General features: G+C 62.5%; 36 protein-coding genes and 5 pseudogenes. 22 read left to right on the forward strand and 19 right to left on the reverse strand.

All coding sequences use genetic code 11. The annotated features are described in order from the left end of the window. Both V5B44_RS25920 and V5B44_RS25925 read right to left on the reverse strand, forming a co-directional pair. A partial coding sequence (locus V5B44_RS25920) for an LON peptidase substrate-binding domain-containing protein (RefSeq protein WP_332362217.1) occupies positions 1–396 on the reverse strand: 396 nt, incomplete at its 3' end. An 11-nt stretch (positions 397–407) separates the two neighbouring features. Beyond that, positions 408–812: an Hsp20/alpha crystallin family protein gene (locus V5B44_RS25925; protein WP_291911305.1), complete on the reverse strand. Its 405-nt coding sequence runs from the start codon at positions 810–812 to the stop codon at positions 408–410. A gap of 365 nt (positions 813–1,177) precedes the next feature. Here V5B44_RS25925 and V5B44_RS25930 point away from each other — a divergent pair, with 365 nt between their 5' ends. The 5 genes and pseudogenes from V5B44_RS25930 to trpC all read left to right on the forward strand — a co-directional run bounded on the left by V5B44_RS25930 (position 1,178) and on the right by trpC (position 4,173). Then, entirely contained in the window at positions 1,178–1,429 is a 252-nt protein-coding gene (locus tag V5B44_RS25930) for a glutamine amidotransferase-related protein (RefSeq protein ID WP_332362252.1), read from the forward strand. After that, a pseudogene (locus V5B44_RS25935) lies at positions 1,356–1,808 on the forward strand (glutamine amidotransferase-related protein). The gene V5B44_RS25930 and the pseudogene V5B44_RS25935 overlap by 74 nt, the downstream one beginning before the upstream one ends. After that, positions 1,766–2,759, forward strand: a pseudogene (trpD, locus tag V5B44_RS25940) (anthranilate phosphoribosyltransferase). Before V5B44_RS25935 ends, trpD begins: the two co-directional pseudogenes overlap by 43 nt. Positions 2,760–2,881: 122 nt before the next feature. Beyond that, positions 2,882–3,154, forward strand: a pseudogene (locus tag V5B44_RS25945) (hypothetical protein); the annotation flags it as partial. A gap of 229 nt (positions 3,155–3,383) precedes the next feature. After that, positions 3,384–4,173 (forward strand): annotated as a pseudogene (gene trpC / locus V5B44_RS25950) (indole-3-glycerol phosphate synthase TrpC). Between the two features lie 140 nt (positions 4,174–4,313). On the opposite strand, the gene V5B44_RS25955 reads toward trpC, so the two are convergent. Together V5B44_RS25955 and V5B44_RS25960 are read right to left on the reverse strand one after the other, a co-directional pair. Further along, complete coding sequence (locus V5B44_RS25955; protein WP_291911293.1) at positions 4,314–4,727, reverse strand: type II toxin-antitoxin system VapC family toxin; 414 nt, start codon at positions 4,725–4,727, stop codon at positions 4,314–4,316. After that, a complete protein-coding gene (locus V5B44_RS25960) occupies positions 4,724–4,972 on the reverse strand; it encodes an AbrB/MazE/SpoVT family DNA-binding domain-containing protein (protein WP_291911291.1) in 249 nt (82 codons plus the stop codon). The genes V5B44_RS25955 and V5B44_RS25960 overlap by 4 nt, the downstream gene beginning before the upstream one ends. A gap of 321 nt (positions 4,973–5,293) precedes the next feature. On the opposite strand from V5B44_RS25960, the gene V5B44_RS25965 reads away from it, so the two are divergent. The 5 genes from V5B44_RS25965 (at position 5,294) to V5B44_RS25985 (ending at position 11,504) form a co-directional block, all read left to right on the forward strand. Then, a complete protein-coding gene (locus tag V5B44_RS25965) occupies positions 5,294–6,388 on the forward strand; it encodes a porin (protein ID WP_291911289.1) in 1,095 nt (364 codons plus the stop codon). Positions 6,389–6,886: 498 nt separating this feature from the next. Then, positions 6,887–8,047 carry a porin gene (locus tag V5B44_RS25970; protein ID WP_332362223.1) on the forward strand — a complete coding sequence of 387 codons (1,161 nt, stop codon included), beginning with the start codon at positions 6,887–6,889 and terminating at the stop codon, positions 8,045–8,047. Positions 8,048–8,257: 210 nt separating this feature from the next. Then, complete coding sequence (gene rpsT / locus V5B44_RS25975) at positions 8,258–8,527, forward strand: 30S ribosomal protein S20 (RefSeq protein ID WP_291911285.1); 270 nt, start codon at positions 8,258–8,260, stop codon at positions 8,525–8,527. Between the two features lie 294 nt (positions 8,528–8,821). Then, positions 8,822–9,118, forward strand: coding sequence for a hypothetical protein (locus V5B44_RS25980; protein WP_291911284.1), 297 nt, complete (start codon positions 8,822–8,824; stop codon positions 9,116–9,118). A 166-nt stretch (positions 9,119–9,284) separates the two neighbouring features. Further along, positions 9,285–11,504: an IS4 family transposase gene (locus tag V5B44_RS25985; protein ID WP_291911283.1), complete on the forward strand. Its 2,220-nt coding sequence runs from the start codon at positions 9,285–9,287 to the stop codon at positions 11,502–11,504. 40 nt (positions 11,505–11,544) lie between these two features. Here the strand turns inward: V5B44_RS25985 and V5B44_RS25990 are convergent, their stop codons facing one another. After that, positions 11,545–11,760: a hypothetical protein gene (locus V5B44_RS25990; protein ID WP_291911282.1), complete on the reverse strand. Its 216-nt coding sequence runs from the start codon at positions 11,758–11,760 to the stop codon at positions 11,545–11,547. A gap of 38 nt (positions 11,761–11,798) precedes the next feature. Next, the gene (locus tag V5B44_RS25995; protein ID WP_291911280.1) at positions 11,799–12,872 is read right to left on the reverse strand and encodes a Druantia anti-phage system protein DruA; all 1,074 of its coding nucleotides are present in this window, start codon (positions 12,870–12,872) and stop codon (positions 11,799–11,801) included. A 216-nt stretch (positions 12,873–13,088) separates the two neighbouring features. Here V5B44_RS25995 and V5B44_RS26000 point away from each other — a divergent pair, with 216 nt between their 5' ends. Both V5B44_RS26000 and V5B44_RS26005 read left to right on the forward strand, forming a co-directional pair. Beyond that, entirely contained in the window at positions 13,089–13,739 is a 651-nt protein-coding gene (locus tag V5B44_RS26000) for a protein-L-isoaspartate O-methyltransferase family protein (RefSeq protein WP_291911403.1), read from the forward strand. Between the two features lie 36 nt (positions 13,740–13,775). Next, positions 13,776–15,131, forward strand: coding sequence for a TolC family outer membrane protein (locus tag V5B44_RS26005; RefSeq protein ID WP_291911278.1), 1,356 nt, complete (start codon positions 13,776–13,778; stop codon positions 15,129–15,131). On the opposite strand, the gene waaA is transcribed toward V5B44_RS26005, so the two are convergent. Then, a complete protein-coding gene (waaA, locus tag V5B44_RS26010; protein WP_291911276.1) occupies positions 15,106–16,380 on the reverse strand; it encodes a lipid IV(A) 3-deoxy-D-manno-octulosonic acid transferase in 1,275 nt (424 codons plus the stop codon). The genes V5B44_RS26005 and waaA overlap by 26 nt on opposite strands. Further along, entirely contained in the window at positions 16,380–17,333 is a 954-nt protein-coding gene (gene waaC, locus V5B44_RS26015; protein WP_332362229.1) for a lipopolysaccharide heptosyltransferase I, read from the reverse strand. Before waaC ends, waaA begins: the two co-directional genes overlap by 1 nt. A gap of 118 nt (positions 17,334–17,451) precedes the next feature. On the opposite strand from waaC, the gene V5B44_RS26020 reads away from it, so the two are divergent. The 4 genes from V5B44_RS26020 (at position 17,452) to V5B44_RS26035 (ending at position 21,836) form a co-directional block, all read left to right on the forward strand. Beyond that, positions 17,452–18,873 carry a mannose-1-phosphate guanylyltransferase/mannose-6-phosphate isomerase gene (locus V5B44_RS26020; RefSeq protein WP_291911272.1) on the forward strand — a complete coding sequence of 474 codons (1,422 nt, stop codon included), beginning with the start codon at positions 17,452–17,454 and terminating at the stop codon, positions 18,871–18,873. 91 nt (positions 18,874–18,964) lie between these two features. Then, positions 18,965–20,032: a dTDP-glucose 4,6-dehydratase gene (gene rfbB, locus V5B44_RS26025; RefSeq protein ID WP_291911271.1), complete on the forward strand. Its 1,068-nt coding sequence runs from the start codon at positions 18,965–18,967 to the stop codon at positions 20,030–20,032. Continuing rightward, entirely contained in the window at positions 20,029–20,925 is an 897-nt protein-coding gene (gene rfbD / locus V5B44_RS26030; RefSeq protein WP_332362231.1) for a dTDP-4-dehydrorhamnose reductase, read from the forward strand. Before rfbB ends, rfbD begins: the two co-directional genes overlap by 4 nt. A 110-nt stretch (positions 20,926–21,035) precedes the next feature. Next, positions 21,036–21,836, forward strand: coding sequence for a sulfite exporter TauE/SafE family protein (locus V5B44_RS26035; RefSeq protein ID WP_332362233.1), 801 nt, complete (start codon positions 21,036–21,038; stop codon positions 21,834–21,836). A 9-nt stretch (positions 21,837–21,845) separates the two neighbouring features. Here V5B44_RS26035 and V5B44_RS26040 read toward each other — a convergent pair whose 3' ends face one another. Together V5B44_RS26040 and V5B44_RS26045 are read right to left on the reverse strand one after the other, a co-directional pair. Beyond that, positions 21,846–22,625, reverse strand: coding sequence for an enoyl-CoA hydratase/isomerase family protein (locus V5B44_RS26040; RefSeq protein WP_332362255.1), 780 nt, complete (start codon positions 22,623–22,625; stop codon positions 21,846–21,848). Between the two features lie 144 nt (positions 22,626–22,769). Continuing rightward, positions 22,770–23,294, reverse strand: a pseudogene (locus tag V5B44_RS26045) (GntR family transcriptional regulator); the annotation flags it as partial. 197 nt (positions 23,295–23,491) lie between these two features. Here V5B44_RS26045 and scpA point away from each other — a divergent pair. The 4 genes from scpA (at position 23,492) to accC (ending at position 30,305) form a co-directional block, all read left to right on the forward strand. Then, positions 23,492–25,663, forward strand: a complete 2,172-nt coding sequence (scpA, locus tag V5B44_RS26050) for a methylmalonyl-CoA mutase (protein ID WP_332362235.1) — start codon at positions 23,492–23,494, stop codon at positions 25,661–25,663. Between the two features lie 31 nt (positions 25,664–25,694). Then, complete coding sequence (gene meaB / locus V5B44_RS26055; RefSeq protein ID WP_291911263.1) at positions 25,695–26,693, forward strand: methylmalonyl Co-A mutase-associated GTPase MeaB; 999 nt, start codon at positions 25,695–25,697, stop codon at positions 26,691–26,693. A 71-nt stretch (positions 26,694–26,764) separates the two neighbouring features. Then, the gene (locus V5B44_RS26060) at positions 26,765–28,297 is read left to right on the forward strand and encodes an acyl-CoA carboxylase subunit beta (protein WP_291911262.1); all 1,533 of its coding nucleotides are present in this window, start codon (positions 26,765–26,767) and stop codon (positions 28,295–28,297) included. Between the two features lie 19 nt (positions 28,298–28,316). Beyond that, positions 28,317–30,305: an acetyl-CoA carboxylase biotin carboxylase subunit gene (gene accC / locus V5B44_RS26065; RefSeq protein ID WP_332362238.1), complete on the forward strand. Its 1,989-nt coding sequence runs from the start codon at positions 28,317–28,319 to the stop codon at positions 30,303–30,305. Between the two features lie 76 nt (positions 30,306–30,381). Here accC and V5B44_RS26070 read toward each other — a convergent pair whose 3' ends face one another. The 3 genes from V5B44_RS26070 to V5B44_RS26080 all read right to left on the reverse strand — a co-directional run bounded on the left by V5B44_RS26070 (position 30,382) and on the right by V5B44_RS26080 (position 33,521). Next, positions 30,382–30,720: a hypothetical protein gene (locus V5B44_RS26070; RefSeq protein ID WP_332361577.1), complete on the reverse strand. Its 339-nt coding sequence runs from the start codon at positions 30,718–30,720 to the stop codon at positions 30,382–30,384. Positions 30,721–30,891: 171 nt separating this feature from the next. Further along, the gene (locus tag V5B44_RS26075; protein WP_332361579.1) at positions 30,892–32,553 is read right to left on the reverse strand and encodes a hypothetical protein; all 1,662 of its coding nucleotides are present in this window, start codon (positions 32,551–32,553) and stop codon (positions 30,892–30,894) included. Positions 32,554–32,603: 50 nt separating this feature from the next. Continuing rightward, entirely contained in the window at positions 32,604–33,521 is a 918-nt protein-coding gene (locus tag V5B44_RS26080) for a fructosamine kinase family protein (protein WP_332361581.1), read from the reverse strand. A gap of 279 nt (positions 33,522–33,800) precedes the next feature. Between V5B44_RS26080 and V5B44_RS26085 the strand changes: the two genes are divergently transcribed. Beyond that, positions 33,801–34,127, forward strand: a complete 327-nt coding sequence (locus V5B44_RS26085) for a hypothetical protein (RefSeq protein ID WP_332361583.1) — start codon at positions 33,801–33,803, stop codon at positions 34,125–34,127. Between the two features lie 109 nt (positions 34,128–34,236). Here V5B44_RS26085 and V5B44_RS26090 read toward each other — a convergent pair whose 3' ends face one another. From V5B44_RS26090 to V5B44_RS26105, 4 genes are all read right to left on the reverse strand, one after another. Next, the gene (locus tag V5B44_RS26090; RefSeq protein WP_332362240.1) at positions 34,237–35,742 is read right to left on the reverse strand and encodes a diguanylate cyclase; all 1,506 of its coding nucleotides are present in this window, start codon (positions 35,740–35,742) and stop codon (positions 34,237–34,239) included. Between the two features lie 24 nt (positions 35,743–35,766). Then, complete coding sequence (locus V5B44_RS26095; protein ID WP_332362242.1) at positions 35,767–36,819, reverse strand: GGDEF domain-containing protein; 1,053 nt, start codon at positions 36,817–36,819, stop codon at positions 35,767–35,769. A gap of 65 nt (positions 36,820–36,884) precedes the next feature. Beyond that, positions 36,885–39,011: a putative bifunctional diguanylate cyclase/phosphodiesterase gene (locus V5B44_RS26100; protein ID WP_332362244.1), complete on the reverse strand. Its 2,127-nt coding sequence runs from the start codon at positions 39,009–39,011 to the stop codon at positions 36,885–36,887. Next, positions 38,998–41,718 carry a response regulator gene (locus V5B44_RS26105; RefSeq protein ID WP_332362246.1) on the reverse strand — a complete coding sequence of 907 codons (2,721 nt, stop codon included), beginning with the start codon at positions 41,716–41,718 and terminating at the stop codon, positions 38,998–39,000. The genes V5B44_RS26100 and V5B44_RS26105 overlap by 14 nt, the downstream gene beginning before the upstream one ends. Positions 41,719–41,963: 245 nt before the next feature. Here V5B44_RS26105 and V5B44_RS26110 point away from each other — a divergent pair, with 245 nt between their 5' ends. Next, the gene (locus V5B44_RS26110; protein ID WP_332361324.1) at positions 41,964–43,316 is read left to right on the forward strand and encodes an IS701 family transposase; all 1,353 of its coding nucleotides are present in this window, start codon (positions 41,964–41,966) and stop codon (positions 43,314–43,316) included. A gap of 132 nt (positions 43,317–43,448) precedes the next feature. Here V5B44_RS26110 and V5B44_RS26115 read toward each other — a convergent pair whose 3' ends face one another. Together V5B44_RS26115 and V5B44_RS26120 are read right to left on the reverse strand one after the other, a co-directional pair. Beyond that, complete coding sequence (locus tag V5B44_RS26115; protein WP_332362248.1) at positions 43,449–44,045, reverse strand: YfiR family protein; 597 nt, start codon at positions 44,043–44,045, stop codon at positions 43,449–43,451. A gap of 14 nt (positions 44,046–44,059) precedes the next feature. After that, a partial coding sequence (locus V5B44_RS26120; RefSeq protein ID WP_332362250.1) for a TonB-dependent receptor plug domain-containing protein occupies positions 44,060–46,059 on the reverse strand: 2,000 nt, incomplete at its 5' end.

Genomic DNA, 46,059 nt, shown 5'->3' on the forward strand with positions numbered 1-46,059 from the left:
GCTGTCTGTCACCTCGGGCTCCTCGATTCGCCCGACGCGTGCCACTGGAAAAGGATACCCGGGCAGGTGCTCGGCGATCCGGAATCGCTGCAGCCCCTGGCAGACAATGACGTGCGTGTTGTCCGGCAGGGTCACGTAGCGGAGAATGTTGGCCACCGTACCGACCAGACAAAGATCATCCGGAGTCGGCACCTCGATCTCGGCATCACGCTGCAGGAGGATGCCCACCGGACGCTCCGTCTTTACGGCTTGTTGGGCTGCCAGGATCGACTGTTCGCGGCCGATGGTCAGCGGCAGGATCATGCCCGGAAATAGAACGACGTTGCGCATCGGCACGATGATCATTGCGTCGTCAGGGATCACGAAGACGCCGCTGTCGCTCTTGTCAGTGCGCATGCTCTTGTCCTTCACTGGAGGCGGCGCAGGACGAGCATCAGGCAGCCGTCCTCGAGGAACTGCTCGTGCAGGCGGTAGTTGCCCGGAGGTAGCGGAATCCGGCGCTCGAATCGCCCATAAGGAATCTCGAGCCGGTGGATGGCTGCACGCTGGAGCACCGACGGCATCGGCCGCTGACCACGCACCACCAGACCGGCATCATCGAGAACGACTTCGCATTGCCGCGAGCTGACGCCCGGCAGCGCGACCAGCAGCCTGAGTTCCTCGCCACTCTCATACAGATCAACCGCCGGCTCCCAGCAGGGCACCGAGTGCACGCTTTCGAGGGAAAAAAAACGACGCTGTACTTGCTCTGCGCCCTGCAGAAGGTCCAGCGCCTCAGCCCACATCCAGAAGCTCCGGTCACGAGGTCTCATCGGCTGCATCCTTTGCCATCAAACGGCGCTGGCCTAAGCGCCAGCAAGATAGTATAGCGCTGCGCGGCGAATTCCTTAGAAGACGCACTCGCACACACCGATCATCCCAGACTTCGGTTGGAGAAGCCGGGCCGGGTCGTCCCTGAGGCACTGGTCAGCCAGAGTAGGGCGGCAGGCGCATCACACCTCACTGTCAAACTTGAGCCGCACTTCTATCACGCGCGATAATTGACACTCTTGCCGGTGCCCGGCATTACATGGTTCTCTGGCCAGCAGGCAATCACCGACCAGGACGCGCACAGGATTTCGCCAGTTTGCCGGCAGCAATGTGACAAGAAAGACGGGATAGACCCGATATGCTGCTGATGATCGACAACTACGACTCCTTCACCTACAACCTCGTCCAGTACTTTGGCGAGCTGGGGCAGGAAGTCAGGGTATTCCGCAACGATGCCATTCCCTTCCCGAGATCGCTCGCCTCGAGCCGGCGCTTTCCTGGTCATCTCTCCGGGCCCGTGTGCGCCGGCACAGGCCGGCATCTCGCTGGCGGCGATTCGCGAGTTTGCCGGCAGGATTCCCCTGCTCGGCGTGTGCCTCGGTCATCAGGCGATCGGTGAGGTGTTCGGCGGTCGCGTCGTGCACGCGCAGAAGCTGATGCACGGCAAGGTCTCGCCGGTGCAGCACACCAATCAGGGTGTTTTCGCGGGCTGCCGAATCCGCTGACCTGTACGCGCTACCATTCGCTGGCCGTCGAACGTAACTCCTGCCGGCCTGCCTGGAGATTACCGCCTGGACCGACGACGGCGAAATCATGGGCCTGCGCCACCGGACCTGGCCGTCGAAGGTGTTCAGTTCCACCCGGAGTCGATCCTGACCGAGCGCGGTCACGACCTGTTGAAAAACTTCCTCGAGGAGCACAGCCCAATGAAGCCACAGGACGCCCTGGCGCGGTCATCGAACACCGCGAGATCTTTCACGACGAAATGGTTTCCCTGATGCGCCAGATCATGGGTGGCGAAGTGACGCCGGTCATGATCGCGGCGATCATCACCGGCCTGCGCGTCAAGAAGGAAACGATCGGCGAAATCTCGGCCGCAGCGCAGGTCATGCGCGAGCTTGTCGACCAAGGTCGTGGTCAGCGACCGCGCGCACCTGGTCGACACCTGCGGCACCGGCGGCGACGGCGCGCAGACCTTCAACATCTCGACGGCGGCGATGTTTGTCGCCGCCGCGGCCGGGGCACGCGTCGCCAAGCACGGCGGGCGCTCGGTCTCTTCGCAGTCGGGCAGCGCCGACGTCCTCGAAGCGCTCGGGGCGAATATCAACCTCACGCCGGAGCAGGTCGGGCGCAGCGTCGATGAAGTCGGCATCGGCTTCATGTTCGCCCCCAATCACCACAGCGCGATGAAGCACGCGGCGCCGGTACGCCGCGAGCTGGGCGTGCGCACCCTGTTCAACATCCTCGGTCCGCTGACCAACCCGGCGGCGCCGCCAATCAGGTGCTCGGCGTCTTTCATCCCGACCTGGTGGGCATCCAGGTGCGTGTCCTGCAACGACTCGGTAGTTCGCACGCGCTGTCGGTTTTCGGCCGCGAAGGTCTCGACGAGATCTCGATCTCCGGTGAGACGCTGGTCGGCGAACTGAAGAACGGCCGCGTCGAGGAGTACACCATCCACCCGGAGCAGTTCAACCTGCCGGTGCACGACCCGGCGCCTTGCGCGTGGCCAACGTCGAAGAGTCGAAAGCGATGTTGCTGCCGCGCTGCAGACCGCGGTGGCGCCGCGCGTGACATCGTCGCCCTGAATGCCGGCGCCAGCATCTACGTCAGCGATCTCAGCGACACGCTGGCCGACGGCGTCGAGCAGGCCTTTCGAAGCCATCGCTTCAGGTGCCGCGCGCGCCAGGCTCGACGAGTTCGTCGCTTTCACGCAGCGTTTTTCGGCTTGATCGACGCCTCGCCTGGGAGATACGGTATGGCATCCTGCCAATGCTGAAAACGCTTCGACGCGGCCGCCTACCTTGCCTGGGAAGAGACACAGGAAGAGCGTCACGAATACGTCGCCGGCGAAGTGTTCGCCATGGTCGGCGTGCGCCAGTCACACAATGTCGCGACGGGCAACCTCGCCACGCTCTGCGCCAGGAACTCAAAGGCACTCCGTGCCGTGTTTTCGTCGAAGCCGTCAAGACGCGCGTTGAAGCCGCCGATTGCTTCTTCTATCCCGACGTCGTCGTCACCTGCGATCCGCGCGACCGCTCTGACGCCGGATTACGTCAGCCACCCGCTGCTGGTCGCCGAAGTCCTTTCCGAGTCGACCGCCGCCTTCGACCGCGGCCGCAAGTTCGCCGCCTATCGCAAGCTCGAAGTCTGCAGGACTACGTTCTGGTCGACCTGGCGGCGCAGCGCATCGAGGTCTTTCGTCGCGACCTCGGAGAATCACTGGGTGCTTTACGACTACGGCCCGGCGATCAGGTCGAACTGGCGTCGCTGGGTCTGCAGCTTGCCGGTTGAAGAGACTGCTCGAAGACACCGCGAAGACTGCGCCGCAGAGCCCCGACAGCGACCGCTCAGCCATGAGCGACATCCTCAAGCGAATTCTGTGCCGTCAAGCATGACGAAGTCGCCGACGGCAAAGCCGCCACCCCGCTGGCTGAAGCTGCGTGCGCGCCGAGAAGGTCAGCCCGCGCCACGCGATTTCCTTGGCGCCATCCGCAGCGCATCGCCGCCGGACAGCCGGCGGTGATCGCCGAAATCAAGAAAGCCAGCCCGTCGCGCGGCGTCCTGCGCTCCGACTTCCGTCCGGCCGAGATCGCCGCCAGTTATCAACGCCACGGCGCAGCCTGCCTGTCGGTACTCACCGACCATCAGTTTTTCCAGGGCGCGCCGCGTATCTGCAGGCAGCGCGTGCCGCCTGCAGCCTGCCAGCCTTGCGCAAGGACTTCCTGGTGGACGCGTATCAGGTCCTTCGAAGCTCGCGCGATGGGCGCCGACGCCATCCTGCTGATCGTCGCGGCGCTCGACCTGCCGTCGATGCGCGATTTCGAAGCGATCGCCGACGAGCCTGGCATGGCCGTGCTCGTCGAAGTGCACAATCGCCAGGAACTCGATCTCGCCCTGCAACTCGCCACCCCACTGATCGGCATCAACAACCGCAACCTGCGCAGCTTCGAAGTCAGCCTGCAGACGACCCTCGACCTCTTGCCTTACGATCCCGGCCGATCGCTTCGTCGTCACCGAGAGCGGCATTCTCGCCAGCGCTGACGTGCCTTGATGCGCGACCACGGGGTCAATGCCTTCCTCGTCGGCGAAGCCTTCATGCGCGCCGCGGAACCGGGCGAGGCTCTGGCCGAGCTGTTTTCCTGATCTCCCCGTACGAGCGACATCAGGCGCCTCAACGCTTGCCCACCCGGGGGAGGCGCTGTTGACCGTTGGAGGACAGCACGCCAAAGGATGGAGATCATGCTGAGCACTTCTGGTGGTTCAGTCAGGCACGAGATCAGCGCTCATTCTGTCGTCGGAGTGATCAGCCGCAGGCGTGGGAAGTAACCGCGATACCGCGTCTCGTCGCGCGTCAGCAGTGCCATGCCGGCGGTCATGGCATGAGCCCCGATGTAGAAGTCCGGCAAAGGAGAGCGGCGATGACCACCCCGCTGCCTATAAATGCGATAGGCCGTACCGGATAGGAAGGCTGCCTCCCAAGGCAACGACAGGCGGATGAACTCAAACGGGGCCAGCGCCAGCTCCAGATCGGCCGGCGTGTCGTATACGGCGGCGATTTCAGCGTAGATTATCTGGTTGATCGCCAGAGCTCGGGACTCGGAGAGTGCCGATATCGTCGCCATCGCCCATTCGTACCAGTCGCTTTCGGCCGCCAGAAGATCGATGATGACGCACGAGTCAACCAGTACCGTCGTCACGATAGCGAGTCCCTCAGAAATGCCATGATCTCGTCCGCAGACTTACCACGGAAAGCCGGCGTCAGTGGCACGGCACGCGCACTCTTTAAGGCCGCTTCCAATTTTGCCCGCCGGTTATGGCTGGCCACACGAAGTATGACCTGATCGTTTTCGTAAACCACCTGGACCTCCGTATTCGGCAGCAGGCCGGCTGCGTTGCGGATTGCTTGCGGGATGGTGACCTGACCTTTGCTGGTGACGCGCATCTGAGGACTCCGACTAGTAAGAATGCGAGTCGGAATTTTACTTCCTGCCCCTTCCTCCGGCAAGGTGGGGACTTGACCGGAGCGGCTTGGCTTGCTCGTTCTTCAGCCCCTCCCCCTGCCGCGCGGCTCTGAGTGAAAATTCCGACGCCTGTTGCGAAAAACCAACAAATGCCCGCGCGCCACCACTGAAAGCGTTCACGGAACTTGCTACGCCCATCGCCGTTTGCCAAAATCGCTCCAACTTCTCGTTTCTTTTTCGAGAGGTCCAGTTTGGTGAGGCAGTGGTCCGCTTCATCGATCTCAACCTAGAGGAGATTCACAATGCAAAAGAAACTCATCGCACTGGCAGTCGCCAGCCTGGCCTCGGGCGCTGCTTTTGCCCAGACCAACGTCACCATGTACGGTATCGCCGACGCCGGCTATGTCTATAGCCAGGGCGACGCTGCCGGTAGCGGCACCAACAAGTTCAGCGGCGTCCAGTCGGGCCTGCTGAGCGGTTCGCGCCTCGGCTTCAAAGGCGAAGAAGCGCTGGGCAATGGCCTGAAGGCCATCTTCACCCTCGAATACTCGCTCAACCTCGACAACAACACCGGTGTCGGCAGCGGCTCGGGCGGCCTGTTCGCTCGTCAACAGTTCGTCGGCCTTTCGGGCGCTTTCGGTACCGCCGCCCTTGGTCGGCAGTATGCCCCGGCGTACTTGGCCACGGCCAACAATGACGCCTTTGGCGGTGCCCTTTTTGCCCCGCAATCGTACCTGAGCCAGCAGGCCGGGAATACTATTACCCCGAACAGCGGTGCCCGCTGGGACAACGCCATGACCTACACCTCCCCGAACTGGGGTGGCTTCACGGGTAAGGCGATCTATTCGTTTGGCGAAACCCAGGACGCTGCCGGTGGCTTCAACGACAACTTTGTATCGACCAGCGATAACGGCCGCTGGGGTCTTGGTGCCAACTTTGCTGCTGGTGCCTTCAACGTCGACGGTGTTTATCAAGTTCGCCAGAATGTAACGGCCTTCGGCGGCAACGATATCAACGAATGGTACGTCGGCGGTAGCTTCGACCTCAAGTTCGTCAAGCTCATGGCCAGCTACCAGGATCAGAATGACAAGAACGTCACGAATAACGACAATAGTACGTGGTCGCTTGGTGCCGTCATCCCGTTCGGTAACAGCAATATCCATGTGGGCTATGCGCAGACCGACTATGATGCCGGCGTAATCGACGGCAAGTCCGACTCCTTTGCCCTCGCCTATACCTACAACTTCTCGAAGCGCACCACTCTCTATGCCGGCTACGTTTGGGGTAGCAACGACCGCGATTCCAGGCCGACTGGCCCGGTTGCCGGCTTGTCGCTCACTGGCGCTCGCGGCGAAGACAGCAACACCTTCCTGGCTGGTGTGCGTCACTCGTTCTAATACAACTTCCGCGGTTCTGTTCCGCAAACGGGCGCTTCGGCGCCCGTTTTTTTGTACCGAGTATGGGCGTGACCCAGGAGGTGGAAAGCCACCTGTGGGCGAACATCGGGCTATGCTCAACTTTGCGAACGGCCAGCGGCCCGGCATGCCGGGTGGTATGGCAGGGGCCTCGCCAGAGTAGCTGCCGGCAATGCCGATTTTTCCTTCCAAAGCGGGATTGGCGACCCCTCCATCCAGAGACCCGCCGCGTGGAACTACTCAGCGGCTGCCAGCCACAGAGCGAATGTCCGCATCGGGTGTGGGCAAGGCTGTGCCGCCGATGTGGCAGAAGTGCAACAAAAATCTCCCTCCCATCTCCTTCAAAGCGGAGCAGGCTTGCTTAAGCGTTCGCTAGCTGCCAAACTTGCCTCAAATCATCCCGACGGTTTCGCTAGATTAGCGGGTGAGCTTGGGGAGAGAACTTTTTTGGCTTTCTTAAACTTTCAGGAGTTGACCTGCATGAAAAAGAAACTGATCGCAATGGCCGTTGCCGGCCTGGCTTCGAGTGCTGCCCTCGCCCAGACGAGCGTAACGGTGTACGGCGTGGCCGACTTGGGCTATGTGTACAGTCAAGGCAACGCTGGCATCGGCGGCGGCAAGAACAAGTTTAGCGGCATCGCGGGCGGCGGTGTGACTGCCGGCAACCGTCTGGGTTTCAAAGGCGAAGAAGCCCTGGGTAACGGCCTGAAGGCGGTTTTTACGCTTGAGTACGGCTTGTATCTAGACAACAACTCCGGCCTCGGCAGCGGCAATAACGGTGGTCTTAACGCCCGCCAGCAGTTCGTCGGGCTGTCGAGCAATTTCGGTACCGTGTCACTGGGTCGCCAGTATGCCCCCGGTTTCAACGCGACAGCTAACAACGACGCCCTTGAAGCCACTGATATGGGCATCCAGTCCAGCTTGAGCGTCTATGCTGGCAACTCGATTACCCCGAACAGCCCAGCGCGATACAACAATTCCATCGCCTACACCAGCAACAACCTGTCTGGCTTTACGGTTAGCGCGATCTACGGTTTTGGCGAAACCCAGGACGCTGCCGGTGGCTTCAACGACAACTTCGTATCGACCAGCGATAATGGCAAGTTAGGTTTTGGTCTAAATTATGCGAACGGTCCGATCAATCTGGACGCAGTGTATCAGAGCCGTCAGAACGTCTCCTTCGGTGTTCCTGGCACGGGCGACGATATCAACGAGTGGTACCTCGGGGGTAGCTGGGACTTCAAGGTTGTCAAGGCCTACGCTAGCTACCAAGCTCTGGATAACAACAACCAAGGTGCCGTTCTTGGCGGATATGGTAACGTTATTGGCAAGAAGAATGATATCTGGACCGTTGGTCTATCCGCGCCGGTTTTCAGCAATGGCGTCGTCGGCCTGAGCTATGGCAAGCTGTCGGTTGACAACAGAAATGCAGCGGACGGCGATAGCTGGGGCTGGGGCGCAATGTACACGCACAATCTGTCGAAGCGCACTGCCTTGTACGTTGCCTATACCTACTTTGACAACGACAGAAACTCTGTCCCCGTGCAAACGCAGGTTGTCGGCGGGCCAGACTCCTCGGGTATCGGTGCATTGGGTGAGAATAACTACACCTTCGGCACCGGCATTCGCCACAGCTTCTGATCCCCTCGCTCTGTCCGAATTAGCGGGCGCTTCGGCGCCCGTTTTCTTCCTCGTATCTTGGAGTTCGTACGGGACGGAACGCTCTTTTCCGAGGGAAAAGCCTGCGCGCGATTCCATCGGGGCGGCCACTCCGCCTTGCATCAGGCGACGTGACTCTGTATACTGCTCAGCCTTCGACCTCACCACCAGTTTTCATAGGGATAATCAACCATGGCCAATAGCGCACAAGCCCGCAAGCGGGCTCGCCAAGCCGTCAAGCAGCGCGCCCACAACGCCAGCCTGCGCTCCAGCCTGCGCACGGCGGTCAAGCGTGTACAGAAGGCCATTGTGGCTGGCGACCAGGCTGCGGCCCAGAGTATTTACCTGCAGTCGGTGTCGGTGATCGACCGTATTGCCGACAAGAAGATCATCCACAAGAACAAGGCCGCGCGGCACAAGAGCCGCCTATCGGCCCAGATCAAGGGCCTGGCCGCGTCCTAGTTCACGTTCCGCCCGGTAACTGAAAGCGGCGCCTGCGGGCGCCGCTTTCAGTTACCGGTGCCTGCGCGCTCGCGCCATCCCGCCAGCCCATACCCCGTATCCCCGTGACTGGCGGTTCTGGCGCCGACAGCGCACTCCCTGATCGGGCACGGTAAATTTGTTCTCCGGCTGATTTCATGCGTTGGTGTTGCCGACGGAGTTTGTGGTCATCCGCAGATAGTCAAAGACCAAGCGGATGTTGCGGTTCAGGTGGGCCATTTTTTGCGTGATGCTGGTCTTGCCGTCCGAGAAGTGGTGAAGGATACCGACGGCGAATCGGCGAAGGCGGGAGAGGTTCGCGGGACCGTGGCCGGTTCGGATGCGGCTCCGGTCCTCGTCGAAGTTCCAGTCGATGACATAGTGGCAACGGTTTTCGATGGTCCAGTGGCCGCGGTTGATTTCGATAAGACGTTTTGGCCCGGCTTGTTCGGGAGGGCGACTCGTGACCCCGAGTGCGGTTTCGAGCGTTCGCTTCCTGCTTTTCTTGTGGACGACCTCGCGCTCAATCAGGAAGACTTGGCCAACGTGCGGGAAATCGACATAGGAATTTAGCGCGGTACTGCACTAAATCCGTCGGGTTTCGATGCGTCCATGATCAGGCTGAACCGCCGACACACTTGACTCCGTTAGCCGTGAGCGCTAAGCTCTGTGCATGCGTCTGTGCGGCCAGGAATTCTCCGTTGACCTTCTGGATCGAATCCGGGAGGTCGTCACGTCGGTGCCGGAGATATCGCGTCGGGCGCTGTCGCGCCGGGTTTGCGAGTGGCTCGATTGGCGTACCGCGACGGGCGGCTGGCAGGAAGGCGGCTGCCGCAAAGCGTTGGCACAGCTCGTGCGGCGCCAGGTCATTGAGCTTCCCGCCGTCCGGGCCCGATTCACGCCACGCCAACCGACCACGCGGGCAGTGGAAGACCTCCGCCTCAGTGGGCCGCTGGCAGCGCTGGGTGCCGTGGAGTTGGTTGCCGTCGAGGCGGGGAGTCGGGAAGCACAAACCTGGCGCGCACTGATAGCGCGCGAGCACTACCTGGGCGAGCAGCCGCTGTGTGGTGCGCAGTTGCGCTACCTGGTGCGCTGCGAGCCTTACGGCTGGCTGGGCGCTCTCGCCTTCACCTCGGCGAGTTGGGCCATGAAGGCGCGTGACCAGGCGATTGGCTGGGAGGATGCCGCGCGTCGGCACAACCTGCGGCGGGTCGTGGCGAATGCCCGCTTCCTGATCCGGCCGGGCGTGCAGGTGCCGAATCTCGCCTCGCACGTGCTTGGACTCGCGAGCCGGCGACTGCCGGCCGACTGGGAAACGCGCTACGGCGTGCGACCGCTGTTGCTGGAGACCTTCGTCGATCCGACGCGCTTTTCCGGCCACTGCTACCGCGCGGCCAACTGGATCGACGTCGGGACCACCTCGGGGCGCCGTGATGGGGTCGCCAAACAGATCTTCCTCCTGCCGTTGCACAGCGAATGGCGCGAGTTGCTGTCCGCCAAACCCCGCGATGGCCTGAACACCCCGCCCCGTGTGCCGGCAAGCAACTGGGCGGAAGGAGAGTTTGCCACCGTTCGCTGGTACGATGAGCGCCTCAAACGACGTTTGATTTCCCTTGCGCTCAACTTCTGCCATCGCCCACAGGCGAATGTACCCGAAGCCTGCGCTTCGCGCGCCGGTACGCTGGCCGCTTATCGCTTTCTCCGTAACCGCCAGGTGAACCTGCAAGCGATTCTCACCCCGCACATCGAAGCGACCATCGAGCGCATTCGAGCGCACCGAATCGTCCTGGTCCCGCAGGATACGACGACGCTCAACTATTCGCATCATCCCGCAACCGAAGGACTGGGCCCAGTCAACACCACGCGCGACCAGGCCGTCGGCTTGATGCTGCACGACACCGTGGCGTTCAGCGTCGAGGGGACTCCGCTCGGCATCCTCGACGCCCAGTGCTGGGCACGCGAACCCGACGAGCACGGCAAGAGCGAGGAGCGAAAGCATCTGCCGATCGAGGAAAAGGAGAGCATGAAGTGGCTGAACAGCTTCGCTCGGGTGGCTGAAGTCCAGGCGCTGTGCCCGGAAACCCTGTTGGTGAGCATGGGTGATCGTGAGTCGGACATTCATGATCTGTTTGCGCTGGCCGCGCGCGATCCGGCAGGACCGAAGTTGCTGGTGCGGGCCGAGCGTACCCGCCAGCGGCGAGTGGAGAACGAAGCCCTGTGGGACGTCATCAGCCGCCAGTCGCCCGTCGGCGAAATCACACTGCGCATTCCCCGGCGGGGCAACCGCTCGGCGCGTACGGTGGTGCTAGCCGTGCGCTTCGCCGAAGTGACGCTGCAGCCGCCGCGCGGTAGTCGCCTGCCGGCGGTTGATCTGTGGGCGGTTCATCTACGCGAAGAGAACACTGACGATCCCGAGCCAATCGAGTGGATGTTGCTGACCAGCGTGCCGGTTCATACCTTCGACGATGCCGTTGAACGCGCCGAGTGGTACGCCGCACGCTGGGGGATCGAGGTCTTCCACCGCACCCTGAAGAGCGGCTGTCGGATCAAGGACCGCCAACTCGGCACCGCCACGCGTTTGCAGGCGTGCCTGGGGATCGACATGGTGGTGGCGTGGCGCATCTACCACTTGACGATGCTCGGGCGCGAGGTCCCCGATCACCCATGCACTGTCTTCTTCGAAGAAGTGGAATGGAAGGCCCTGCACTGCTATCACTACCAGACCTCGCTACCCCCCGATGAACCCCCCAGCATGGCCCAAGCGGTGCGCATGCTGGCGAAGATGGGTGGCCACCTCGGACGTCGCCGCGATGGCCCGCCCGGCACCCAGGTGCTCTGGCGGGGTCTGCAGCATCTCGACGTGGCCGTCCAGATGTACAACATCTTCACCCGCTCACCTCCGCCTCGAATCTGGCGCTCCTACCCCGAAGGCTATCTGTCGCCCCCCCAAGCGCCTTGAGTGGCGACGGAGTCAAGTGAGGGTAAGGACCACAGCATGATCAGGGGGGTGACACGACTACCTGGTCGGACGCCTGTCGATTCTGAAAAAGGAGCGCGATATCGGCCTGCAGGGTGGGCTGATTGCCTTTGACGGTGAAGTGGTAGTGGGCTTCCCGGCTCACCACATACGCGGCCAGCTTGCGCTGCGTGAGGAGCGCATCGGCGGTGATGTCCTTCCCCTGAATGTCGATGCCGTCGAGCAGCGGGATGAACATTCCGATCTCATTGGTTTGCTTGGCTTCTTCCTGGTCTTCTACGGGCAATGTGCCGACTTTTTTTGGGTGTGACAGGTGCCAGTCTCATGACCAACGACGCTCATGATATGCGTTTGCGCCCCCTGTTCATCCTTGGCGTTGCGCATTGTCTTGCCATCCACGGCCATACTCTTGTCGTCGCGCGCGTACGCTTGGTTCCACTGCCGGCAGGCCTCATCCAGCGCAGTCGGATCGACACGAATCAAGACGTCACGAAAGATGAATTCACTCGGCACGCGGTAGATCCCCTTCTCGCGACGACAGCGAAAGCGTTCGCGCGCTCGCGGTTTGAGGTCTTTCGCCCAACCGGCGATGGCTTTGTAGCCGCGCATCCCGCACAGGGTTGCGGCCGTCGCCATAGCCAGCACGCTCGGCAGAGGATGGCGCTTGCCTTGAGCGCGCCGCGGATCCGGGATGGCGGCAAAGAAGTCGGGAAGCAGACGCATCTGTTCGGCGCTGAGCATCATTCGGGGCACTCCTTGAGCATAGGCGGGGGGGAGAAACGAGCGCGAAAGCTGGGCTGGCGCATCGCGCTGCAGCGGCCTGACGAAAACCAGCTTGGGGGACTCCGAGTGGGCCGTGTACCCGGCACGGGTACGACGAAACCCCTGGGTCAGCCCCAGGCACGTCCAGTTCGCGGCCCGGTAGACCGTTCCCTGAAAACGCGAAGGATCGACAAAGGTCTCGAGCAGGAGGATCCGCTTGCCGAAACGATCCTGCCAATCCGCGACGATCCTCTCCTGGCACAGCGAAAGGACTTTCGAACCCAGATTCGGGCGGTGCCAGTCAGGCAGAATCAGAAAACGGCTATTGTTGGCGATCAACCCCAGACGATCATACTGATGCCGGAAATCCCACCCGATCCAGTGATCCCGAACCCCACATTTCCACGCCGCGGCCGAAAAACTGAGCAGGGCTGCCCAGTCCTCGCCGCTGGTAGCGACGTACCATAGCGTGTGGCCGATCTTCGCCAGATCGCCCAGATAGTGGTGTTGCGCCATCAACTCCCGATAGCGACCCTCCTCGCTCTTCTCGATCGGGCGCACGCGCAACGCATCCAGTTCCGCTTCCATCCGCCCTTTATACAGACACCCTTACCCGATGTCCATAGCCGGCACCTAACCCACGGATTCTTTAACTATTGACCAGAAGGACAAATCCACCCTGCCTGATCGGGCTTGCGGTAAGCGAGCGTCTCCCGTTACAAGGTATAATCTGCCGATCGAGAAATAATATTAGATTGTGCTAATATTACAATTGTGACGAGGAATGCTATGGCTGCGGTGAAGATGGATATGGAACAGGCCCGATTCAACATGATCGAGCAACAGATACGCCCCTGGGAAGTGCTGGATTCCGAAGTGCTGGGAATCCTGGCGGTGGTCAAGCGCGAAGACTTCGTTCCGGACGCGTTGAAGGCGCTGGCGTTTGCTGACCTTGAGTTGCCGATCGGCAACGGCCAGACGATGCTGCAGCCGAAAATCGAGGCCCGGATTCTGCAGGAAGTGACAATCAGAAACACCGATATCGTGCTTCAGGTCGGTACTGGCAGCGGCTACATGGCCGCTCTCCTGGCCTCGAAGGCCGAGTATGTGTATAGCGTCGAGATCGATCCGCAATTGGCCGAGAATGCCCGACACACTCTGCAGCGGACCGGCGTCGCCAATGTCAGCGTGGAAACGGGGGATGCGTCACAGGGCTGGCCTGTCCACTCACCCTACGACGTCATCGTCATCTCAGGCTCTCTGCCCGAACTACCCGAAGCCTTTCTGCAGCAGTTGAAGATCGGCGGCCGCCTGGCAGCATTCATCGGCGAGCCACCGGTGATGGACGCACGGCTTATCATCCGCACCGATGAGCAGGCGTTCAACACGATCAACCTCTTTGAAACCGTGGTCGCGGCGCTGACGACCAGGAAGCGTCAGAGCTTCGTCTTCTGACGCCGGATCCGCTCTCGATGCAAGTGAGTTAGCCTCATGTCTCTGAGATTCAGCGCCGGCCGGTTCAGCTTCGTGCTGGCGGCAGTCCTCTCTGCTGTGCCCGCGTGTGCCGCCGACCTGGTGCAGGTCTATCGCGAGGCGTTGTCCTACGACGCTCAGTACGCGGCGGCGCGTGCGAATGCAGAAGCCGGGCGCGAGAAACTGCCGCAGGCGCTCGCCGGGTTGCTGCCGACGATTGCTGCGACCGGCAACACCTTCGCCAATGACGCCAGCTTTGACACCCGAATCAATAGCCTCGGCATCAACACCAACACCAGCACCCGAAACCGTTTCAACAGCAACGCCTACAACGTCAACCTGACGCAACCGCTGTTCCGCTGGCAGAATTTCGCCCAGTACGGCCAGTCCAAGCTGTTGGTGATGCAGACCGAGGCGACCTTTGCCCAGGCGGGGCAGGATCTGATTCTGCGCGTCGCGCAGGCCTACTTCGACGTACTCGTCGCGATCGAGAACCTGCGCGCCGTGCAGGCCAACAAGACGGCGATCGCGCAGCAGCTTGAGCAGGCGAAGAAGAACTTCGAGGTCGGCACGGCGACCATCACCGATAGCTACGAGTCCCAGTCCCGCTTCGACCTGGCGACGGCGCAGGAGATTGCCGCCGATAACGAGCTTGAAGTGAGGCGTTATGCGTTGCGTGTCCTGATCGGCAGGGATCCTGGCGAACTCAGTCGCCTCAAGCCGAAGGCGGTCATGGAGCCACCGCAACCGGCCAGCATGGATCCGTGGGTCGAGGCCGCCGAACGCGATAGTTTTGTCGTTCAGGCGCAACAGGCGGCGGCCGAGGCAGCCGGCAAGGCGGTCGAGATCAACCGTGCTGGACACTACCCGACGCTGGATGTGGTCGCCAACTACGGCCAGAACAATGGCCCCGGCCAGTCCGGACTCGGTGAAATCGACACGACGACGCGCCAGGTCGGCCTGCAGCTCAATATCCCGATCTTTCAGGGGGGCGCGGTCAACTCGAGGACCCGTGAAGCCATCGCCCGGCGTGACGCCGAGCTGGCGACGCTCGCCAAGGAGAAGCGCAACTCGGCGCTCGGCGCTCGTCAGTCCTACCTTGGCGTGGTCAATGGCCTCGCCGAGATCCGGGCGCTCGAGGCGGCGCTGGTATCGAGTCTCAGCTCGCTGGAATCGAACCGGCTGGGTTACGAGGTCGGGGTGCGGATCAACATCGACGTGCTCAACGCCGAGAACCAGGTCTACGTCACCCGGCGCGATCTGGCCCGGGCGCGCTTCAATACCCTGCTCGCCCAGCTGAAGCTGAAGGCGGCGGTCGGCTCGCTTGCCGAGACCGACCTCGAACAGATCAATAGGCTTTTCGAGGCGCCATAAGGCACGCAATCAGCGCCACGGTGCGTGCCGTCGCGCCGCGGTGCGCCTGACTGAAATTGCTCGCGGCAACACGCATGGCCGACAGTTCCTGCGGCTGCCTGAAGAGTGTTGCTGCAACGGCCGCCGCTGCGCGGGCGTCGGGAACGCGGCGCGCAGCACCGCAGGCGATGGCATCTTCGCTCGCGAGGGCGAAGTTGAAGCTATGCGGACCGAGCAGGACCGGGCAGCCGCAGGCGGCGGCCTCGATCAGATTCTGGCCACCAAACGGCAACAGGGTACCGCCCATCAGCGAGAGGTCGGCCAGCGCATAGTAGGCAGCCATTTCGCCCATGCTGTCGCCCAGCCAGACCTGTGTGTCCCTCGTTGGCAGGCCCCCTTCGCTTCTTCGGCAGGCCGTCAGCCGGTGCTCGGCAATCAGTTCGGCGACCTCGCCGAAACGTTGTGGGTGGCGCGGCACCAGAAGCAGCAGCAAGCCGGGAATGTCCATCCCGGCGAAAGCGTCCAGGATCAGTGCCTCCTCGCCTTCGCGAGTGCTGGCGGCGAGCCAGACCGGACGGCTACCGAGCAGTTGTCGCCACGACGCGCCCAGCTGCAGCTTTTCTGGTGGCGGCGTGACGTCGAACTTGAGGTTGCCGCAGACACTGACCTGGCGGGCGCCGATCTGCTGTAAACGCTCGCCGTCGGCCGCGGTCTGCGCTCCAACGGCGCCCAGCGCCGCCAGCGCTGGCCCGATCAGAGGCTGCAGCCGGCGATAGCCCCGCTGCGAGCGGGCCGACAGGCGGGCGTTGATCAGTGCCATGGGCAGACGACGTCGTCGGGCCGCTTCGATCAGGTTTGGCCACAGCTCGGTTTCCATCAGGAGCCCGATCTGCGGCTGGAAGTGATCGAGAAAACGCCCAGCGGCATCAGGCAGGTCGTAGGGCAGGTAAGCCTGCGTCAGCCGGCCGGGATGCCGGGTCACCAACTCGCGACCGGTCGCCCGGCCGGTCGGCGTCATGTGCGTCAACAGCAGGGAGTGCGTCGGGTATTGTCGCAGCAGTGATTCGATCAGCGGCTCTGCGGCACGCGTTTCGCCAACGGAAACCGCGTGCAGCCAGATCAGTGGCATTGTCGGGCGCGCGGCGTAGAAGCCGTGCCGCTCGCCCAGTTGCTGCAGGTACTCGGGCTGTCGGCGTGCCCGCCATAACAGCCGCAGCCAGACCAGCGGCATGGCCAGGTAGAAGAGCAGCGAGTAGAGCAGGCGCGCCATCAGCGCAATGCCTGTTCGGCGACCCTCAGGACCTCCGCCACCGACGGCGGTGCACCGGTGGCGCCGAGGTTGCGGATGAAGCCGGTCCCGTAGACGCCGGTCAGCGCCGGATCGGTCGCGATGTACAGGGCGATGACCGGCACGCGCAGGGCGGCGGCGAGGTGTGCCAGCCCCGTGTCGACCCCGATCGCCAGGCTGGCCCCGGCAAGCAGGGCAGCCACCTGGAGCAAAGTCAGTGGCGGCGCGACAATGACTCCCTCGACGGCGGCGGCGATCCGTTCCGCTCGTTCGCGTTCGAGGGCATTGCCGGCCGGGAGAACCGGTGTCAGTCCACGCTCGAGCAGCGCCTGGGCAAGCGTGAACCAGTGCCTTTCATCCCACAGCTTGTCGTCGCGACTGGTGGCCGTCAGCAGGATGACCAGACGTTTGCCCGCGCGCCAAGGGCTGTCGATCGCCGGCGCCGATATCCCGTAATCGAGCGGCAAGTCCACTGGATAGTCGAAAGCGGCTGCCGCCAGCCAGCGGTTGCGCTCAACCGCGTGTGCATTGCGCGGAATGACAAAGGTGGCGTCGTAGAAACGAGCCGCAAGCGGTTCGCGCGCCGCCTCGGCCGCGTAACCGAGGCGCTTGCCCGTCGCCAGGCGGGCGATCAGGGCACTCTTCAGCAGGCCCTGCGTGTCGAGAACGAAGTCATAGGTTGTGGCGCCCAACCGGCGGCGGAATTCGCCCAGTTCGCGCCAGGTGGCAGGGCTGCCGAGCTGCTTGCGCCAACGCCGGATGGCGACCGGAAGCACCTGATCAACGGCCGGATGGAGACGCGGGATATCGGCAAACGCTTCTTCGACACACCAGTCGATCTGCGCTTCGGGAAGGCTCAGGTGCAGATCGCTGACCACCGGCAGGTTGTGAATTACGTCACCGAGCGACGAGGTTTTTACCAGTAGGATGCGCATCGGTGGGTCAGGGGCGAGAAAGACGGGCTGCCGTAGCCCGGGAAGTGCGCATTATAATGCCGCCTCCCAAATCCCCTCGCGGCGAGTTGACCCTGGGCCCTGTCTGGAGATGCGCAAAATGGACTCCCCTGTGATTCGTCCGGTCATCCTCTGTGGAGGGTCCGGGACCCGTTTGTGGCCGCTGTCGAGAACGCATTACCCGAAGCAGTTTCTCCGCCTGGTCGATGATTTCTCGCTGCTCCAGAATACGCTGAAAAGGCTCGATGGGCTGGTCGGACTCGGCAAGACCATCGCCGTGGCGAACGAAAACCACCGCTTCCTGGTTGCCGAACAGTTCCTCGAGATCGGCCTGCAGGCCGATATCCTGCTCGAGCCGGCGGCGCGCAACACGGCGCCGGCAGTGGCCGCGGCAGCGCTGCAGGCGATTGGCGATCAGCGTGAGCAAGCCGTTCCCCTGCTTCTGGTGCTTCCCTCCGATCACGTGATCGCCGACGTGGCGGCTTTCCAGGACGCGGTCAGGGCGGCCGTTCCGCACGCGCTGGCAGGGGCTCTGGTCACCTTCGGCGTCCTGCCTGATCGCCCGGAGACCGGCTACGGCTATATTCGCCGCGGCGATCCGCTGGCTGGCGGCTATGCCCTCGACCGCTTTGTCGAGAAGCCCGATCCGGAGACCGCGCGCGCCTACGTCGATTCAGGCGAGTACTTCTGGAATAGCGGCATGTTCCTGTTCCGCGCCGATACCTATCTCGAAGCGCTGGAACGTTTCGCGCCAGGCATTCGCGATTGCGTTGCCAAGGCCGTGGCGACGGCGCGGCGCGATCTCGATTTCCTGCGCCTCGATCCGGTAGCGTTTGCTGCGAGTCCGTCGAACTCGATCGACTACGCGGTGATGGAGAAAACCGAGAGCGGGGTCGTGATTCCGCTCGCAGCCGGCTGGAACGACATCGGTGCCTGGGATGCACTGGCAAGCATCGGGCAGGCCGATGGCAACGGCAATACGCAGCGCGGCGATGTGCTCAGCGTCGACAGCCGCAATTCCGTGCTGGTCTCGGAAGGTAGACTGCTCGCCACGGTGGGGATTAGCGAGCTGATCGTGATCGCCACACCGGACGCGGTCCTGGTCGCCGACAAGGCGAAGGCGCAGGAGGTCAAGACGCTGGTCGACGAATTGAAGCGCAGCGCACGCTGCGAGACCGAATTCCGGCACATCGTCCATCGCCCCTGGGGAAGCTACGAAGGGCTCGCGCACGGTCCGCGCTATCAGGTCAAACGCATCCTGGTGAAGCCCGGGGCCAGCCTCAGTCTGCAGAAGCATCACCATCGCGCCGAACACTGGGTGGTCGTCAAGGGCACCGCGGTGATCGTCCGCGGCGACCAGTCGCTGCTGCTGTCGGAAAACGAGTCGACCTATATTCCGCTGGGGGTGGTCCATCGTCTGGAAAATCCGGGCAAGATCGACCTCGAAATCGTCGAGGTCCAGTCCGGCAGCTATCTGGGCGAGGACGACATCGTTCGTCTCGACGACAGCTACGGCCGATGAAGCCGATCGTCAGCCGGGCGCGATGATGAGCCGGGCAATCGCTGCCTTGCACCTGCAACGTACCTGCAACCTCATGTGAAAGGCCTTCCCCATGATTCTGGTGACCGGTGGCGCCGGTTTTATCGGAGCAAACTTTGTTCTCGACTGGCTGGCGCAGAGCGACGAGGGCCTGATCAACCTCGACAAGCTGACTTACGCGGGCAATCGTGAAAACCTCGCCGCACTGGCGGGCGACCCGCGGCACATTTTCGTCCACGGCGACATTGGCGACAGGCAACTGACGAGCCGCCTGCTGTCGCAGCACCAGCCGCGGGCGATCATCAACTTCGCTGCGGAGTCGCACGTCGATCGCTCGATCCATGGTCCGGAAGACTTCATCCAGACCAATATTGTCGGCACTTTCCACCTTCTGGAAGCCGTGCGCGGCTACTGGAGTAGTCTGCGCGACGACGCAAGGCAGGGCTTTCGCTTTCTGCATGTCTCGACCGACGAAGTCTATGGCTCGCTGGCCAGGGAGGAGGCGGCCTTCAGCGAAACGCATCGCTACGAGCCGAACAGCCCCTACTCGGCGAGCAAGGCGGCGAGCGACCATCTGGTGCGCGCCTATCATCACACCTATGGTCTGCCGGTGCTGACCACCAACTGCTCGAACAACTATGGTCCTTACCACTTTCCCGAAAAGCTGATTCCGTTGATGATCGTCAATGCCCTGGCCGGCAAGCCCTTGCCGGTCTATGGTGACGGCCAGCAGATTCGCGACTGGCTCTACGTCAGGGACCACTGCAGCGCCATCCGGCGCGTCCTGGATGCCGGCCGTCCTGGCGAGACCTACAACGTCGGCGGCTGGAACGAGAAGCCCAATCTCGAAATCGTCCATACGGTCTGCGCGCTGCTCGACGAACTGCGTCCGCGTGCCGACGGCAAACCCTACCGTGAACAGATCAGCTACGTCACCGACCGGCCTGGCCACGATCGGCGTTACGCCATCGACGCGCGCAAGATCGAGCGGGAGCTTGGCTGGAAGCCGGCGGAAACCTTCGCCACCGGCATCCGCAAGACCGTGCAATGGTACCTTGAGAATCAGGACTGGGTGAGAAATGTCCAGTCCGGCGTCTATCGTGCCTGGGTCGAGAAGAACTACGGCGCGCGCCAGCCATGAGAATCCTGCTTTTCGGCAAACGCGGACAGGTTGGCTGGGAGTTGCAGCGCAGCCTGGCGCCGCTCGGTCAGATCGTTGCCCTCGACTGCGAGGGTCAGGGCAACCTGTGCGGCGATTTCACCGATCTCGCCGGCCTGGTTGCCTGCGTCCGGGCTGTCGCGCCGGATGTGATTGTCAACGCGGCCGCCCATACGGCAGTCGACAAGGCCGAGTCGGAACCCGAACTGGCGAGGACCATCAATGCCCTGGGACCCGGCATTCTGGCCGAGGAAGCCGACCGCCTCGGCGCCTGGCTGGTCCATTACTCGACCGACTACGTCTTTGACGGGAGCGGTGACACGCCGTGGCGCGAAAGCGATCCGACCGGCCCGCTAGGCGTCTACGGAAAAACCAAGCTCGCTGGCGAGCAGGCCGTCGCCCGTTGCCACCGGCATCTGCTGTTCCGTACCAGCTGGGTCTATGCGGCGCGCGGCAACAACTTCGCGCGCACGATGCTGCGCCTGGCGTGTGAACGCGAGCGCCTGCAGGTCGTCGCTGATCAGATCGGCGCCCCGACCGGCGCCGATCTGATTGCGGACGTCACCGCGCACGCCCTGCGCAGCGTGTGCCAGCGCTCCGATCTGGCCGGCCTCTACCATCTGGTGGCGGGCGGAGAAACCAGCTGGCACGGCTACGCCAGGCACGTCATCGAACATGCCCGGCAAGCCGGCCGTGCGATCCGCGTTGCCGCTGCCGCCATCGAAGGCGTGCCGAGCAGTGCCTACCCGTTGCCCGCCCCACGCCCGCACAACTCTCGCCTCGATACCGGCAAGTTGCAGGCGGCCTTTGGCCTCAGCCTGCCGGCCTGGCAAATCGGCGTCGACCGGATGCTGGCGGAAGTTCTTGGGCAGTGAGTCGACGGTCGACCGTCGCCAGCCGGCGACTGGTCGATCGGGAGAGACATCCGGGCGCCAATGGTGAGATGATAGCCAGCTTCGGACGAGGGTGCTGACGGGAGGTCGAGTTGCTCTGGTGGCTGGCATACATCGCTCTGGGTCTATTCACCGGTTTTTTCGCCGGCATGCTCGGCATTGGCGGCGGACTGGTGATGGTGCCGACACTGACCATGATGTTCGCTGCCCAGGCAGGATTTCCACCGGGCGAGGTCCTGCATCTGGCACTCGGCACGTCGATGGCGGCGATCCTGTTCACCTCGCTGGCCAGCCTGTTGACGCATCACCGGCATGGCGCCGTGCTCTGGCCGGTCGTCGTCCAGATCACGCCGGGGATTCTCCTGGGCACGCTGCTCGGCACGCTGTTCGCCGCCAACGTTCCGGCCAAGCCGCTGGCGGTGTTCTTTACCGCTTTCGTCTGCCTGGTGGCGGTGCAGATGATCCTCAACCTCAAGCCGAAAGCGTCGCGCGAGTTGCCGGGTGCGGCCGGCGTCGTCGCGGTCGGTACCGGCATCGGTGCGGTGTCGGCGCTGGTGGCCATTGGCGGGGGCTCGCTCACGGTGCCGTTTCTCACCTGGTGCAACGTACGCGTGCAACAGGCGATCGGGACGTCGGCGGCAATCGGTTTTCCGATTGCCGTTGGCGGCTCGCTCGGCTATGTCTTCAACGGCTGGGGGCACCCCGGGCTGCCGCAGTGGAGCCTCGGCTACGTTTTTCTGCCGGCGTTCATCTGGCTGGTGCCATCGAGCATGCTGACCGCGCCGCTGGGGGCAAGACTGGCACACCGTCTACCGGTGGCCACCTTGAAACGCCTTTTCGCCGGCGTGCTGATCGTCCTCGCGGCAAAGATGCTGTGGGCTCTCTTCGCCTGATGCCGGCGATCAGCGGCCGCTGAAGTTCGGCTGCCGTTTGCCGAGAAAAGCCGACAGGCCTTCGCGGTAATCTTCGGTCTCGAGAAAAGCGAACGAGGCACGCAGTTCCTGATCGCTGAGCGGAGTGTCGTGCTGCAGGCGGCGCACCCACTGCTTGTGCCAGCTGGCGACCAGCGGCGCGCCGGCGCAGATGCGGCGGGCGCTGGCGTAGGCTTCGTCGATGACTTCGGCATCAGCGACGACTCTGGTGATCAGACCTTTGGCCAGGGCCTCGGACGAGCTGAGGATTCGACCTTCGAGCAGGATTTCGAGCACCGTTGCCGGTCCGGCAAGACGGAGTAGACCTTCCATTTCGGCTGGGTACATGGAGAAACCAAGCCGGTTGATCGGCACGCCAAAACGCGACGACTCACCACAGATGCGCAGGTCGCACTGCGCGGCGATCTCCAGCCCGCCGCCGATGCAGGCGCCCTGAATCAGGGCGATCGTCGGATGGCGACAGTCGAACACCGCCTGCAAGGCGGCACCGGCCTGCCCGTGGTAGATCAGCGCATGATCGAGGGTGTCGCGCCGGGTGAGGAACTCCCCGATGTCGCCGCCCGCAGCGAAAGCCTGTCCGCCGTCACCGCGCAATACAACGCAGCGCACCCGATCGTCCGCAGACAGATCGCTGAACGTTCTGGCCAGCTGCTGCCACATGGCGAAGTCGATCGCGTTGAGCTTGCCCGGATTCGACAGCGTGACCGTCGCGATGGCCTTCTCGTGAGCGCAAAGGACCGTGCCACTCACGACACCAACTCCTGCGGAGACTGGATCCTGGCCAGCGCCTCTCGTCCGGCGAGGATGTGGTCGTGCATCAATCTCTGCGCGCGCCAGCGCATCGCCAGCCTTGATTGCTTCAAGGATGGCAGCATGTTCCGCCAGCGACTGCTGCAGACGACCATCAATGCTCAGCGAAAACAGGCGCGTCAGCTTTAGTACCTTGCGCAGGTCCTGGATCACCTGCCGCAACCAGCGGTTCTCGGACATTTCCTGGATGCGGAAATGAAATTCCTGATTCGCCTCGAAAAAACGTTCGATCTGGTTGCTGCCGGCAAAACGTTGCAGTTGTCGATGGATTGCTTCAAGTCTGGCGATCTGCTCCGGCTGGGCCCGCTTCGTTGCTTCTTGCGCACAGCGGCCCTCGAGCATCGCCATCAGGGGAAAGATTTCATCGAGATCCTGCTCCGAGATTTCGGTCACGAAGCAGCCGCGGCGTGGCCTCAGCGTCACCAGGCCTTCGGCAGCCAGTACCTTGAGCGCTTCACGCAAGGGGGTGCGGCTGATGCCGTAGTCGACCGTCAACAGTTGCTCGTCAATACGGGTTCCCGGCAACAGCTCGTGCGCGAAGATGCGCTGCCGGAGTCTTTCAGCGACTTCCTGGTAGAGGGCAGTCTGGGCTATACGACTCGGAGCCATCGGTCTTCTTCGGTGAGCTGCTCCGGGTCTCCAAGGAACCTTGCTTTCATAATTATGGATACAGTATTATTCGCTGAGCGGGGTGTCAAGCGTTAAAATGGGCTGCGCAAAGCAGCGCGACCGCCTGAGCAACAGGGCTTCCGTGTCGTCAGTCGGAAGTACCGCCTCAATCCACAGATTTCTTGAAAGGTTCCGTCATGTCCAACGCGAACAATGCTGCACCACTCGATTCTGCAAGCCTCGATGCCTGGAAAAAGGCAGCCACCAAGTCTGCACCCGGTGGGAATGTTGAAGCACTGAACTGGGTTACACCCGAGGGAATCGTTGTCAAGTCACTGTACACCAAGGCAGATCTCGAAGGTCTGCAGTACACGGATACGCTGCCTGGCCTCGCTCCTTTCGTCCGTGGTCCGCAGGCCACGATGTATGCGGTGCGTCCGTGGACGATTCGGCAGTACGCCGGCTTCTCCACCGCAGAAGCATCGAATGCGTTCTACCGCAAGGCGCTGGCCGCCGGTGGTCAGGGCGTCTCGGTGGCTTTTGACCTGGCGACGCACCGCGGTTACGACTCCGACCATCCGCGCGTTACCGGCGACGTCGGCAAGGCCGGCGTGGCGATCGACTCGGTCGAAGACATGAAGATTCTGTTCGACGGCATTCCGCTCGACAAGATCTCGGTGTCGATGACGATGAACGGTGCCGTGCTGCCGATTCTCGCCGGCTACATCGTTGCCGCCGAAGAGCAGGGCGTGCCGCAGGACAAGCTCTCGGGGACGATCCAGAACGACATCCTCAAGGAGTTCATGGTCCGCAACACCTACATCTATCCGCCGAAGCCGTCGATGAGGATCATCGCCGACATCATCGGCTACACGGCAAACAACATGCCGAAGTTCAACTCGATCTCCATTTCGGGTTATCACATGCAGGAGGCCGGCGCAACACAGGCTCTCGAACTGGCGTTTACGCTGGCTGACGGTCGCGATTACGTGAAAACGGCGATTGCCTCGGGGCTCGACGTCGACTTCTTTGCCGGCCGCCTTTCCTTCTTCTTCGCCATCGGCATGAATTTCTACCTCGAGGTGGCCAAGCTGCGCGCCGCCCGCCTGCTGTGGTGGAAGATCATGCAGGAGTTTTCGCCGAAGAGTCCGAAGTCGATGATGCTGCGCACCCACTGCCAGACCTCCGGTTGGTCGCTGACCGAACAGGACCCCTACAACAACGTCGTGAGGACGACCATCGAGGCGATGGCGGCGGTTTTTGGCGGCACCCAGTCGCTGCACACCAACGCCCTCGACGAGGCCATCGCGCTGCCCACCGAGTTCTCTTCGCGCATCGCCCGCAACACGCAGCTGGTCATCCAGGAAGAGACGCACATCACCAGCGTCATCGATCCGTGGGCCGGCTCGTACATGATGGAGAAGCTGACGCAGGATCTGGTCGACGAAGCGTGGAAGATCATCGAAGAGGTCGAAAGCATGGGCGGCATGACGCATGCCGTTGAATCCGGCTGGGCGAAGATGAAGATCGAAGGCTGCGCTGCCGACAAGCAGGCGCGAATCGATTCGGGCAAGGACGTGATCGTCGGCGTGAACAAGTACAAGCTCGCCAAGGAAGACGCGATCGATATTCGCGACATCGACAACAACGCCGTCCGCGACTCGCAGATTGCGCGCCTGAAGTCGGTGCGGGAAAATCGCGACGCCGACAAGGTCAACGCCGCGCTGGCCGATCTGACGCGTTGCGCTGAAACCGGCGAAGGTAATCTGCTCGACCTCACGGTCAAGGCCATGCGCCTGCGCGCTTCGGTGGGTGAAGTTTCCGACGCGATGGAGAAAGTGTTCGGCCGCTTCCGCGCCACGCAACAGACCGTCTCCGGGGTCTATGGCGCGGTCGTCGAGGGCATGGCCAGCTGGGAAACGCTGAAAGCTGAAATCAACCAGTTCAACGAAGAGGAAGGCCGCCGGCCGCGGATCATGATCGCCAAGCTCGGCCAGGATGGTCACGACCGTGGTGCCAAGGTGGTGGCAACCGCCTTTGCCGACCTCGGTTTCGACATCGATGTCGGCCCGCTGTTCCAGACCCCGGAGGAGGCCGCTCGTCTGGCCATCGAGAACGACGTCCACGCCGTCGGCGTCTCCTCGCTCGCAGCTGGGCACAAGACGTTGCTGCCGGCGCTGGTTCAGGCGCTCAAGGATCAGGGCGCTGATGACATCATTGTCTTCGCCGGCGGGGTGATCCCGGCCCAGGATTATGACTTTCTGTTCCAGGCTGGCGCCAAGGCCATTTTCGGGCCGGGTACACGCATCGAGGATTCGGCGATGACCGTTCTGGCAGAAATCCGCAAGGCAAGGCACGCCATAGCCTGACTGATTGCCTCTCCCATCACAGGTTATGGACATGACCAGCGCTACCGCCGGCAGCCTGACGGCTGCCGACCAGCATCTCGTTGACGGTGTTCTGGCTGGTCGCCGACGGGCGCTGGCCAAGACCATCACCCTCGTCGAATCGACACACAGCGATCACCAGCGCCGCGCCCGACAGGTATTGGCGGCGTTGCTGCCACACACCGGACGGACGATCCGGGTCGGCATCTCCGGTTCGCCGGGTGCCGGCAAGTCGACTTTCATCGAATCTCTGGGCATCTATCTGATCGAAGCCGGCAAGCGCGTTGCCGTACTCGCGGTCGACCCGTCTTCGTCGGTATCTGGTGGATCGATTCTTGGCGACAAGACCCGCATGGAGTTGCTCTGTCAGCGCGATGAAGCTTTCATCCGGCCCAGCCCTTCGGCCGGTTCGCTGGGTGGCGTCGCTGACAAGACGCGTGAGGCAATGCTGGTTTGCGAAGCGGCCGGCTTCGACGTGATCATCGTTGAAACGGTGGGTGTCGGACAATCCGAGACGACGGTTGCCGGCATGGTCGACGTTTTCGTATTGCTGCAGTTGCCGAACGCCGGTGACGACCTGCAGGCGATCAAGAAGGGGATCGTCGAAATTGCCGACCTCATCGTTTTCAACAAGGCGGATATCGATGAGCGCGCCGCCGCCTTCGCCCGCGGGCAGATGAAGGCGGCGCTGACCATGCTGCGCAGCGCCAGCCCCAACTGGCGACCACCCGTGCTGACCGTGAGTGCTCTGGCGAAACGCGGCATCGCCGAGTTCTGGGCGGAAATCGAACGGTACCAGAGCACCTTGACCGCCACCGGCGAGTTCGACGAGAAGCGGCGTCGACAGTCCGTAGACTGGATGTGGAGTCTGATCGATTCCGGTCTGCGACGCTATTTTCGTTCTCATCACGGAGTTCGCTCCGCGCTGCCGGACTTGTCACGCGACGTCGCCGAAGGGCGCACCACACCGGGTGCAGCGGCCTCACGGCTGCTGGCCTATTTGAAGCACTGACATTGCAGGGACCGAGATCCTCCAACTTGTTTAGTAGTTCTGATTGACGCGACCGTTAGGGAGTAGAACATATGCACGACATCATTCGCCAGCTTGCAGAAAAGCGCGCGGCGGCCTGTTTGGGTGGTGGCCAGAAACGCATTGACAGCCAGCACAGCAAGGGCAAACTGGCTGCCCGCGAGCGCATCGAGCTGCTGCTCGATACCGGTTCTTTCGAAGAGTGGGACATGTTCAAGGAGCACCGCTGCAATGACTTCGGCATGGCCGAACAGTCAGTGCCAGGCGACGGTGTGGTCATCGGCTGCGGCACGATCAACGGCCGGCTGATGTTCGTCTTCTCGCAGGACTTCACTGTCTTTGGCGGTTCCCTCTCGGAGGCGCATGCAGAGAAGATCTGCAAGGTGATGGATCATGCGATCAAGGTCGGGGCACCGGTGATCGGTCTCAACGATTCGGGCGGTGCGCGCATCCAGGAAGGTGTCGCTTCGCTCGCCGGTTACGCCGACGTTTTCCAGCGCAACGTTCTTGCCTCGGGCGTTGTGCCGCAGATTTCCCTGATCATGGGTCCTTGTGCCGGTGGCGCGGTCTACAGCCCGTCGATGACCGACTTCATCTTCATGGTCAAGGATTCGTCCTACATGTTCGTCACCGGCCCGGAAGTGGTCAAGACGGTGACCCATGAAGACGTTACTGCAGAGGAACTCGGTGGCGCCGTGACGCATACCAGCAAGTCGGGTGTTGCCGACCTGGCCTTCGAGAACGACGTCGAAGCGCTGATGATGATTCGCCGCTTCATCAGCTTCCTGCCGTCGAACAACCGCGAAAAGCCGCCGCGCCTTCCGTCGCAGGATCCGGCTGAGCGGCTTGATTTCTCGCTCGACACGCTGGTGCCGGACAATCCCAACAAGCCATACAACATCAAGGAACTGATCATCAAGGTTGCCGATGACGGCGACTTCTTTGAACTGCAGCGCGAGTACGCCAAGAACATTGTGATTGGGTTCGCCCGGATGGATGGCTCGACGGTCGGCATCGTTGCCAACCAGCCGCTGGTGCTTGCCGGCTGCCTCGACATCAAGAGTTCGATCAAGGCCGCCCGCTTCGTTCGCTACTGCGACGCTTTCAACATTCCGGTGGTGACCTTCGTTGACGTGCCTGGTTTCATGCCCGGCACCGCGCAGGAGTACGGCGGCATCATCAAGCATGGCGCCAAACTCCTGTATGCCTACGCTGAGTGCACGGTGCCGAAGATCACCGTGATCACCCGCAAGGCTTATGGCGGTGCCTATGACGTGATGGCCTCCAAACACCTGCGCGGCGACGTCAACTTCGCCTGGCCGTCAGCCGAAATTGCGGTCATGGGTCCCAAAGGCGCGGTCGAGATCATTTTCCGCGAGGAAAAGGGTGACCCGGCCAAGCTGGCAGCCCGCGAAGCCGAGTACAAGGCCAAGTTTGCCAATCCCTTTGTTGCCGGTGCGCGCGGCTTCATCGACGACGTGATCATGCCGAACGAGACCCGCAAGCGTATCTGCCGTTCTCTCGCCATGTTGCGCAACAAGCAGCTGGAAAACCCGTGGCGCAAGCACGGCAACATTCCGCTTTGATCCACGGGGAGAAATAGAGATGTTCAAGAAAATACTGATCGCCAACCGGGGTGAGATTGCCTGCCGGGTGATGAAGACCGCCAAGAAAATGGGTATCAGGACGGTCGCGGTCTATTCCGAAGCCGACAAGGACTCGATGCACGTGCTGATGGCCGATGAGGGGGTCTGTATCGGCCCGGCAGCGTCCAAGGAATCGTATCTGGTGATCGACAAGATCATCGCCGCCTGCAAGCAGACCGGCGCCGAGGCAGTGCACCCTGGCTACGGCTTCCTTTCCGAGAACGAGGAGTTCTCGCGCCGTCTTGAAGACAACGGCATCATCTTCATCGGGCCGAAGCACTATTCAGTGGCCGCGATGGGCGACAAGATCGCCTCGAAGAAGCTGGCGATGGAGGCCAAGGTCAACACCATTCCCGGCTACAACGCAGAGATCACCGACTCCGCCCAAGCCGTCGAGATCGCCAAGGGAATCGGTTACCCGGTGATGATCAAGGCCTCCGCCGGTGGCGGTGGCAAGGGCCTGCGCGTCGCGTTCAACGACAAGGAGGCATTCGAGGGCTTCGAAGCTTGCCGAAATGAAGCTCGCAACAGTTTTGGCGACGATCGTGTGTTCATCGAAAAGTTCGTCGAAGGACCGCATCACATCGAGATCCAGGTGATTGCCGACTCGTTCGGCAACACCGTCTACCTGCTCGAGCGCGAGTGTTCAATCCAGCGGCGGCATCAGAAGGTGCTCGAGGAAGCGCCGTCACCATTCATCGACGACAAGATCCGCAAGGCGATGGGTGAGCAGGCCGTCGCTCTGGCCAAAGCGGTTAACTATCAGAGCGCGGGAACCGTCGAGTTCGTGGTCGGTTCCGACAAGTCGTTCTACTTCCTTGAAATGAACACCCGCCTGCAGGTCGAACACCCGGTGACCGAAATGATCACCGGCGTCGACCTCGTCGAGTTGATGATCCGTGTTGCCGCCGGCGAACCCCTGCCGTTCAAGCAGGAGGACATCAAGCCGAACGGCTGGGCGATCGAGTGCCGGATCAACGCGGAAGACCCGTTCCGCGGATTCCTGCCTTCCGTCGGTCGTCTGGTCAAGTATCGGCCGCCCGAAACCATCGAAGGCCAGGTCCGGGTCGATACCGGCGTCTTTGAAGGCGGCGAGATTTCGATGTATTACGACTCGATGATCGCCAAGCTGATCTGTCATGGCGCCACCCGCGACCAGGCGATCAGCCGCTTGCGTGACGCGCTTAGTGCCTTCGTGATTCGAGGCATCGATTCCAACATACCGTTTCAGGCAGCGCTGATGCAGAATCCGCGCTTCCTGTCCGGGGTGTTCACCACCTCGTTCATCGCCGAAGAGTTTCCGAATGGCTTCGTTGCCTCCGACGTGGTGCACGATGACCCGGGTCTGCTCGCCGCCGTCGCAGCTTTTGGTCGCCGGCGCTATATTGATCGCGCGGTCCAGGTCAGCGGCCAGATGCCGGGTCACCAGCGCAAGGTGGGGACCGAGTGGGTCGTCCAGATGGAAGGTAAGGATTACCCGGTGGTGGTCACGCCGATCACTGGCGGCTATTCAGTCACGCACGGTGTCGATCGCTACGATCTCGTTTCCGACTGGCGGTTCGGCGAACTCGTTTTCCACGGGACCTGCAACGGCGTACCGCTCTGCCTGCAACTCGAGCGGATCGGCCTGCTCTATCGCGTCGTCCACTTCGGCAAACAGGTCAAGGCGACGGTGATGACCGCCAACGCCGCCCGCATGCTGGCGCTGATGCCGAAGAAGGTACCGCCGGATCTTTCCAGGTTCCTGCTCTCGCCAATGCCCGGTCTGTTGCGCGAGGTATCGGTGGCGGAAGGCGAAGCAGTCGCCGCCGGCGAAAAACTCGCGGTGATCGAGGCCATGAAGATGGAGAACGTTCTCAAGGCCGAACGTGACTGCAAGGTCAAGAAGGTTGTCGCCAAGGCTGGCGAAAGTCTGTCGGTCGATCAGGTGATTATCGAGTTCGAGTAGTCTCGTTGCGGTGACGCGCTCGCTGGCAACCCAAGGCCCGCCGCAAGGCGGGCCTTGGTCCTTCAGGCGGCCCTGTTCACCCGAAAATGATGACCCTCAGCTTCTCGATCAGGCTCAGTCCCGACCACCAGTGGATGCCATCCTCCCGAACGCGTAGGCCTGCGGTGGTGAGTGTGAGCTTGCGGGCGCCGAGTTCGGTCCGCCCGGTCTCGGCAATCAAACCTCGAGACATGAGGTACTGCGCGATAGCAGGTTGGACCTGCTGACCACTCAGCGTCCAGCGAGTGCCGTAACCATCTTCCTCGCCGGGAAGCATCAGGATGGGCTCCCGCGGGCTCATGTAACGGAGCACCGTGAGCGTCTGGGCCCGCGCGGGAATGGTGGTTATCGATTGGTCACTCATGTCGCTGCCCATTATGCACGCCAAGAGCATCCTGGATCCGACTTGCGTCAAGGCCAAGGCCTTGCCTGCGTCCAAAGTCACCATCGGCTGGTGCTCCCCGTGGTGACCTTCAGGCGATAATCGAAACGGCCTGGCGCGAGCTGCAATCTACACCTCTGGTGGCAACAAAGCATTCATACTGGGTCACCCCGGGCCCGGCGGGCGCTTCTTTCGCCAGACGGCGACGAGGGTGGCGAGTTTGTCACGCTGCGACAGGCGTTCGTCGGAGAGCGCTTCGAGGAAGTCCGACAGCCGCTTCGACTTGACGATGGCGAAACCGGTGAGCAAGGCGGAGGGCAGGAAGACGAGCGCGAAAAAAAGCAGCCGGTCGGGCAGGGGGTCCTGTGCAGCATCGATCAGATTCATGCCGAGAAAACCGGTGCTGATGGTCGCGATCAGGCCAGCGGTGGTCACCACGGTCAGCCGGACGACCGTGTTGGCCTGCCGGCGCAGGCTGTCGCTGTCGAGGTACTGGCTCATGTCCTGGATTTCCTCACGCAGTTCGGTATACACCCTCTCGGTTCCCAGGTGCTCGCGGGTCATGCTGAAGAGGGCCCGCGCCTGCGCCTGGTCGGAGATCTCGTAGAACCAGTAGCGGTGGGTAAAGCGCAGGAAGACCTCGAGGATCTCGCGAATTGCCCGCTTGAACTGCTTGACCGCTTCGGCATTGCCGATCTCCAGCCGGTTGAGTGCCGTGACCAGACGATCGGAGAGCATCAGCAAAGCCGCCTTGTGGAAATGCGGAATCAGTGCCAGGAGGAAGAACTGGTGGCGAAACTGCCCGAGCAGACCGTTCTCCAGCCCTGTGAAATAGGCATCATGGGCGCTGCCGACCATGACAAAGGCGTGGCCGCAGGAGAGCAGCCGGGTGCCGGGCTGGTCGGCTTGCGGATGCCAATAGCGGTCGTAGCAGAAGCGCGTCTCGAAGCCTTCGAGGTGCTGGTCGGAGTAGGGCAGCGAGCCGCTCTTTCCCGGCCCGCTGACCAGTACCAGGCGGGCAAAGTCGCCGCGACTCAGGCTGCGCGGATCGTCCATTGCCAGGTAGGCGAGCAGCGGCATGCGGTGATACTCGATTTGCCGGTAGCGGACCGGGCCGTCCTCGTCGGAGTGGTGGAGGACCAGCGGTCGCAACAGGAATTCCCAGTGCGACGAGATGCACGGCGCGCGGAAGCGGCTGACGAAAGACAGATACTTACTGCGTTTCTCGTAATCGGAGACCGCCAGCACCGCGCCGTCCGCCGCCATCCATTCGGCGCACCTGAGGCAGTGGCCACCGCTGCCGTCCTCGTCCCAATACGGTGGGTAAGCCCGGCCAAAGCGGTAAAGGGTGTCCTGGACCTGCCGCAGGCCGAGATTGTCGGCTGCGATCTCGACAACCAGGATGACCACGTCGATATCGTAGAAGAAATAGAGATCGAGGTGGACGATGTCGAAGCTGAGTGGCGTTTCACTTTCCTTGAAGGTCATGCGCACCTTCGCCACATCCTGACGGCGGAAGATGCGGATCGGTGATTCGCCATAGCGGGGGTCAGTCTCCTCGCCCCCCTTCTCGCCGTAGAGGAAGCGTTGCACGTAAGGCAGGAAAGTGACGAACTCGCTGTAATGGCGCTCGTGGAACTGTTCAGGGTCGCCGCAGAATTCGTCGGCCAATTCGCCCCACGGATTGTCCGGCGTCTTCTGTTCCAGTAGCTGATAGTGATGCTGGAAAGGGCTGTCTTCGGGTAGCGGCATCAACTGCAGTGGCCACAAGAGAATCTGGCGAAAATGACTGACCCGCTGCTCAACTTCCCTGGTTGCGACGTCCATCGGATCCTCCGGAAAGCGACTGCGTGGCGGGCGGTCATTCGGCACTGTCGTCAGCCGCCGATCTCTGCCAGCAGCCTGGCGATCATCCGCTCGGCCTGGTGCAGATAGCCACTGCCGAACAGGTTCAGGTGGTTGAGTACATGGTAAAGGTTGTACAGCAGTTTGCGCTGTTCAAAACCATCGGCCACCGGCCAGGCCTCGCGGTAGGCGGCGTAAAAGCTGTCGGGAAAACCGCCGAACAGTTCGGTCATCGCCAGATCCGCCTCGCGATCGCCGAAATAGACCGCCGGATCGAACAGTGTCAGGGTTCCCGCTTCATCGACCGCGGCGTTACCGGACCACAGATCGCCGTGCAACAGGCTCGGCTGCGGCTGATGGTCGACGAACAGCGCCGGCACCTTCTCCGCCAGCCGCTCGCCGTTGGCGATCAGCTTGCCGTGTTGACCCTGGCGCCGTGCCATTGCGAGCTGTGGCAGGAGTCGCTGGCGGGCGAAGAACAGGGCCCAGGTCCGCTGCTGCTTGTTGTACTGCGGGCTGCTGCCGATGAAGTTGTCGTGCTGCCAGCCGAACTGAGGGCCCCGAATGCGGTGCAGTGCGGCCAGCGAGCGTCCGGCTTCGCTGCCATGGCGGCGTTCGCGCAAGGGTTGCAGGGGGAGATACTCAAGCACCAGGTAGGCCTGCCGGCCGCAGATGCCGTGTCCGAAGACGCGCGGTACGCGCAGCGCCGAACAGGCAGCCAGTGCCCCCAGACCGTCGGCCTCGGCGGCGAACATCCCGGCCAGGCTGGCGTCATTCAGCTTGACGAAGCAGCGCTGTCCGGCACTTTCGACGAGGAGCGCGCGCGAGATCGAACCGCCGCCGATCTCGGTCGCCGAGTCGATCGCTGCCGCCGGATTCCGGTCACCGCCGATGACCGTGCTCAAGGCGGCGCGCAGCGCTGGGTCAAGGGGGTGATGACCGGGAGTCATGCAGATCCTTGCAGCCAACGTTGGCAGTTGCTGCCGCGGTCTGTGGTCGCAGCGACATGGCCTGGTCGGCCGGTCGGCGATGAGCGTCGCGGTGACTGTCGCCGGGCAGTCGGTTTACTCGTGCCGGCAAATGTGTTGTGATAGTCCGCATTCGCGGAGGTGGTCGCGAGCCCGCTGTCAAACCAGCGGTCGATCGTGGCCGGGCTTTCCGTGAAGAGTTGTCCGACCATGCAGTGGTTGGCATTTCTCCGATCAATCCCCGTACTGGAGTTCAAAATCATGAAAATCCGCCTGCTCGTTGTTTCCGCCTTCCTGGCAATCGGCCTTGCTGCTTGTGGCGAGGACGCCAAGAAAGCGGAGGCCGCCAAAGCCGAAGCCGCGCGACTCGCCAGCGAAGCGAAGCAGAAAGCCGACGAAGCGGCCAAGAAGGCCGGCGAAGCGGTAGGTGCCGCTGCCGAAGCCACTAAGGAGGCCGGCAAGGACGCCATGGCCGCGACCAAGGAGGCTGGCAAGGAAATGGTCGTCAAGGCCGCCGATGCCACCAAGGAAGCGGCGGATGCCACCAAGGAGGCTGCCGACAAGGCCAAGGCGGCGGTCAGCAAGTAGGCGTCGGAGGATTTTCCCCGTCTGGCAACCGGGCCGTATGGCCCGGTTTTCTTTCCTGCGGCTACTTGGCGCATGGGCGCGCTCGTCCTGTCGTGCCCCGGCTCGCTGCTCACGCCAGCGGGTCTGGCATTGCCGGAGTGCTTTGACGTTGCGGCGGCTTGCTCCGGGTTGATAGCCGCTTGCCTGGCCGGCCCGCGGCCGCAGCTTGTGGTCGCAGTGTGTCGAAGAACACGCGGTCTGCGCCCAGCATGTGTTTGGTGACCACGTCATAGGCGAGAAACTGAAACACGTCACCGACCCCCTTCGTGCCGGTGCGGTACGCCCCGGTCAGTTTCAGTGCCTGATCGACCAGCGCGCGGTGCAGGACGATGTGCTCTGCGGCGGCAGGGAAGCCGGCGTCGACGATTACCGTCTCCTCGTCGCAGAAGTGCTGCAGGATGTCGGCGACGAGGCGATCGACAATCGCGTTTACCTGTTCCGCGGTATGCTCGGAGAGGATTGCCGACAGCAGTTCGTTGGCGTCCGCGAAAAGCTGGCGGTGACCTCGATCGACCAGTTCATTGCCGCATTCATACGCCGGGTGCCAGACCAGTTGAACGAAGTTCGCGACCACGTACTGTTCCGGGCCGGCGCGCTGCGGCGTTTCCGGTGCCGCCTGGACCTGGTTGCGGCCCCCGGTCTTGGCCCGGTAGAGCGCTTCGTCGGCGCGCTCAAACCACTGCTCCCAGCTCTCGCCGGGCTCGCATTCGGCGACCCCGATGCTCACCGTGACCGCTCCTGCTTCCGGAAACTTCGCCATGGCGACCTCGCGGCGCAGCCGTTCGGCAAGCATTGCGGCCGTCGAGCGTCCGGTGTTGGGGCACAGGATGACGAATTCCTCACCGCCCCAGCGGGCCAGCGAATCCGCGCTGCGCAGCTTTGCCTGCAGCAGCGTCGTCAGGCGCTTCAGAACGGCGTCGCCAGCCGCATGACCGTGCTGGTCGTTGATCGGCTTGAAGCAGTCGATGTCGAGGATCAGCAGGCTCAGCGGGTGTTGATACCTGTTCAGGCGATCCATTTCACTGCGCACGCCCTCTTCCAGACGGTGCCGGTTCCAGGCGCCGGTCAGCTTGTCGGTGCTGGCCACCTGTTCCAGTTCAGCCACAGTCTGCTGCAGTTCCCGATTGCTCTGCTGCAGGCGAGCGAGTGTCTGCTGCATGGCCATGAAACCTGGCTGCGGCGACGCTTCGTCAATCAAGGAGGCAATCGCCTGCAGCTTACGGTCAACTCCAAGGACTGGCAGCTTGAGCCACAGGCATTGGCTGTTCTGACCATGGACCGCGAGATCGATCTCGACCGACGCCGCTGTCTCGCCGGCAATGATGCGCCGGTCGGATTCGGCGAGCAGCCGGCAGGTAGCCAGCGGCAGCAGATCCTCTTCCGATTTTCCGGCAAGACGTTCGCCATCGCCGCACAGCAGTCGTTCAATCGTCCGGTTGGCCAGACGGTAGCGCCCGTCAAGTCCCTTGATGGCGAAACCGACCGTTGCGCTGCCCGGCATCAGCAGCGACAGCAGGCCCGTCATCGGGATCAGAGAATCCCTGGCTAGCTGGTCGATCGAGTCGCTGTCAGCCACGACGAAAGTGTCCCGTTCTATCCTTCACTTGGCGCACTCCGACTGCGGGCGCTGGGCGAGGCTGACCCGATTGCGCCCCTGCATCTTGGCGGCGTAGAGCGCTCGATCTGCGCGGTTGACGAAGTCCATGGCGGACTCTCCGGCAGAATAGTCGGCGACACCGATCGAAACCGTGATGTTGCCGATCAGGGCTTCCTTGTCGCCGCTGCGTTTGACCCGGCTGGCGGCGACCATCGCACGCAACGCCTCGGCCAGGCCAACGGCACCGCCGCGTGGTGTTTGCGGCAGAATCACGGCGAACTCTTCGCCGCCATAGCGTGCTGCTGTGTCCTTGCCCTTGACGTTTGCCCGCAGGGTCTGGCCGATGCTGGTCAGGACTCGGTCGCCAAAAACGTGCCCCAGGGTGTCGTTGAGCCGTTTGAAGTGGTCGAGGTCAATCATCAACAAGCAGGGTCCGGGCATTTCCGGGTTTGTCTGCTCCAGACACGCTGCCAGTGCCAGATCGAAGCCCTTGCGATTGCTCAATCCGGTCAGGGCATCGACCAGCGCCTCCTCGCGCGCGCGCGCGACCTCGTGCCTGAGTTGCTGCGCTTCGTGCGTGCTTTCCTCGAGTCGCGCCTGCAACGCGCTGATGGCCCCCTGCATTTCCCTTGTGCCGCGCAGGATGTCCTCGACGCCGGGCGCCAGCGGCCCGGTGGTGCCGGGCGGGCGTACCAGCGCGTCGCTCCACCGCTCCAGGGAATTGCCGAAGCGGGACGCCTGATCGCCGGCCTGTGCCGCCGTTTCGGACACCTGGTCGACGAGATGGCTGACACTGTCACCAATGCGCAGGGCTGTTTTCGCATCGAAGTCCGCGACGTACCGGCCATAAAGGGTATAGGTGGTTTCGTCGTTCAGGCGCGCATTACCGATGAGCAAGGCATCAATTTCGGCCTGTAGGGCCGGGTTGATGCCTGCCACGTACTCGTACCAGATGGCATAGCTCGCCGGATGCAGGCCGGCTTCCTGTTGGGCCATGCGCTTCAACGCGAGTCGCAGGTACTCGGCGCTCTGCGCGGTGCTGTGGCGATACCTCATCTTCTGGTCTCCGTCTTTGATGTACCTGTTCTTGTTCGTGTGACTCAGATCCCCATCCCGCCTGATCATCCGTCAGGTGCCGGTTGCGGCAGAGCAATGCGGCCCTGGCGCAGCAGGCACTCGGCTTCATCGGGTGGCAGCGGCCGGCTGAACAGATAGCCCTGTAGCTTGCCACACTTGGCTTGCTGCAGGTAATCGGCCTGTGCGCGATTTTCCACGCCCTCGGCAATCACTTCCAGATCAAGGCTGTGAGCCATGGCGATGATCGCGGTGATGATTCCGACATCGTTGACATTCCCCGGCAGACCGCGGACAAAGCTCTGATCGATCTTCAGCATGCTGATCGGAAATCGCTTGACGTAGGACAGCGACGAGTAGCCGGTGCCAAAGTCGTCAATCGAGAAATGCACCCCTTGCGCCCGCAGACGCGCAAGCCCCTCGATACGGCGGGGGTCCGTGTCCATCAGGATGCTCTCGGTCAGTTCCAGTTCGAGCTGGTTGGCGTCGATACCGGTCTCTTCAATGATCGCCGCGACTCTGCCGATGAAGTCCGAGGTACGCACCTGGCGCGCCGACACATTCACCGCCACCCGGGGTGTGGTCACGCCACGCTGCTGCCACGCCATGACCTGGCGGCAGGCAGTCTGGATGACCCATTCGCCCATCGGGATTATCAGGCCGCTTTCCTCTGCAACCGGTATGAAGTCGCCAGGTGATACCAGGCCGCGTTCGGGATGCTGCCAGCGGATCAGTGCCTCGACACCGACGATCGCACCGCTTTCTGCCAGAACCTGTGGCTGGTAGACAAGGCGGAATTCGTCGCGCTGAAGCCCCTTGCGCAGGTCGTTCTCCAGCGCTAGGCGCTTGACTGCGTCGCTGGTCAGCGTCCTGTCGTAGATCTGCCAGTTGTTGCGGCCCTGGGCCTTGGCGTGATACATCGCCGTATCCGCGTGCTTGAGCAAGGTAGCGGCGTCATCCCCATCGTCGGGGAAGCTGGCAATGCCGATGCTGGCGGTGACCGTGACCTCCTGCTCGCCGATCTGGAATGGACGGCTGAGCAGCGATTGCATACGCCCGGCGATCAACTTGACTACCTGTGCGTCATCGATATCGGGGAGCACGACCGTGAACTCGTCGCCGCCCAGCCGCGCGAAGTGTACGCCCGTTTCGTCCAGCGCCGGCCGGGCGATGAAGTCGCTGCCACGCAGCTTCTCCTTGAGGCGGTCGGCGACCGCATGCAACAGGTAATCGCCGGCGGTGTGGCCGAGGGTGTCGTTGACGCGCTTGAAGTCGTCGAGATCGAGGAACAGGAGGGCGACCTGGTGATGCTCCCGACGTGCGCGCAACAGCTCACTGTCGAGGTGTTCGAGGAAATTCTGGCGATTCGGCATGCCGGTGAGCGTGTCGAAGTACGCCAGGCGCCGAATTTTCCCCTCGCTGAGCTTCTGCAGGGTGATGTCGCGGACCACGACGACGACCTTGTCTACCCCGCTCGGCGCGACCCGCGCCTCGTAATGATGGATGCCGTCCGGCATTGGCAGCTTGTATACCACTGATTGCAGCTGACCGCGCTGCAAAGCGCGTTCGATGGCGTGCAGCAGAAGGTCGGCAACTTCGGCTGGCAGGACCTCTGACACATGTCGATTGATGACCTCGCGGGTCCCGACGTAGGGCGCGCTGCCGTAACCCGCCTTGTAGTCCAGGTAGGTTCCTTGCCAGTCGAGCAGGAAAATCATGTCGGGCATCGCTTGTACGATCGCTGCCTGCTTTTCCTCCAGATCACGCAACTCGCGCGCCGCCTGCGCCGAGCGCAGTACATAGCGAGCCCGGTGCCCGAGAATCGGCCAGTTGATGGGTTTCGAGATGAAGTCATTGGCGCCTGACTCGTAGGCCTCGTTGATTGACTCCAGATCGTCCATGCCGGTGACCATGATCAACGGCATGTCGGTCATGTCCCAGCGCTTGCGGATGTGCCGGCAGACCTCGAAGCCGTCGATACCGGGCATATCGACATCGAGCAGCACCAGGTCCGGGACAAATTCGCCCAGCCGTTGGAGCGCTTCTTCGCCATCCACTGCTTCCCGCACGTCGAACTCGAACTGGCCCAGCGTTTCCTGTTCCAGCAGGCGCATCACGTGGTCGTCGTCGACGATCAGCACAACAGGCCGTCGGGATGACTCAGGCGATCGCATGGTTGGAACTCCGGTTGGTCATGGTTTGCAGCGTCGCGAGCACGCGGGGCAACTCGGATTCTACATCCATCAGCAGAGTCCTTGCGCCGTCGACGGTGGCCTTGCGGCCGACCGCTTCGAGTTCCTTGCACAGCCCTGCCAGATGCTCTGCGCCGACGTTGGCACTGCTCGACTTGAGCGCATGCGCGGCTTTGCGCAAGGCTTCGGCATTGCCGGCATTGACCGCCGACTGCAGTTGCGCGAAGCGCGGCGGGGTATCAGCGAGAAAAGCACCGATCACTTTCTCGACCAGCAATGCACCATTGGGTCCGGGCAGATGGCGAATGGCATCGAGGGCCCGCGGATTGATCGGCTCGTCGATCGCGGCCACTGGGGCGTCGTGAGCTTGCGCCGAGCCGGCAGCCGAGGGAATGGGCCTGGTGGCCACCGGCGCTGCGTCCGTCCGCGGCAACCAGCGTTCCAAGGTGGCGAGCAGCAGCTCGCGGGTAAACGGTTTGCTCAGGTAGTCATCCATCCCAGCCGCCAGGCAGCGCTCGCGGTCGCCTTCGACGGCGTTGGCCGTCAGCGCGACGATTGGCAGCTGGTGGTGCAGCAGACCCTCGCGCTGCCGGTCGCGGATCTGCGCGGTGGTCTCGAAACCGTCCATTTCGGGCATCTGGCAATCCATCAGGATGAGGTCAAAAGGCTCGTGCAGCAAGCGATCGAGCGCGATCCTGCCGTTATCGGCCAGGCTCCAGGCGACCCCGAGCGATTCGAGCATGGCGCCTGCGACCTGCTGATTGACCGGGTTGTCCTCGGCAACCAGCACCCGCCCGCCGAGGCTGACCGGTACGTCCTCGGCGACCAGCGACGGTGCTGATCGCGGCTGCGCTCTCGCCGGCGTGAGCGGCTGGTGCGCCATGGCCGTGGTGATCGCGTCGTAGAGGTCGGACTGACGTACGGGTTTGGTCAGGTAGTAATCGATCGGCGCGCTCCGTCGATCCGGATGATCGGCGCCGACACTGACCGACGAGAGCATGACCAGCGGCATTTTGGCCCAGCGCGCATGACAGCGGATCGCACGCGCCAGCTCGAAGCCGTCCATGCCGGGCATGTGCAGATCGAGGATCGCCAGGTCGAAAGGTCGCAGCACGGTCTGCTGCAGTTCCTGCAGCGCCTGCTGCCCGTCGGCTGCACCGGTGTAGTGCATTGCCCAGCCTTCGAGCTGGTGAGCCAGGATTTCGCGGTTGGTGGCGTTGTCATCGACGACCAGCACGCGCAGCCCGCTGAGCCGCTCGGCCATGTTCACCACCGAGCGCGCATCGGGGTCCTGCTTGAGCAGCGGCAGTTCGAACCAGAACAGGGTGCCGCGGCCGGCCTCGCTGTGCATGCCGATCTGCCCGTGCATCATTTCGACCAGTCGTTTGGCGATGGCCAGGCCGAGGCCGCTGCCGCCGAACCGCCGGGTCGTCGAACTGTCGGCCTGGACAAAGGCGCAGAACAGCCGGGCCTGCGCTTCCTCGCTGATGCCGATGCCGCTATCCCTGACCTCGAAGCGGAAACGCGCCTGCTGGGGACTTTCGTCAAGCAGCCGGACGCGGAGGACGACGTCACCGCGGCTGGTGAACTTGACGGCGTTGTTCACCAGGTTGGTCAGGATCTGGCGCACGCGCACCGGGTCGCCGCTGACCGCGACCGGCAGATCATGGGGCACGCTGCAGACCATCTCAAGGCCCTTGGCCTCGGCGGGTTGGGCAAACAGGCAGCCGATGTCCTCGACCAGTTGACGGAGGTTGAAGTGGATGTGCTCGATATCTAACTTGCCGGCCTCGATCTTCGAGAAGTCGAGAATGTCGTTGATGATCGTAAGCAGATGCTCGCCCGATTGATAGACGGCGTCGGCGAAGCGTTGTTGCTGCGCGCTGAGTGCCGTGTGGCGCAGCAGTTCGGTCATCCCGAGGATGCCGTTCATCGGTGTGCGGATCTCGTGGCTCATCGTCGCCAGGAATTCGCTCTTCGCCCGGCTGCCGGCTTCGGCAAGGTCTCTTGCCTTGCGTAGCTCGGCCGTGCGTGACTCCACTTCAGCTTCCAGCTCTTGACGGTGTGCTGCCAGGTGGCGGTTACGATCCTCGATCTCTTCGAGCATGGCGTTGAAGCCCTTGGCAAGGTCGCCGATCTCGTCGCTTGACTCGATCGGGACCCGTGCCGCGTAGTCGCCTCTTCGCGAGACCATGGCCATGACGTTTGCCAGGCTGGAAACGGGCGCCGTGATCGTCCTGTTCAAGCGTGACAGAAGGCGATGCGACAAGGCCAGCGCAATCAGGATCACCAGCGCAAAGGCCAGTGCATGCCAGACCAGGCGCTGGTAGAGCTGGCTTAGATCAAGGCGAAGGGCGATGGTGCCGATTGGCTTGCCATCGGCGCTCACGGGCTGAGCGACGTCGAGTACGGCAAGGCCCAGCTCGTGGCCGTGGCTGGAGTGGCTGATGAACGCGTCGGCCGACTGCGCCGCCGAGCGATAGACTGCCAGCCGCTGACCAGCCTGGTCCCATAATGCTGCGTGCAGCACCTGGGCGTCCGCTTCGAGCGAGTTCAGCACTTCGCCAGCCGCTTTGGCGTCGTTGAATTCCAGCGCTGAGGCGCTGTTGCGGCCAATCAGCTGTGCTTTGACCTGGCTGTCTTCGAGCAATTCGCTGCTCAGGTTCAGGTAGTCGTAGGTGGTCAACAACAGAATGGCGACCAGGAACGCACTGCCGGTGGTCAGCAGGTTGATCCGCCGCAGCTTCTCCTCGATTGATCCGCTGCGCAGCAGTTGTTTGAGCGGGTGGCTAATTCTACTTTGTCAGATTCGTATTCGCCTTCCTGTGATCTGCGTTTGTCATGTGCTAGAATGCCATACGTCGTGATTGTTTAATCTATTCATGGAGTTGTAAATGACAATGTCAACTCCATTACGTCGATAGCATATCTTCGCTGGTCGCTTCGGCACTCGAGCACTTCGATTCGCACTTCGCGCCCTATCTCCATTGCTTTCGAAGCCGGACCCGTTCGGTAGAAGACACCGCGCGCCGGTATCTGCACGGGCTGTTCCAGAGTTCGCGCCGTAACCTGGAGTGCATGGCGGAAACCGTATCCGACAGCCGCTATCAGCCACTGCATCATATGCTTAGCGAATCCAATTGGGATCGGCGCGCGGTGCGTCGGCAACTGGTGGTCGATGCCAACGCCCACTTCGGCTATCCCAGCGCTCTACTCCTGGACGAGAGCGCGTTCGGGAAGAAGGGAAACATGTCCGCGGGCGTGGCGCGGCAGTGGAACGGTCGCTTGGGGAAGGTCGATAACTGTCAGGTGGGCGTCTTCGCGGCGGTGACGCGCGATGGCGTAGCAAGCGTGGTGGATGCCGACTTGTATCTGCCGGAGAAGTGGGCCAAAGATACGACACGTTGCGAGGCGGTGGGGGTGCCTGAGGAGGCGCAGACGTTCCGCACCAAGGGCGAGATCGCTCTGGACATGGTAATTCGCCTGAGGCGGGAAGGCTTGCACTTCTCTTTCGTCGCCTTTGATGGCGGCTACGGGCACTTGCCCTGGCTGCTCGGGGAACTGGATGTCGAGGGAGAGATCTTCTTCGCTGAGGTGCATTCGGATCAGGCGATCTATCTCCAGGATCCCGCACCCGCGGTGGCGGCTCGTCGTTCGTCGAAGGGTCGAGCGCCCCGTCGGCTGCGGACCACGGCGGTGCCCATGACGGTGGCCGCGTGGGCAGCCACGCAGTCGGCATCCGCCTGGGGGCGTCTGTCGATCCGTGACGGCGAGAAGGGCGAGGTGATGGCCGACTATCTCACCCAGCGGGTGTGGGTCTGGGACGGCGAGGCGCCGTCGGCGAGCCGTTGGCATCTCCTGGTACGACGGGAACTCGATGGGACGAAACTCAAATTCGGCCTGTCCAATGCCAAGCCCAGGGCGTCTTTGCGCCGCTTGGCGGAAATGCAGGGAGCGCGCCATTTCGTCGAGCAGTCCTTCCGAGAGGCCAAGAGCGCCTGCGGCATGGCCGAGTATCAGGTCCGCCGCTGGCAGGCGTGGCACCATCACATGGCCCTGGTCATGATCGCCACCATGTTCCTGGCCAAGGAGCGCCTGGCCCATCGCGAGACGGCTGAACTGCTCTCCTGCCGTGACTTGATAGAGATCATGCGCCATCGGCTGCCTACCAAGATCGTCACCGACGAAGACCTCGCGGCATCCATCATCGATAGGCATCGACGGCGGCACAAAGCCATGGAATCCGCCTACAGAAAGCAAGCCGCCATGCTCTCAGCATTAGATTGAAAGACAATCTGACAAAGTAGAACTAAGCATATCCGCATTTCCCCTGATGACATGGTGCTGGTCGCGCAGCGCCCGGACACCGCAAGGCCGATGACAGCCTGAGGGGACCCCGGAGCATCTGCGTAGCGGGTTTCATCGTCCTTCACCTTGCTCGTCTCTGACCAGTCGCGCCAGTTTCAGCAACTGTGAGCTCAGCCTGAGTCCGGCGCGGTGAGCCGCTTCCTGATTGACTTCAAACTTGAGTTTTTCGCCTTCGGCGTACAAGCCGATGAGGCCCGCGTTCGTCGCAAATCCTTCGCCGTCGCCGACCGTGAGCACCGGCAACGAACGCACGCCGCGCGTCCATTCGGCCATTTTCGTGCGACCGGCAATGACCAGAATGTGACAGTTTGCCGCCTCCTCGGGGCGGGAAAGCTGGCGCACTTCGACTTCCTTGCCACGCACCGCTGGTTTGCCTTCGAGTGCCGCCACTGTCTGCGTGAAGCCGCCGCGTTCACCGGCCGTGCATAGCCGCAGCTTTGGCGACTTGTTCCAGACATCGTCCGGCCAATCGGTGTACTTGGCAAAGTTGTAGACGAACGCGGCCTTGAGAGCACTTTCGTCGGTCGCTCGGGACTGTGCCGACGCCTGGCCCAGTCCACCGCCGGTCATTGCCAGCCCCGCAGCCAGCACCAAGGCGGCGCGCCGGACATTTGCAGCCGACCGTCGGCCGGAATGAAGTTTGCGCATGGCGGGTTTCCGGATCAGAAGCGGTAGACCGCTTTGACTCTGAAGGTGCGCCCGTCCTGCACGAAACGATCGCGCATCGGTACGCCCAGATCCGGAGCCGCCGGGTCGGCGAACTTCCTGTCGAGCAGGTTGAACACCGAGGCGGAAAGCTGCCAGCCGTCCCTGGCCATCGGCCGCAGCAGCGTGAGGTTGACGACACCGTAGCCCGGCACGGTGGTGTCGGCATCGGTCTTGCGGCTCGACAACCACTGTCCCTCGACACCTAGTCGCAGGCCCATCCAGGGCAGCGGCAGCGAGCCAAGGAACTTGCCTACGGCGTGCGGAGAGTTGCTCAGTTGCTCGCCCTGCGCGTTCTGCGTCTTCAGCAGGTCGAGGCTGAGGCGCATGCGCGCGCTGTTGTCCCACTGATGTTCGGCCTCGAATTCGAGGCCCTGAGCTTTGACATTGCCGGCATTCTGATACTGCAGCAGGCCGCTGTCGGCCTCGGTGACCTGCTCGATCAGGTTCTCCATGGTGTAGTAGTAGGTGGTCGCTGCCAAGCGCGTCTGTTTCCCGAGGTAGTGTTCGACGCCCGCCTCCCAAGTCTTGAGCTTTTCTGGCTGCAACTGCTTATTCGCGATTTGCTGTCCAGGAAAGGTGTAGAACTTTTCGAAGGCGTTGCCCGGCCGGAAGGCCGATCCGTAGAGGAGCTTCCAGACGGTCTGCTGCGACCAGCGATACACCACTCCAAGGCGCGGACTGAGCTCGCCGCTTGCCGATCCGACCTTGTCGTAGCGTGCGCCAAGCGACACCTTGAAGGCCTCGGTCCATTGAAAGTCATTCTGCAAAAAGACGCCGCTGCGCTCACTCTGATGCCGGTCATCGAGAAAGGATTGGTAGGGTGCCACGTCGTAAGTCCACTGTTTCTGGCGATAATTGCTCTGGTATTCGAGGCCGCTGACCAGTTGGTTGCGCTCCGACCATGCCGTCACCAGCTTTGCCTCGCTGCCCCACCAGCTGGCCAGGCCTCTATCGTGATTGCGTACCTCTGGCTCGCCGGCGTTCGCACCGGCATAGACCGCGTTCAGGCCGAAGCGGTATTCTCCCCAGAACAGGCGCGCGGAAACTTCGGTGTCGGGCGAGAGGCTGCGCGTGTAGCTCAGATTGGCGTAGGCTTGCTGGTCGGTTTGCTTGTTGTCAGGGTCGTCGAACACGACACCATACGCGGCACCCGGGTTGCCGTTCTGCCGCTGGCTCCCGGCAGCCGTCAGGGTCAGTCCTTGCTGAGACAGGCGCGCATAGAAGCGGCTGCTGCGGTCGAAGGCGGTGCCGGACGTGCGACCGAAGCTGGTTTCGGGCATATCGAACTCGGGAAAGCGGAGATCGGGACCCTGACTGTCGCTTCCCGATACCGAAGCGACGATTTCGGCACCGTTGTCGAGACGCTTGCCATAAGTGGCCCGGCCGTACACCGTGCTGAAACTCGAATAGGCCGCACCTATTTCGACGCCGTCGATTTGCTGCGCTGTTCGGGTGATGATGTTGATCACGCCAAACAGCGCATTGCCGCCGTAGACCGACGAGCCGGGTCCGCGTACCACCTCGATCCGTTCGACCAGATCGATATCGATCAACTGCTCGCTACCGACGTAGGCCGTGTCGTAAACGGCGTCGTTGGTCCGCTGGCCGTCGATCAACAACAGCACGCGCGAGTTGTAGTCTTGCGGTCTGGCGAAGCCGCGCGTCCCGATATAGTTGTAGGAGCGGTCGCTATGGACGTAAAAGCCTGGCACGCTGCGGACCGCTTCGGCCACGGTGCGCCACCCGTACTGCTGGATGTCTTCGCGGCTGATGACGGTTACCGCCGAAGGGGTTGTCGAGACTCTCTGGCGGAATCTGGAAGCGCCGACGATTGACGCATCGATCAGCTTCGACTCGTTCATCAGTTGTTCCAGCGGCAGGTCGGTCAGGTCCTGGGAGGCTTGTGCGCCTTGCTGAGCCATCGCCAGGAGCAGCGCGATCAGGCAGACAGGCC

This window comes from Candidatus Accumulibacter necessarius (genome assembly GCF_036625085.1).

Coding starts and splice junctions, on each gene's coding strand:
- V5B44_RS25925 (WP_291911305.1), bottom strand. CDS start 812: ATGAGACCTCGTGACCGGAGCTTCTGGATGTGGGCTGAGGCGCTGGAC.
- V5B44_RS25930 (WP_332362252.1), top strand. CDS start 1,178: ATGATCGACAACTACGACTCCTTCACCTACAACCTCGTCCAGTACTTT.
- V5B44_RS25960 (WP_291911291.1), bottom strand. CDS start 4,972: ATGCGCGTCACCAGCAAAGGTCAGGTCACCATCCCGCAAGCAATCCGC.
- V5B44_RS25965 (WP_291911289.1), top strand. CDS start 5,294: ATGCAAAAGAAACTCATCGCACTGGCAGTCGCCAGCCTGGCCTCGGGC.
- V5B44_RS25970 (WP_332362223.1), top strand. CDS start 6,887: ATGAAAAAGAAACTGATCGCAATGGCCGTTGCCGGCCTGGCTTCGAGT.
- rpsT (WP_291911285.1), top strand. CDS start 8,258: ATGGCCAATAGCGCACAAGCCCGCAAGCGGGCTCGCCAAGCCGTCAAG.
- V5B44_RS25990 (WP_291911282.1), bottom strand. CDS start 11,760: ATGTTCATCCCGCTGCTCGACGGCATCGACATTCAGGGGAAGGACATC.
- V5B44_RS25995 (WP_291911280.1), bottom strand. CDS start 12,872: ATGGAAGCGGAACTGGATGCGTTGCGCGTGCGCCCGATCGAGAAGAGC.
- V5B44_RS26000 (WP_291911403.1), top strand. CDS start 13,089: ATGGATATGGAACAGGCCCGATTCAACATGATCGAGCAACAGATACGC.
- V5B44_RS26005 (WP_291911278.1), top strand. CDS start 13,776: ATGTCTCTGAGATTCAGCGCCGGCCGGTTCAGCTTCGTGCTGGCGGCA.
- waaA (WP_291911276.1), bottom strand. CDS start 16,380: ATGGCGCGCCTGCTCTACTCGCTGCTCTTCTACCTGGCCATGCCGCTG.
- waaC (WP_332362229.1), bottom strand. CDS start 17,333: ATGCGCATCCTACTGGTAAAAACCTCGTCGCTCGGTGACGTAATTCAC.
- V5B44_RS26020 (WP_291911272.1), top strand. CDS start 17,452: ATGGACTCCCCTGTGATTCGTCCGGTCATCCTCTGTGGAGGGTCCGGG.
- rfbB (WP_291911271.1), top strand. CDS start 18,965: ATGATTCTGGTGACCGGTGGCGCCGGTTTTATCGGAGCAAACTTTGTT.
- rfbD (WP_332362231.1), top strand. CDS start 20,029: ATGAGAATCCTGCTTTTCGGCAAACGCGGACAGGTTGGCTGGGAGTTG.
- scpA (WP_332362235.1), top strand. CDS start 23,492: ATGTCCAACGCGAACAATGCTGCACCACTCGATTCTGCAAGCCTCGAT.
- meaB (WP_291911263.1), top strand. CDS start 25,695: ATGACCAGCGCTACCGCCGGCAGCCTGACGGCTGCCGACCAGCATCTC.
- V5B44_RS26060 (WP_291911262.1), top strand. CDS start 26,765: ATGCACGACATCATTCGCCAGCTTGCAGAAAAGCGCGCGGCGGCCTGT.
- accC (WP_332362238.1), top strand. CDS start 28,317: ATGTTCAAGAAAATACTGATCGCCAACCGGGGTGAGATTGCCTGCCGG.
- V5B44_RS26070 (WP_332361577.1), bottom strand. CDS start 30,720: ATGGGCAGCGACATGAGTGACCAATCGATAACCACCATTCCCGCGCGG.
- V5B44_RS26075 (WP_332361579.1), bottom strand. CDS start 32,553: ATGGACGTCGCAACCAGGGAAGTTGAGCAGCGGGTCAGTCATTTTCGC.
- V5B44_RS26080 (WP_332361581.1), bottom strand. CDS start 33,521: ATGACTCCCGGTCATCACCCCCTTGACCCAGCGCTGCGCGCCGCCTTG.
- V5B44_RS26085 (WP_332361583.1), top strand. CDS start 33,801: ATGAAAATCCGCCTGCTCGTTGTTTCCGCCTTCCTGGCAATCGGCCTT.
- V5B44_RS26095 (WP_332362242.1), bottom strand. CDS start 36,819: ATGAGGTATCGCCACAGCACCGCGCAGAGCGCCGAGTACCTGCGACTC.
- V5B44_RS26100 (WP_332362244.1), bottom strand. CDS start 39,011: ATGCGATCGCCTGAGTCATCCCGACGGCCTGTTGTGCTGATCGTCGAC.
- V5B44_RS26115 (WP_332362248.1), bottom strand. CDS start 44,045: ATGCGCAAACTTCATTCCGGCCGACGGTCGGCTGCAAATGTCCGGCGC.